Origin of the sequence: Streptomyces sp. NPDC059142 (assembly GCF_042755665.1) — a bacterium.
Classification (GTDB): domain Bacteria; phylum Actinomycetota; class Actinomycetes; order Streptomycetales; family Streptomycetaceae; genus Streptomyces.
Window position 1 is genome coordinate 1 of record NZ_JBHZDA010000051.1, and the last position, 52133, is coordinate 52133.

The 52133-nt window shown below is 71.7% G+C and carries 40 protein-coding genes and 1 rRNA gene; 16 read left to right on the forward strand and 25 right to left on the reverse strand.

From position 1 onward, the window contains the following. Window positions 1–287 (reverse strand): 16S ribosomal RNA (locus tag ACFXPK_RS19420); the annotation flags it as partial. Between the two features lie 687 nt (window positions 288–974). Then, entirely contained in the window at window positions 975–1982 is a 1008-nt protein-coding gene (locus ACFXPK_RS19425; RefSeq protein WP_385005307.1) for a stage II sporulation protein M, read from the reverse strand. A 153-nt stretch (window positions 1983–2135) separates the two neighbouring features. Between ACFXPK_RS19425 and ACFXPK_RS19430 the strand changes: the two genes are divergently transcribed. After that, window positions 2136–3041, forward strand: a complete 906-nt coding sequence (locus ACFXPK_RS19430; RefSeq protein WP_385076962.1) for an RDD family protein — start codon at window positions 2136–2138, stop codon at window positions 3039–3041. A 50-nt stretch (window positions 3042–3091) separates the two neighbouring features. Here the strand turns inward: ACFXPK_RS19430 and ACFXPK_RS19435 are convergent, their stop codons facing one another. The 9 genes from ACFXPK_RS19435 to ACFXPK_RS19475 form a co-directional block, all read right to left on the reverse strand. Beyond that, entirely contained in the window at window positions 3092–3715 is a 624-nt protein-coding gene (locus ACFXPK_RS19435; protein WP_385076964.1) for a hypothetical protein, read from the reverse strand. A gap of 175 nt (window positions 3716–3890) precedes the next feature. Next, on the reverse strand, window positions 3891–5348 hold the full coding sequence (ahcY, locus tag ACFXPK_RS19440; RefSeq protein WP_385005301.1) for an adenosylhomocysteinase: 1458 nt from the start codon (window positions 5346–5348) through the stop codon (window positions 3891–3893). Between the two features lie 376 nt (window positions 5349–5724). Then, window positions 5725–6699, reverse strand: a complete 975-nt coding sequence (locus tag ACFXPK_RS19445) for a cation diffusion facilitator family transporter (protein WP_385076967.1) — start codon at window positions 6697–6699, stop codon at window positions 5725–5727. A gap of 86 nt (window positions 6700–6785) precedes the next feature. Next, window positions 6786–7955, reverse strand: coding sequence for a mannose-6-phosphate isomerase, class I (gene manA, locus ACFXPK_RS19450; protein ID WP_385076970.1), 1170 nt, complete (start codon window positions 7953–7955; stop codon window positions 6786–6788). A gap of 205 nt (window positions 7956–8160) precedes the next feature. Then, window positions 8161–9309 carry an SIS domain-containing protein gene (locus ACFXPK_RS19455; protein ID WP_385076973.1) on the reverse strand — a complete coding sequence of 383 codons (1149 nt, stop codon included), beginning with the start codon at window positions 9307–9309 and terminating at the stop codon, window positions 8161–8163. A 68-nt stretch (window positions 9310–9377) separates the two neighbouring features. After that, entirely contained in the window at window positions 9378–9560 is a 183-nt protein-coding gene (locus ACFXPK_RS19460) for a Trm112 family protein (RefSeq protein ID WP_385005294.1), read from the reverse strand. A 391-nt stretch (window positions 9561–9951) separates the two neighbouring features. Beyond that, on the reverse strand, window positions 9952–11355 hold the full coding sequence (locus ACFXPK_RS19465) for a phosphomannomutase/phosphoglucomutase (protein WP_385076976.1): 1404 nt from the start codon (window positions 11353–11355) through the stop codon (window positions 9952–9954). 178 nt (window positions 11356–11533) lie between these two features. Next, on the reverse strand, window positions 11534–13150 hold the full coding sequence (locus ACFXPK_RS19470; protein WP_385076978.1) for an L-lactate permease: 1617 nt from the start codon (window positions 13148–13150) through the stop codon (window positions 11534–11536). Between the two features lie 314 nt (window positions 13151–13464). Then, window positions 13465–13890, reverse strand: a complete 426-nt coding sequence (locus tag ACFXPK_RS19475; protein WP_384993909.1) for a DUF3499 domain-containing protein — start codon at window positions 13888–13890, stop codon at window positions 13465–13467. Window positions 13891–14163: 273 nt separating this feature from the next. Here ACFXPK_RS19475 and ACFXPK_RS19480 point away from each other — a divergent pair, with 273 nt between their 5' ends. After that, the gene (locus ACFXPK_RS19480) at window positions 14164–14592 is read left to right on the forward strand and encodes a metallopeptidase family protein (RefSeq protein ID WP_384993906.1); all 429 of its coding nucleotides are present in this window, start codon (window positions 14164–14166) and stop codon (window positions 14590–14592) included. Between the two features lie 70 nt (window positions 14593–14662). Here ACFXPK_RS19480 and ACFXPK_RS19485 read toward each other — a convergent pair whose 3' ends face one another. The 3 genes from ACFXPK_RS19485 to ACFXPK_RS19495 all read right to left on the reverse strand — a co-directional run bounded on the left by ACFXPK_RS19485 (window position 14663) and on the right by ACFXPK_RS19495 (window position 20605). Then, window positions 14663–16255: a DUF5719 family protein gene (locus ACFXPK_RS19485; RefSeq protein ID WP_385076981.1), complete on the reverse strand. Its 1593-nt coding sequence runs from the start codon at window positions 16253–16255 to the stop codon at window positions 14663–14665. Beyond that, a complete protein-coding gene (locus ACFXPK_RS19490) occupies window positions 16252–20013 on the reverse strand; it encodes a glycosyltransferase family 2 protein (RefSeq protein ID WP_385076984.1) in 3762 nt (1253 codons plus the stop codon). The genes ACFXPK_RS19485 and ACFXPK_RS19490 overlap by 4 nt, the downstream gene beginning before the upstream one ends. Window positions 20014–20341: 328 nt before the next feature. Next, window positions 20342–20605: a WhiB family transcriptional regulator gene (locus ACFXPK_RS19495; RefSeq protein WP_384993899.1), complete on the reverse strand. Its 264-nt coding sequence runs from the start codon at window positions 20603–20605 to the stop codon at window positions 20342–20344. Window positions 20606–21274: 669 nt separating this feature from the next. Between ACFXPK_RS19495 and ACFXPK_RS19500 the strand changes: the two genes are divergently transcribed. The 3 genes from ACFXPK_RS19500 to ACFXPK_RS19510 are packed head-to-tail and all read left to right on the forward strand — an operon-like array spanning window position 21275 to window position 24058. Continuing rightward, complete coding sequence (locus ACFXPK_RS19500; RefSeq protein ID WP_384993896.1) at window positions 21275–21775, forward strand: cysteine dioxygenase; 501 nt, start codon at window positions 21275–21277, stop codon at window positions 21773–21775. Between the two features lie 13 nt (window positions 21776–21788). Continuing rightward, window positions 21789–22745: a 2-phospho-L-lactate transferase gene (cofD, locus tag ACFXPK_RS19505; protein WP_384993893.1), complete on the forward strand. Its 957-nt coding sequence runs from the start codon at window positions 21789–21791 to the stop codon at window positions 22743–22745. Continuing rightward, window positions 22742–24058 carry a coenzyme F420-0:L-glutamate ligase gene (locus tag ACFXPK_RS19510; protein WP_385076989.1) on the forward strand — a complete coding sequence of 439 codons (1317 nt, stop codon included), beginning with the start codon at window positions 22742–22744 and terminating at the stop codon, window positions 24056–24058. Before cofD ends, ACFXPK_RS19510 begins: the two co-directional genes overlap by 4 nt. A gap of 54 nt (window positions 24059–24112) precedes the next feature. Here the strand turns inward: ACFXPK_RS19510 and ACFXPK_RS19515 are convergent, their stop codons facing one another. From ACFXPK_RS19515 to ACFXPK_RS19525, 3 genes are all read right to left on the reverse strand, one after another. Further along, window positions 24113–25123 (reverse strand): DNA-3-methyladenine glycosylase 2 family protein, encoded by a 1011-nt coding sequence (locus tag ACFXPK_RS19515; RefSeq protein ID WP_385076992.1) that lies wholly within the window; start codon window positions 25121–25123, stop codon window positions 24113–24115. 56 nt (window positions 25124–25179) lie between these two features. After that, window positions 25180–26262 carry a sugar phosphate nucleotidyltransferase gene (locus ACFXPK_RS19520; protein ID WP_385003069.1) on the reverse strand — a complete coding sequence of 361 codons (1083 nt, stop codon included), beginning with the start codon at window positions 26260–26262 and terminating at the stop codon, window positions 25180–25182. 110 nt (window positions 26263–26372) lie between these two features. Continuing rightward, the gene (locus ACFXPK_RS19525; RefSeq protein WP_385076995.1) at window positions 26373–27869 is read right to left on the reverse strand and encodes a peptidoglycan recognition protein; all 1497 of its coding nucleotides are present in this window, start codon (window positions 27867–27869) and stop codon (window positions 26373–26375) included. Window positions 27870–27996: 127 nt separating this feature from the next. Here ACFXPK_RS19525 and ACFXPK_RS19530 point away from each other — a divergent pair, with 127 nt between their 5' ends. The 4 genes from ACFXPK_RS19530 to ACFXPK_RS19545 all read left to right on the forward strand — a co-directional run bounded on the left by ACFXPK_RS19530 (window position 27997) and on the right by ACFXPK_RS19545 (window position 34391). Further along, on the forward strand, window positions 27997–28755 hold the full coding sequence (locus ACFXPK_RS19530) for a TIGR03089 family protein (RefSeq protein ID WP_385076998.1): 759 nt from the start codon (window positions 27997–27999) through the stop codon (window positions 28753–28755). A gap of 180 nt (window positions 28756–28935) precedes the next feature. Beyond that, a complete protein-coding gene (locus ACFXPK_RS19535; RefSeq protein ID WP_385077000.1) occupies window positions 28936–30471 on the forward strand; it encodes an LCP family protein in 1536 nt (511 codons plus the stop codon). Window positions 30472–30692: 221 nt separating this feature from the next. Further along, the gene (locus ACFXPK_RS19540) at window positions 30693–32501 is read left to right on the forward strand and encodes an LCP family protein (RefSeq protein ID WP_385077003.1); all 1809 of its coding nucleotides are present in this window, start codon (window positions 30693–30695) and stop codon (window positions 32499–32501) included. Window positions 32502–32543: 42 nt separating this feature from the next. Continuing rightward, complete coding sequence (locus ACFXPK_RS19545; RefSeq protein ID WP_385077006.1) at window positions 32544–34391, forward strand: LCP family protein; 1848 nt, start codon at window positions 32544–32546, stop codon at window positions 34389–34391. A gap of 101 nt (window positions 34392–34492) precedes the next feature. On the opposite strand, the gene ACFXPK_RS19550 is transcribed toward ACFXPK_RS19545, so the two are convergent. Further along, window positions 34493–35539 carry a glycosyltransferase family 2 protein gene (locus ACFXPK_RS19550; protein ID WP_385077009.1) on the reverse strand — a complete coding sequence of 349 codons (1047 nt, stop codon included), beginning with the start codon at window positions 35537–35539 and terminating at the stop codon, window positions 34493–34495. Between the two features lie 342 nt (window positions 35540–35881). On the opposite strand from ACFXPK_RS19550, the gene ACFXPK_RS19555 reads away from it, so the two are divergent. The 3 genes from ACFXPK_RS19555 to ACFXPK_RS19565 all read left to right on the forward strand — a co-directional run bounded on the left by ACFXPK_RS19555 (window position 35882) and on the right by ACFXPK_RS19565 (window position 40472). After that, window positions 35882–37270 (forward strand): LCP family protein, encoded by a 1389-nt coding sequence (locus ACFXPK_RS19555; RefSeq protein WP_385077030.1) that lies wholly within the window; start codon window positions 35882–35884, stop codon window positions 37268–37270. 169 nt (window positions 37271–37439) lie between these two features. Beyond that, a complete protein-coding gene (locus ACFXPK_RS19560; RefSeq protein ID WP_385003090.1) occupies window positions 37440–38678 on the forward strand; it encodes an LCP family protein in 1239 nt (412 codons plus the stop codon). A 192-nt stretch (window positions 38679–38870) separates the two neighbouring features. Further along, a complete protein-coding gene (locus ACFXPK_RS19565) occupies window positions 38871–40472 on the forward strand; it encodes a hypothetical protein (protein ID WP_385077012.1) in 1602 nt (533 codons plus the stop codon). Between the two features lie 62 nt (window positions 40473–40534). Here the strand turns inward: ACFXPK_RS19565 and ACFXPK_RS19570 are convergent, their stop codons facing one another. Further along, a complete protein-coding gene (locus ACFXPK_RS19570) occupies window positions 40535–41707 on the reverse strand; it encodes an acyl-CoA dehydrogenase (protein WP_385007588.1) in 1173 nt (390 codons plus the stop codon). A 205-nt stretch (window positions 41708–41912) separates the two neighbouring features. On the opposite strand from ACFXPK_RS19570, the gene ACFXPK_RS19575 reads away from it, so the two are divergent. Beyond that, window positions 41913–43286, forward strand: a complete 1374-nt coding sequence (locus ACFXPK_RS19575) for a UDP-glucose dehydrogenase family protein (protein WP_385007586.1) — start codon at window positions 41913–41915, stop codon at window positions 43284–43286. A 98-nt stretch (window positions 43287–43384) separates the two neighbouring features. Here ACFXPK_RS19575 and ACFXPK_RS19580 read toward each other — a convergent pair whose 3' ends face one another. Continuing rightward, window positions 43385–43915 (reverse strand): CGNR zinc finger domain-containing protein, encoded by a 531-nt coding sequence (locus ACFXPK_RS19580; RefSeq protein WP_385077016.1) that lies wholly within the window; start codon window positions 43913–43915, stop codon window positions 43385–43387. A 127-nt stretch (window positions 43916–44042) separates the two neighbouring features. On the opposite strand from ACFXPK_RS19580, the gene ACFXPK_RS19585 reads away from it, so the two are divergent. Further along, window positions 44043–44414, forward strand: coding sequence for a VOC family protein (locus tag ACFXPK_RS19585; protein WP_385077019.1), 372 nt, complete (start codon window positions 44043–44045; stop codon window positions 44412–44414). 86 nt (window positions 44415–44500) lie between these two features. On the opposite strand, the gene ACFXPK_RS19590 is transcribed toward ACFXPK_RS19585, so the two are convergent. Genes ACFXPK_RS19590 through ACFXPK_RS19600 form a run of 3 tightly spaced genes read right to left on the reverse strand, consistent with a single transcriptional unit; the run spans window position 44501 to window position 47438 of the window. Then, window positions 44501–45718, reverse strand: coding sequence for a dipeptidase (locus tag ACFXPK_RS19590; protein ID WP_385006336.1), 1218 nt, complete (start codon window positions 45716–45718; stop codon window positions 44501–44503). After that, window positions 45715–46290, reverse strand: coding sequence for a 5-(carboxyamino)imidazole ribonucleotide mutase (gene purE / locus ACFXPK_RS19595; protein WP_385006334.1), 576 nt, complete (start codon window positions 46288–46290; stop codon window positions 45715–45717). The genes ACFXPK_RS19590 and purE overlap by 4 nt, the downstream gene beginning before the upstream one ends. Then, window positions 46287–47438: a 5-(carboxyamino)imidazole ribonucleotide synthase gene (locus ACFXPK_RS19600; protein ID WP_385077023.1), complete on the reverse strand. Its 1152-nt coding sequence runs from the start codon at window positions 47436–47438 to the stop codon at window positions 46287–46289. The genes purE and ACFXPK_RS19600 overlap by 4 nt, the downstream gene beginning before the upstream one ends. Before the next feature lie 182 nt (window positions 47439–47620). On the opposite strand from ACFXPK_RS19600, the gene ACFXPK_RS19605 reads away from it, so the two are divergent. Next, window positions 47621–48145 (forward strand): GtrA family protein, encoded by a 525-nt coding sequence (locus tag ACFXPK_RS19605; protein WP_385077025.1) that lies wholly within the window; start codon window positions 47621–47623, stop codon window positions 48143–48145. A gap of 84 nt (window positions 48146–48229) precedes the next feature. On the opposite strand, the gene ACFXPK_RS19610 is transcribed toward ACFXPK_RS19605, so the two are convergent. Both ACFXPK_RS19610 and ACFXPK_RS19615 read right to left on the reverse strand, forming a co-directional pair. Next, complete coding sequence (locus tag ACFXPK_RS19610; RefSeq protein WP_385006328.1) at window positions 48230–49504, reverse strand: ATP-binding protein; 1275 nt, start codon at window positions 49502–49504, stop codon at window positions 48230–48232. 53 nt (window positions 49505–49557) lie between these two features. Next, on the reverse strand, window positions 49558–50235 hold the full coding sequence (locus ACFXPK_RS19615) for a response regulator transcription factor (protein ID WP_385006326.1): 678 nt from the start codon (window positions 50233–50235) through the stop codon (window positions 49558–49560). A gap of 326 nt (window positions 50236–50561) precedes the next feature. On the opposite strand from ACFXPK_RS19615, the gene ACFXPK_RS19620 reads away from it, so the two are divergent. Beyond that, complete coding sequence (locus ACFXPK_RS19620; RefSeq protein ID WP_385006324.1) at window positions 50562–52094, forward strand: peptide MFS transporter; 1533 nt, start codon at window positions 50562–50564, stop codon at window positions 52092–52094. Window positions 52095–52133: the final 39 nt, after the last annotated feature.

Below are 52133 nucleotides of genomic sequence, written 5' to 3' on the forward strand. Positions count from 1 at the left end.
GGCCGGCTACCCGTCGTCGCCTTGGTAGGCCATCACCCCACCAACAAGCTGATAGGCCGCGGGCTCATCCTTCACCGCCGGAGCTTTCAACCTTCCCCCATGCGGGAGAAAGTATTATCCGGTATTAGACCCCGTTTCCAGGGCTTGTCCCAGAGTGAAGGGCAGATTGCCCACGTGTTACTCACCCGTTCGCCACTAATCCACCCCGAAGGGCTTCATCGTTCGACTTGCATGTGTTAAGCACGCCGCCAGCGTTCGTCCTGAGCCAGGATCAAACTCTCCGTGAATGATTACCGGTAATCCGGTAGCACACACGAGAGCGGAACCAACCGGTCGGAATAAGACCGGTGGTTCACAGCGTCCTCGCTGTGTTTACTACAAAGGAACCTCAACCTGTCGAAGATTTTCGACCGGTCGGGGTATCAACATATCTGGCGTTGACTTTTGGCACGCTGTTGAGTTCTCAAGGAACGGACGCTTCCTTCGTACTCACCCCTGCGGGCTTTCCTCCGGGCGCTTCCCTTCGGTGTTTCATTCTGTTCTGTACTTCGTTCCTGCGTTTCCGACTCTATCAGACTCTTTCGTGTCCGATTCCCCGTCGGAGCGGGGTTTCGCTTTCCAGTTCTTCGCTTTCGCGCTTTCCCTTTCCAGCGGTTCCGACTCTACCAGATTCATTCGGCGTGTTCTGCCTCAAGAATTCCAGTGGCCTTTGGATTGGCCTTTTGTCTTTCGACGGACCCGACTTTAGCAGAAGCAACGCGACCGAATTTCACCGGCCGAAATGGTCTGCTGGTCGAATCGAGAGGGCTCCGTGGAAATCCAGTCCCACCGGGAGCCGCGTAGATTATATGTGGTTGACCCGAGGCTTGTCCAACTCCGAGGCAACCGTTCAAATCTACCTCCCCACTCCGACCGTGTCAACGGTTTTTGTGGGGCGAAGAGGAGACTAACAGGTCGGGTACGCCCCACGCACATCAGGCGGCGACGGGAAGCCGGGCGCTGCGCTCCGTGGCGTCCAGGTCACCCGTCTCGCCCTTCCGTACCGCTCTGCCGCCGAGGATGTAGACGTAGGCGAGGAAGGCCAGTTCGGCGACGACCCCGATGGTGATGCGCGCCCACGTGGGCAGTCCGGACGGGGTGACGAAGCCTTCGATCACGCCCGACACGAAGAGGACCAGCGCCAGGCCGAGGGCCATGCCGAGGGCGGCGCGGCCCTGTTGGGCCATGGCGGTTCGGCGGCTGTACGGGCCCGGGTCGATCAGGGTCCATCCGAGGCGCAGCCCCGTGCCGGCCGCGACGAAGACCGCCGTCAGTTCGAGCAGTCCGTGCGGAAGGATCAGGCCGAGGAACGTGTCGAGGCGGCCCGCCGAGGACATCAGCCCGATGCCGACGCCCAAGTTGAGCACGTTGACGAAGAGGATCCAGATCACCGGCAGGCAGAGAAAGGCCCCCAGGACGAGGCACATGGCGGCGGCCCGCGCGTTGTTCGTCCAGACCTGCGCCGCGAACGATGCCGCCGGGTGGCTGGAGTAGTACGTCTCGTACTCGCCACCGGGGCGAGTCATCCGGCGCAGGTCCTCGGGTGCCCCGATCGCCGCCTGTACTTCGGGGTGGGCGCCGGTCCACCAGCCGATGACGGCCGCGAGGAGCGTGCAGAGGAGCGCGGTCGGTATCCACCAGTGGCGGGCGCGGTAGACAGCGGCCGGGAATCCCGCGGTCAGGAATCGCGCGACGTCCCGCCAGCCGGCGCGTCGCGTGCCGGTGACCGTCGCGCGCGCCCGGGCCACGAGCTGGGTGAGGCGGGTGGTGAGTACGGGGTCGGGGGCGCTGGACTGGATCAGCGAGAGGTGCGTGGCGGTGCGCTGGTACAGGGCGACGAGTTCATCGGCCTCCGCGCCGGTGAGGCGCCGGCCGCGGCGCAGCAGGTGGTCCAGGCGGTCCCACTCGGCGCGGTGGCTGGTCACGAAGACATCGAGGTCCATGGTCGGCTGCTGCTCCCCGGCACTGTGCGTACGGTCCGTACCGCCGGCGTCGGCACGGCTGACGGTCGGCACGGCTGACTGCGGCGCGTCGGGGGCCAGCTTGGCAGACTGGCCTTCTCCAGGGCGGGGTAGGTCGGCGAAGGGTGGGCACCGATGGATGAGCTGGTGACGGGCGACGCGGTTGTCCTGGGACTGCGCCCGGCGCGGCTGCCGAGCCGGGCACTGGCGACGGCGATCGATCTCGCGGTGGCCGGGGCTGCGTATCTGCTGGTGACGGTCGGCATCGTGCTGTCGGCGGGTTCGCTGGACGAGGCGGCCGTCGCCGCTCTGGCCGTCGGCTCGTTCCTTCTGGTGCTGGTCGGCGGCCCGATCGCGGTGGAGACCCTCAGTCATGGGCGTTCGCTCGGCAAGATGGCGTGCGGGCTGCGGGTCGTGCGGGACGACGGGGGGCCCATACGGTTCCGCCACGCGCTGGTGCGCGGGGCGATGGGCGTGCTGGAGATCCTGTTCTCGGTCGGCGTGGTGGCCTCTGTCGCGTCGCTGGTGTCGGCGCGGGGCCGGCGGATCGGGGATGTGTTCGCGGGGACCCTCGTCGTGCGCGAGAGGGTGCCGACGCCGTACCGGAGTGCGGTGCCGCCTCCGCCGCCGTGGCTCGTGGGGCGCTTCGCCGAACTGGACCTGTCCGCCGTACCGGACGATCTCTGGCTCGCGATACGTCAGTACCTGACGCGGATGGGGCAGCTCGACGCGGGGGTGAGCCGGTCGGTGGCCGAACGTCTCGCCGACGATCTGGCGGCTCGTACGGGGGCCCCGGCGCCCCGGGAGGTGCCCGCGGGTGCGTATCTGGCGGCGGTGGTCAACGAGCGGCAGGCCAGGGACGCGCGGCGCGCGTTCGGGCCGGGCTTCGGCGCCGCCTCGGCCCCTGTGGTCCCCGGGGCCGGAGCCGGTTCTCCCGTGGTCCCCCCTCCCCCGCCCGCCGGGCCTCCCGGGGACTCCTCCACCGCCTCCGGCACCTCGTCGCCCGTCCCGCCCGCGACCGGGTTCGCACCGCCCGCGTAGGTACCGCCCGCGTAGGTACGGATCCGGGCGGGGGTCGCCCGGGGCCGGCGTCAGATCGTCGGGTCCGGCGGGGACGGTGGGGTTTCGAGGTCCTCCAGCTCGATGCCGGGGGCCGAGAGCACCACGTCGCCGGCGATGTGAACGGTGTGCTGTTCACCGGTGTCCAGGGCGCTGACCTGGTACTCGTCCACGATCAGGGGTCCGTTGTCAGTGGTGTGCGCTTCACTGTTCACCAGGGCCCAGGACTGGTCGACCGTGCGGGGGGCGAGCACCGGGTCCGTGAAGGCCACGAGGCGGACGCGCGTCGTGGGCGAGTCCGGGGTGAGGCGCAGCAGGCGGGTCGTCGCGACGAGAAAGGCGGGGGAAGTGCCGGTGAAGGCGTGGGCTTTGACGTTGCCTTCCGTGGCGTACGTGCCGGTGGGGTCGGTACGGACCCAGGTGACGCCTTCGAGGGCGGCGCCGCGGATCTGCCAGCTCGCCGCGTGGAGTTGAAGACGGATGGGGCGGCCGAGTTCGTCGAGGGCCAGATCGACGGAGCCGGAGTGTTCGCCGGAGGGGGTGGTGATCTGGGAGACGTAGCGCCAGCCGGAGGGGCCGGGCGCGCAGTGGAAGTGTTCGTCACCGAGAGGGGTGTGGTCGTGGGGGTCATGGAGCGAATAACGGCCGCGGGGCATGGGGCTTGGAGGTCCTTCACGTACTCGGTGGCCGGCAGCGCACCGCAGGGGAGCTGACAGCACACCGTAGGCCCGGTGCTCCGGTCGTACACGTCACGCACGGAACAAGCCCCCGACACGGGGGTGCGGGGGCCTGTTCTGTGACGTGCGCGGTACCGGGGAGCCGGGGTGTGGATCAGTAGCGGTAGTGGTCCGGCTTGTACGGGCCCTCTACCTCGACGCCGATGTACGCGGCCTGCTCCGGGCGGAGGGTCGTCAGCTTGACGCCGAGCGCGTCGAGGTGGAGACGGGCGACCTTCTCGTCCAGGGCCTTGGGCAGCACGTAGACGTCGGTCGGGTACTCCTCCGGCTTGGTGAAGAGCTCGATCTGGGCCAGGGTCTGGTCCGCGAAGGAGTTCGACATCACGAAGGAGGGGTGGCCGGTCGCGTTGCCCAGGTTGAGCAGGCGGCCCTCGGACAGGACGATGAGCGTCTTGCCGTCGGGGAAGGTCCAGGTGTGGACCTGGGGCTTCACCTCGTCCTTGACGATGCCGTCGATCTTCGCGAGGCCGGCCATGTCGATCTCGTTGTCGAAGTGGCCGATGTTGCCGACGATCGCCTGGTGCTTCATCTTGGCCATGTCCGAGGCCATGATGATGTCCTTGTTGCCGGTCGTGGTGACGAAGATGTCGGCGATGCCGACGACGTCGTCCAGCGTCGAGACCTGGTAGCCGTCCATCGCCGCCTGGAGCGCGCAGATCGGGTCGATCTCGGTGATGATCACGCGGGCGCCCTGGCCGCGCAGGGACTCGGCGCAGCCCTTGCCGACGTCGCCGTAGCCGAAGACGACCGCGACCTTGCCGCCGATGAGAACGTCGGTGGCGCGGTTGATGCCGTCGATCAGCGAGTGGCGGCAGCCGTACTTGTTGTCGAACTTGGACTTGGTGACCGCGTCGTTGACATTGATCGCCGGGAAGAGGAGGGCGCCGTCGCGCTGCATCTCGTACAGGCGGTGGACACCGGTCGTGGTCTCCTCCGTGACACCGCGGATCTCGGACGCCAGACGGGTCCACTTCTGCGGGCTCTCGGAGAGGGTGCGGTTCAGCAGGGTGAGGATGTGGCCGTACTCCTCGCTGTCCGCCGTCGCCGGGTCCGGGGCCGCGCCGGCCTTCTCGAACTCGACGCCCTTGTGCAGGAGGAGGGTGGCGTCACCGCCGTCGTCCAGGATCATGTTCGGGCCGCCGGTGGGCGTGTTGGGCCACGTGAGGGCCTGCTCCGTGCACCACCAGTACTCCTCCAGCGTCTCGCCCTTCCAGGCGAAGACGGGGACGCCCTTGGGGTCCTCCGGGGTGCCCTCGGGGCCGACCGCGATGGCGGCGGCGGCGTGGTCCTGGGTGGAGAAGATGTTGCAGGAGGCCCAGCGGACGTCGGCGCCGAGCGCGGTCAGGGTCTCGATGAGGACCGCTGTCTGCACGGTCATGTGCAGGGAGCCGGTGATACGGGCGCCGGCCAGGGGCTGCGTCGCCGCGTACTCCTTGCGGATCGACATCAGGCCGGGCATCTCGTGCTCGGCGAGCGTGATCTCCTTGCGGCCGAACTCGGCGAGCGAGAGGTCGGCGACCTTGAAGTCCTGTCGGTTGGCGACAGTCGTCATAACGAGCTGCTCCTCGTAAATCGGGTCGAGGGTGGGTACGTACGGCTGACTCTGCGGCGGCGGGCATACGAATGCCCGGGCTACGCGGGGCAGTCCGTCGGAGGCCCTCTCTCCCTCGGCCGGTCCACAGGGCGGACCGCCCGACCGCCATCAGCAGCGACGTCTGGCTCTGGTCACGAATCTACACCGGTCGGCCCGGTGACCTACAGCCGAACGGTGAAGGGAGCGGTACGGGTGTGCGGAGAGACACGGTGGAGGGGCGGGGGGGGGGAGGAGGGCGCCTCCCCTGCTCCCCGCCCCCGCTCCCGCGCGCCCGCTCCTCCGCCCCCGCTCCTGCGCGCCCGCACTCCTGCTGGGTCTGCTCCGCTGCTCCGGTCTACTGCGTCGTGTCCGGGGGCGTGAGGGCGTCCTTGGCCGGGTTGGTGCCCGCGGCGGCGGCCGAGGCGCTGTAGATGTCCGGCTCCAGGTAGATGACCCGGGCGATCGGGACGGCCTCGCGGATACGGGACTCGGCCGCGTTGATCGCGGCGGCGACCTCGGCCGCGGTGTCGTCGTGCTCGACCGCGATCTTCGCCGCGACCAGCAGTTCCTCGGGGCCGAGGTGGAGCGTGCGCATGTGGATGATGCCGGTCACGACATCACCGTCGACGACGGCGTTCTTGATCTTCTCGATGTCCTCCGTGCCCGCGGCCTCGCCGAGCAGCAGGGACTTCGTCTCGGCCGCGAGGACCAGGGCGATCACGATGAGGAGGACACCGATGCAGAGCGTGCCGATGCCGTCCCAGATGCCGTCGCCGGTCGCCAGGGAGATACCGACGCCGCCGAGGGCGAGGACGAGACCGATCAGGGCGCCGAAGTCCTCCAGCAGGACGACGGGCAGCTCGGGCGCCTTGGCCCGGCGGATGAAGTCCTTCCAGGAGAGCGAGCCACGGGTGGCGTTGGACTCCTTGATCGCCGTACGGAAGGAGATGGACTCGGCGATGATCGCGAAGACCAGTACGCCGACCGGCCAGTACCACGCCTCGATCTCGTGCGGGTGCTTGATCTTCTCGTAGCCCTCGTAGATCGCGAACATGCCGCCGACCGAGAACAGCACGATGGAGACGAGGAAGGCGTAGATGTAACGCTCGCGCCCGTAGCCGAAGGGGTGCTCGGGGGTCGCCTCGCGCTTCGCCTTCTTGCCGCCGAGAAGGAGCAGTCCCTGGTTGCCGGAGTCGGCGAGGGAGTGCACGCCCTCGGCGAGCATCGACGAGGACCCGCTGAAGGCGAATGCCACGAACTTGGCTACTGCGATCGCGAGGTTGGCGCCGAGCGCCGCCACGATCGCCTTGGTTCCGCCGGACGCGCTCATGGGTGCGTGATGTCCCTTCCTTGGTCTGCGGCCCTGGCGCCGCCGTACGGCGGGACATTGTTGCAGCCGTCGGTGCGGCGGGTGGATCAGACCATGACTGTGGCGCGGAACACCGTGCCGGTACCGGACAGTTCGGCCTTTTCGCCCGCCGGGACGAAGACCGCGCCACCGGGTGCCAGCGCGAGGTCGCCCGCGCGCGGGGTGCCCGCCGTGCAGAGCAGGATCTGCGGGGTGGCCGCCGTGAGGTCGCGGGGCGCGGCGCCCGGCGCGAGGGTGAAGCGGGAGAGCCGGAACTCGTCGATGGGGGTCTCGTACAGCTCCTCGCCGGACGCGGACGCCTCGGGGCGCAGGATGTCGGGCTCGGTCCCCTCGAAGCGCACGATACGCAGGAGTTCGGGGACGTCCACGTGCTTGGGGGTGAGGCCGCAGCGCAGGACGTTGTCCGAGTTGGCCATGATCTCGACGCCGAGGCCGTCGAGGTACGCGTGCGGCACTCCGGCGCCGAGGAAGAGCGCCTCGCCCGGCTGGAGCCGTACGTGGTTCAGCAGCATGGCGGCGATGACACCGGGGTCGCCCGGGTAGTGGCGGGCGATCGACGCGTACGGGGCGTACGCGCCGCCGAGCCGCTCGGCGGCGGCAGCGGCCTCGGTGACCGTGGCGGCCATCTCCTCCGGGTCGGCGCCCAGTACGGCGGTCAGGACCTCGCGGAGCGCGGCCTCTTCGGGGTGGGCGTGCAGCAGGTCGACGTACGGCTTGAGCGCGTCGACGTCGAGCCCCGCGAGCAGGTCGGCGGTCTCCTCGGGCGCGCGGAAACCGCAGAGCCCTTCGAAGGGGGTGAGCGCGCAGATCAGTTCGGGCTTGTGGTTGGCGTCCTTGTAGTTGCGGTGCGGGGCGTCGAAGGGAACACCGCGGCGCTCCTCGTCCGCGTGGCCCTGCCGTGCCTGGGCGAGGTCGGGGTGGACCTGGAGGGAGAGCGGCGAGCCGGCGGCGAGCAGTTTGAGCAGGAAGGGCAGCCGGGGGCCGAACTTCCGTGTGGTGGCCGTACCCAGCTCGGCCTCGGGGTCCGCGTCGATGAGGTCCGAGAGGGCCTGCTCGCCGGCGCCGTGGCCGCGGTCGAGCCGCGAGGGGGCGCCGGGATGGGCGCCGAGCCACATCTCGGCCTGCGGCTCGCCCGTGGGAGGGGTGCCGAGCAGTTCCGGGATGGCGGTGGTCGAACCCCAGGCGTAGGGGCGCACGGTGTTGGAGAGGCGGTCCATGGGGTGAGCCTTCTGGTGCGAGGTGGCGGCGCGATGGCGGTGGGGTGGTGTGCGGGTGGCGACGCGGTGGTGTGGTGGTGTGGCGACGCGCCGGGAGGGGTGGTGGTGCGCCGGGAGGGGCGTACAGGTGGTGCGTGCCGGGGGCGTGCGCCGCGCGCTCCGCGTGCCCCAGATGCGGGGCGGCGCGCGCGACGGGCGGGAGGAGTCAGGCGGGGGTGGTGCCCTCGGCGAGCGCCAGGTAGAGCGTGGCGAAGTCGGTGACGGCGATCAGCTCGGCCAGGGCCTCGATCTCGGTGCCCTCCTCCGGCTCCAGTTCGCTGATGGCCGTGTCGTGGCCGAGCGCGAGTTCCCGCGCGGCGGGGGCGGCGGTCAGACCGCCGACCGGGCGGTCCCTGAGCAGGACGACCCGGGCGCGCAGCGCCTGGCGCTCCTCGACCCGGTCGCGGAAGAAGTCGTCGGGATCGGCGTCACCGGCGAGGTCGCCCGCGAGCAGCGCCCCGTGGGCCTGGATCGCCTCGGGCAGCTCGGCGGCGAGCGCGGGGCGGCCGGTCAGCTCGGCCAGTACGGCGGCGAAGCGGCGCCCCGCGGGTGCCGCGGCCGTGCCCTCCGTCCAGATCAGCGGGAGGCTGTCGGCCAGTTCGGCGGCGAGGGTCTTGGCGGGGTTGCTGTACGTGAGGACGGCCGGGCCGCAGCGTTCGGCGGTACGGTCCAGCCGGTCGGCGACGCGCTGAAGGCTCTCCGGCGGCGCGGTGAGCAGCCCCACCCGGTCGAGCAGCGCGAGGAGCGGGACGAGCAGGGCCCAGAGCGCCCCGGGCCCGGTCACCCGTGTGTCCTCCTCGACGGAGTTCTCCCACTCGTTCGGCGCGGTCGCCATCGGTACGAGGAGTCCGTGCGCGCCGCCGAGCGACTCGCTCAGCGGGGAGTGTCCCGGCGCGACGGCGACGACCGTGCAGCCGCGCCGGTACGCCTGCTCGGCGAGGAGCGCCAGGCCGGGTTCGCTGCCGTCCGTGGTGGCGATCAGCAGCAGGTCCACGGGACCGGCCCAGCCGGGCAGGGCCCAGCGCAGGGCTCCGGCGGCGGGGGCGACGCCGGTGGGGAGGATCCGGGTCACGGGCGCGGCCGCGCCGGCGAGGGCGGCCACGAGATCGGCGGCACCGGTCGCGGCGGCGCCGGAACCGGCGATCAGTACGGCGCGGGGGCGGCCCTCGGGCGCCAGTTCGCCGACACCGGCCTCGGCGGTCTGCCGCAGGGCGGTACGGACCCGGGCCCCGGCTTCGGCGGCGTCACGGAGCAGACCGCGGTGGTCGGCGCGGGTGAGCGCGTCGGGGGCGTCGAGCAGCGACTCGTCGAGCATGAGGGGTGGGCCTCCGCTGGTGTGGCGCGTGAGCAGGGCTGGTCGGGTGTGGGCGGCGCGAGCGCCGTCTAGGCGGGGCGGCGCGCCTCGTCCACGAGAAGCACCGGGATGTCGTCCCTGACCGGGTACGCCAGGCCGCACGCCTCGCCGGTGCAGACCAGCTCGGGGGTCTCGTCCGAGGTGCGGTCGCTGAGCGGCGCGTGACAGGCCGGGCAGGCCAGGATCTCCAGGAGGCCGGCTTCGAGCGGCATGGGGTGGGTGTCCCTTCGAACAGGTGGATAGACGCTTGTCAGCCTACCGCCGGTGGGCCCCTCGACCGCCGTCCCCGGGCGGACGTGGACGGCGGACGTACGCGGGCGACAACGGGCCTTGTGCGGGGGTACGGGGGCCGGTCCGAGGGGACTGCGGTGGGCCCGCGGGTCCTGTGCGGGTAGCCCCTCGGGGTGCCACCCGCACGGCCCCGGGGTGTCACCCGCCGGGCCCCGAGGTGCCACCTGGCAGTCCCTAGGCCGACCCGGCAGTCCCTGAGGCGGCTCGGGCAGTCCCTGAGGCGGACCCGGGGCCGTCCCCCGGTCCGCCCTGGCGCCGTCCCCCGATCCGCCCTGGGGCCGCCCCGGAGCCGCCCTCGGAACCCGGCGGGGGTCAGCCCCTGATGAGGGCCAGGGCCTCGTCCCTCAGGCTCGCCATCGTCTCCTCGTCCCGCGCCTCGACGTTCAGGCGCAGCAGCGGTTCCGTGTTGGAGGGGCGGACGTTGAGCCACCACTCCTCCGTGGCCACCGTCAGACCGTCCAGGTCGTCGAGGGTGACCCCGTCGCGCGGCGCGAACGCCGCGCGGACCGCCGCCATCCGCGCCTCCTGGTCGTCCACCGTGGAGTTGATCTCGCCCGAGCCCGCGTAGCGGTCGTACGAGGAGACCAGTTCCGAGAGCGGGCCGTCCTGGCCGCCGAGAGCCGCCAGGACGTGGAGCGCGGCGAGCATGCCCGTGTCCGCGTTCCAGAAGTCGCGGAAGTAGTAGTGCGCGGAGTGCTCGCCGCCGAAGACCGCACCCGTCGTTGCCATCTCCTGCTTGATGAAGGAGTGGCCGACGCGGGTACGGACGGGGGTGCCGCCGTTCTCCCTGACGACCTCGGGGACCGACCGGGACGTGATCAGGTTGTGGATGACCGTCGAGCCCGGGTGCTTGGCCAGTTCGCGGGCGGCGACCAGGGCGGTGATCGCGGACGGGGAGACGCCCCGGCCGCGCTCGTCCACGACGAAGCACCGGTCCGCGTCACCGTCGAAGGCCAGACCGAGATCCGCGCCCTCGGCGAGGACACGGGCCTGGAGGTCGACGAGGTTCTTCGGGTCCAGCGGATTCGCCTCGTGGTTCGGGAACGTACCGTCCAACTCGAAGTACAGGGGCACGACATCGAGCGGCAGGCCGGCGAAGACGGTCGGGACCGTGTGGCCGCCCATGCCGTTGCCCGCGTCCACGACGACCTTCAGCGGGCGGATCGCGGAGAGGTCGACCAGGGAGAGGAGATACGCGGCGTAATCCTCCAACGTGTCACGCTGCGCAAGGGTTCCCACCGTCCCCGGTGTCTCCCCGGTTCCCGCCGCCCCCAGTGTCTCCCCCGTGGCCGCCGTCCCCGGCGCTTCCGGCGCCCCGGGCGGGAGCCAACTCTCCACCAGGGCACGGATCTCCGCGAGTCCCGTGTCCCGGCCCACCGGCGCGGCGCCCGCCCGGCACATCTTGATGCCGTTGTACCGGGCCGGATTGTGCGACGCGGTGAACATCGCGCCGGGGACATTCATGTTCCCGGACGCGAAGTAGAGCTGGTCCGTGGAGCACAGCCCGATGAGGGTGGCGTCGGCCCCCCGCGCGAGCGCGCCCCGGGCGAAGGCCGCCGCGAGCGCGGGCGAGGAGGGCCGCATGTCGTGGCCGACGACGATCGCCCGGGCGGCGGTGACCTCGGCGAAGGCGGCGCCGAACAGTTCGGCGAGCCGGTCGTCGAGCTGGTCCGGGTAGACGCCTCGTACGTCGTACGCCTTCACGATCTGCGCCACACTCGCCGCGTTCGCCGCGCTAGACGCGCTAGACGCGTTCGTCACGTTCGCCGCATGCGGCACAGGTGAAACATCGGCCACGGTCACGCCCTCCAGAGGTTCCTGTCACTGCGGTCGGTTCAGCGCGCTCGGTTCAGCGCGGTACGTCGGTTCAAACTACCCGGCCGGGTGACACCCGTTACGGCAGCATCCACCCCAGTACGGCCGTACTCTGCCCCACCACGATCAGGCACATCACCAGGAGCAGCCCGAGACTCCATGGCAGCACCTTGCGCAGCACGTCCCCCTCCTTGCCCGCCAGCCCCACGGCCGCGCACGCGATCGTCAGATTCTGCGGGGAGATCATCTTGCCGAGGACGCCCCCGGAGCTGTTCGCGGAGGCCAGCAGCTCCGGCGCGAGGCCGGACTGGTGCGCCGCCGTCACCTGGAGCGCGCCGAACAGGGCGTTGGCCGAGGTGTCCGAGCCGGAGACCGCGACACCGAACCAGCCGAGGATCGGCGAGAGGAACGCGAGACCGGCGCCCGCCGCCGCGACGAAGTGGCCGATGGTCGCCGCCTGTCCGGACAGGTTCATGACGTACGCGAGGGCCAGTACCGAGGTGACGGTGAGGATCGCGTACCGCAGTTCGTGCACGGTCGCCGCCCACTCGCGGGCCGCGTCCCCCGCCCGTACGCCCAGCACCACGGCCGTGATCAGCCCGGCGAGCAGGACCAGCGTGCCGCCGGTGCCGACGAGGGGCAGCGTGAAGACATTGGCGCCGACCCGGTCGCCGTCGGGGTTCGCGACATCGAGGAACGGCCAGTCGAAGACCTGGGTCGCCTTGGCCAGCAGCTCCTTGACGGGCGGGATCTGCGCGATGGAGAAGATCACGACGATCAGGGCGTACGGGGCGTAGGCGCGCACCACTTCGGGGCGCGGGTCCTCCTGGCCCAGGTCCTCGCTCCGTACCCCGGTGAGCACGGAGGCGCGTACCGGCTCGGCGGCGGGCCGGCGCGCCGAGGGCAGCGCGACCAGCGCCGCCGCTCCCGCCAGCGCGGCGGCGATGTCGGCGAGTTGGGCGGAGAGATAATTGGCGGCCGCGAACTGCGCGACGGCGAAGGCGACTCCGCACGCGAGCGCGGGCACCCAGGTCTCGCGCAGCCCGCGCCGCCCGTCGACGAGTCCGATGAGCACCAGCGGGACGACGAGGGCGAGGAGCGGGGTCTGCCGGCCGACGACGGACGCGACCGTGTCCAGGGGCAGCCCGGTGACCTGGGCGAGCGTCACGACCGGTGTGCCCATCGCACCGAAGGCCACGGGCGCGGTGTTGGCAACGAGCGAGACGACTGCGGCCTTGACCGGGTCGAAGCCGAGCGCCACCAGCATCACCGAACAGATCGCGACCGGCGCGCCGAACCCGGCGAGCGCTTCGAGGAGCGCGCCGAAGCAGAACGCGATGACGAGCGCCTGGATGCGCGGGTCGTCGGAGAGGCGTCCGAACGAGCGCCGCAGGATGTCGAAGTGCTGGGTCCTGACCGTCATCCGGTAGACCCAGAGGGCGTTGACGACGATCCACATGATGGGGAAGAGCCCGAAGAGCACGCCCTGCGCACCGGCCGACAGCGTCTGGCCGAGGGGCATCGCGAAGGCGAGGCAGGCGACGAGCACGGCGACGGCGAGACCGATGAGTCCGGCGAGGTGGGCCCGCATCCGCACACCGCCGAGCAGGATCAGCACGGTGGCGAGGGGGAGCGCGGCGACGAGGGCGGAGAGTGCGAGCGAATCGGCGACAGGTTCCAGTTGCTGTACGAACACGACAGTCCTCCGGAATTCCGCGATACGGAAAGTGATCTCTCACGGGTGGAGGAATGGTCGTGTCCGCGCCAAGCGAAGGTCAATGGCCCGCACAGGATCCGTAGCGGAAAACCCCCGGCATCAGGGGTGAACCCCCGGCTCAGGGAAACCAGCGGCCCAGGAAACCCGCAGCCCGGGGAAGACCGCGACTCAGGGAAAACCCCAGTACGGGCGGAAAACCCCGGTACGGGCGGAGAGCCCCAGTGCCGACGGAGAATCCCCGTACCGGCGGAGAATCCCGGCATCCACAGGATCCGGGCGGAGGTGGCGGTGGCTCAGGGCTCCGGGGAGCGCAGTACTCGCAGATGGCCCCGGCGCCCGACCTCCATCGGGTCCGCCCCGCGCGCGCCCTTGCCGCCGCCGTCGGGCGACCGCTCCGGCGGCCGGGCGGCTTCCCGCACGGCGTTGGCCAGCGCTTCGAGATCGTCGCCGCTCGGCTGCGCGGGGGCAGAACCGTCCGTCAGCCGGACGACCTCCCAGCCACGCGGCGCGGTCAGCCGCTCACTGTGCTCCGCACACAAGTCGTAGCAGTGAGGCTCGGCGTAGGTGGCGAGCGGGCCGAGGACCGCGGTCGAGTCGGCATAGACGTACGTCAGTGTCGCGACAGCAGGGCGGCCGCACGCGGTGCGCGAACAGCGACGTACAGGGCTCACGATGTTGGACGGTACCGCACTCTTGAGCGGGCTGCGACGACTCGCCACCAGGTCACCCCACCGTGTCGCGGCGCGATATGCCGTACAGGTTGGCTGGAATCAACTGCCCTGACCTGCACGGAAAGAGACGTGACCGGTCGACGACAGCCCGTAATGCGGTCGCGACTTGGGACAAATCCGTCAAGGAAGGCGCGATCGACGATCATGCGTACGTCGGGAAGCGAGCCGAAGCTTGGCCTGAATGTTCAATATGCGACATGGCGTCCGACAGGGTTCGTGCCTCGATGACGGGGCGCCGCGGGGAGCTACCCTGCGTCAGTGATGGACAGTCCAGTACCGCCCCGTTCGCCCGAGCCACGGCCGCGCCGCCGCGACCGTCACGGCCGAGGGATGCGCGGGCCGGTCGCCCCGCCCCAGGTGCCGCTCTCGACCAGCCGCTCGGAGTCCTTCCGCGATCTCGTACGGGACTCCGTGGACCGGCTGGAGCGGCGCTGGCCGCAGCTCGCCGATGTCGACTTCCTGGTCATGGAGGTGCCCGGCATCCTGGAGGACACGGTTCCGCTGGGCAGCTCGGCCCCGGCGGGCAAGGACCATCCGGCCCGGATCATCGTCTACCGCCGCCCGGTGGAACTCCGTACCAAGAACCGCGACGACCGCGCGCTCCTGGTGCACGAGGTCGTCGTCGAGCAGGTCGCGGAGCTGCTGGGGCTGGCGCCCGAGTCCGTCGACCCCCGGTACGGCCAGGAGTGACCGGGGGCCGGTGACCGGGAGCCGGGGACCGGCTGACCTGGGCCGGTGACCAGGGCCGGTGCCCGGGGAGCTACTTCCCGTCGTCCAGGATCGACAGGTCTTCCTTGGCCTTCGGTACGGACACGGTCCCCCGGTCGTCCGGCAGCGTCTGCACCGTGAACATCGGAATGCCGTCGTCCGGCACCTCCAGCGTCCGCGCCGCGTGGACAGGACCGCCCGACTCCGGCTCGACCGTCAGCGCGTAAGAGCCCTTCAGCCCGGCCGGTGCCTTGGGGGTGACGGCGAGCGTCGAGCGGGCCTTGACCGTGTACGTCTCCACCGTGGGCTCGCCGCCCTCGGTGCCCGGCGAGGACGTGACCCTGACCTTCGCGGAGTCCCCGGGGGCGGTCAGCGAGAGCGTCGACCCCTTGGCGCGGTTGTCGGCCACCGTGGCGCGCGCGGTGATGGGGGCGGTCGCCGGGATGAACGCGATCTCCCGCTTCTCGCCCTTGCCCCGCACCACGCGCAGCGCCGCGACCACCGGGGCCCCGCGCCCCGACGACGGGGTGAGGACCAGCGAGCCGGCCTCGCCCTTGGTGATGTCGCCGAGTTCGAGCGCGGCCGTCATCTGCGACTTGACGTGCAGGCTCTCGTGTCCCGCCGGGGTGATCGTGCCCTCGGGGGTGGCGAGCTGCACCTTCAGATCGGCGTCGGCGGACCCGGTCGCGAGCGCCACCAGCCGTACGTCCGTCGCGTCGGCGGGGATGCCCGGCAGCACCACGCTGCCCGCCGGGGTGCCGGAGGCGGTCAGCCAGTCGCTGCCGCCCGCGTCGTCGGCGGCCCGTACCGCCGCGCCGACCCGGCCCGCGCGGGTGGAGACATGCACGGTCACATTGGGCGCGACCTCGCTGGTCAGGGTGGAGAGCAGCACCGGGACGCTGGACCGGGCCGGCACCGGGATGCCCTCGCCCGTCTCGGCCTTGACGGCGCCGTCCGCCCCGTACAGCTCGATGTCCACGATGGCGACGGTGTCGTCGGGGTTGGTGAGGTGGACGTAGTCCTGGCGGGAGCGCTCGGTGCTGGCGCCGGGGAACCAGAAGTCGGTGTCGGGCGCGGTGCAGGTCATCCCGAGCAGCCCGCGCGCGCCGCCGACGCTCACCGTCGTGGTCTGCTGCGTGGTCCAGCCGGGGGCGAAGCGGCCCGTGGCCGTACCGACGAGCGCGGGCGTGTTGGCGCCGCTCGACTCGGCGGAGACCGGGGTGCCTGGCTCCTTGAGGGTGACGAAGGACTTCCCCGGTGACGCGGCGCCCTTCTCCGCGTCACCCTGGCCCTTCCCGTCCTTCTTGTCGCCCTTGTCGCCCTTGTCGCTCTCGTCGTCGGACGCGCCGCCCGGTTCGGCGAGCGTGACCGTGGACTCCTTGAGTTCGGCGGAGCCGCCCGCGTCCGTGGCGGGCGCGCTGTCCGCGCCGCCCTTCCCGGTGGGCGTGATGGAGGTGTACGTGGTCTCCGCGACGTCCGAGACGCTGGGCGCCGGGCAGAGCCGGCTGGTGCGCTCCACGGGGAGCCGGGCGACGGTGCCCCCGGCGGTCGTCTCCGCGTCGGCCGGGCCGGACAACGAGGCGAAGCCGGTGACGGCGGCGAGGGCGGTGGCGGCCGCGATGAGGGAGAGGGTCGGACGGTTCACTGGTTGCTGCTCCCGTCGGGGCGCTGGCGCGGGTCGTTCTGGCTGCCGTCGGCATAGGGCTGCTGCGTGCCGTACCCGTACGGGTCGTACGGCTGCTGGTCGTACCCCTGCGGGTCGTACGCCCCGGGCTCCGGGTAGGAGCCCCCCTGCTGCTGGTACGGGTCACCCTGATAGGGCTGCGGCGATTGCTGGTACTGCTGCTGGTACGGGTCCTCGGGGTACCCCGGCGCCCGGTAGGGGTCCTGGCCCTCGGCGGGGGTGGTGGGGCCGGGTCCGTACGCCGCGTTCGTGTCGGTGGCCGCGGCGTGGTCCGGGTTCGCGGCCGGGTTGGCGTTGGCGTTGGCGTACGTGGAGCTGTCCCACTCGTCGTACGCCGGCTGCGCGGGCACGGTCCCGTACGTCTGCCGCTGTCCCTCGTCCGCCACGGCCGTGGCCGCCGGCGCCGCGGGGGCCGCCCCGTCGTCCTCGGGGGCCGCCGCGGCCTCCTCGGCCTCGGCGGCGGCCCGGAGCCGGCGCGCCCTGCGGCCCTCGCCCTCCATGGGCTGGGCCGGGATCTCGACGTCCTCCTCGGGCAGGTCGTCGTCGATCTCACGGCGCCGCCCCGGCAGGGCGAGCACCAGCAGGACGACGGCGAGCGCGCCCTGGGCCCAGACCCACGCGGTGTGGGTGATCGGGTCCTCGTAGGTGAGGTCGAGACGGCCGCCCTCGGCGGGGAGTTCGAAGCCCTGGGCCCAGCCGTCGACGGTCGTCCTGGTCAGCTCCTTGCCGTCGAGGGTGGCCTGCCAGCCCTCGGCGGCCCGGTCCGCGATCCGCAGCACGCGCCCGGCGGCGCCCGCCGGGATCTCCGCGTGCGCCTCGACGGGCCCGGAGGCGACCGCGAGCGACTCGCCGTCGCCCTTGCCGTCGACGATGGTGGCGCGCGAGATCTGCCGGTCCACGCGCCACAGCGCGCTGCCGTCGAGCTGGCTGAGCCGGGTCAGCCCCGGGGTGGCGTCGAGGGTGCGGCCGGTCTCGGCGGGGGCGCCGTCCCGTACCAGGACGTAACGGATCGCGAAGCCGCTGAGCGTGTCGGTCTGGTCGGCGCCCGAGCCGGCGACGAGGTTCGCGACGACCTTGTCGAGCCGCGCGTCACCGCCGCCCGCGACGGTCAGCTCGGCGTCGCCGAGCCGCCCGCCCGAACCGCGGACCAGGGAGTACGAGACCTCGGCGGGCGAGGTGCCGCCGAGGACCAGGGTGCGCGGCTGGTCGCGGGTGACGCTCTCCTCCGCGACGAACGCGGGCACCTGGACCGGGTCGCGGCGCTCCAGCGGGCCCGCGGCTCCGCTGAACATCCAGCCGACGGCGGCGATCAGCGGGGCGAGTCCGGCGGCGGCGGCGATGAGCACGGCGACGGGCTGGCGCCAGCCGAAGCTCTCGGCGGCGACCCTGATCCGCGCGCCGTCCGCGCCGAGGATGGCCGCCGCGATCATCGCGAGGCCGTAGACGAGGGTGGCGGGCCCGGCCCAGCCGGAGTTGTTGGACAGTACGGCGAAGACCAGCGCGACCAGCGCGGCCAGCCACGCCGAGCGGATCGCGAACTGCCGCTCCGCGCGGAGCAGCGCCGCCAGCGCGGCCAGCACGATCCCGGCCATCAGGATGCCACCGATGGCCTTGGGGCCGCCGGGGCTCATCCCGAGCAGGTCGATCGGGGAGGCCGCCCCCGTACCGAACTCCAGGCCGGCCTCGCGGAAGAGCGCGGACGGGTCCGTGAGCAGCGAGAACGACCAGGGCGCGAGGAGCAGGACGGGGGTGCCGAGCCCGGCGAGTACGCGCGGGCCGTATCCGGCGAGGTCGTGGCGGCGCAGCACCAGCACGCCGACGGCGAGCACCAGCGCCAGCGGCCAGACGACGGGCGTGAAGGCCATCGTGAAGGTGAGCAGGAAGGCGTACGCCCAAGTGGCGCGCCAGCTTCCGCGCGTCTGCGGGTCGGCGCCGCCGCGCATCGCGTACGCGGAGACGGCGGCGCGGGCGAGCAGCGGCAGCAGGACCGCGAGGACGGCGGTGCCGAGCCGGCCGGTGGCGAGCGCGCCGGTCGCGGCGGGCAGGAAGGCGTAGGCGACGCTCGCCCAGGCGCGCAGCAGCCGGGACGGGACGAGGGAGCGGGAGGCGAAGTAGGCGGTGACCCCGGCGAGCGGCACGGAGCAGACCAGGAGCACGGTGAGCGCGAGCCCGGTCGAGCCGAGGAAGAGGACCGAGAGGGCGGCCAGGACGGCGAGGTAGGGCGGCGCGGTCTCGGTGACGCCGGTGCCGACGGGGTGCCAGCCGTCCGCGTACCGGGACCAGAGGTCGGAGATGTCGGCGGGCGCGGGCAGCAGGGCGCCGCCCGCGAGCGCGCCGGTGCCGAGGAGTCCGCGGCAGGCGACGAGCGAGACGAGGAGGAGGATCGCGAAGAGGACGGGTCCCGGCTTGTGCGCGAGCTTCTTCAGCCGGGCGAACTGTTCGATCTCCATGTAGTCGGCGTCGTCGCCGCCCGGTCCCGACTCGACGGCGCCGTGGCGCGAGCCACCGGTGTCGGAGTCGGAGTCGCCGCCCAGGCTCGCGGCGATCTGTTCGACGGTGGCGCGGACGGTCGCGCCGGCGGGCGGGAAGAGGGGGCGCAGTTCGGCCGCCTCCACGACGCCCTTGCCGCGCTCCTTGCGGGCGCTGATGATCCGTCCGGGCCGCAGCAGGGTGCCGAGGAGCCCGGTGACCTCGTCGACGGCCTGGCCCGGCGCCTTGCCCACCAGATAGGCGAGGGTGCGCAGGAGCGTGCCGAGGACGAGCCGGAAGAGTACGTACGGGAGGACGGCGGCCCGCGCGTTGACGAGCATGGTGTAGACGGCGCCGGCCTTGTCGACGCGGTGCGGGTTGACGACGGAGCGGCCCGCGCAGTCGACGGTGCGGCGCTCGCGCGCGGACGCCTCGGCGTGCCGCAGGACGGCGTCGGGGGCGACGAGGACCCGGTGTCCCGCGGCGTGCGCGCGCCAGCACAGGTCGACGTCGTCGCGCATGAGCGGAAGGCTGCGGTCGAAGCCGCCGAGTTCGTCCCAGACGTCGCGGCGGATGAGCATGCCGGCGGAGGAGACGGACAGGACGGTACGGACCTGGTCGTGCTGGCCCTGGTCCTGTTCGCGGCGGTCGAGCCCGGTCCAGCGGCGTCCGCTGTTGGCGATGGTGACGCCGACTTCGAGGAGTTGCTTGCGGTCGTACCAGCCACGGAGCTTGGGGCCGACGACGGCGGCGTACTCGTCGGAGTCCGCGACGCGCAGGAGTTCGGCGAGCGCGTCGGGCGCGGGCGCGCAGTCGTCGTGGAGGAGCCAGAGCCACTGCACCGGTTCGCCGTGCGGCAGTTCGGGCAGGTCGTAGTTCTCGTCGCGCCAGGTCCTGGTGACGGGGTCCCAGCCGCCGGGCCGCTTCAGATAGGGCAGGTCGTCGGGGGTCATCACCCCGGCGATCGTGGCGGCCTCCTCCACGGCGGTGCCGAAGCCGGAACGGCGCGCGAGATGCAGCACGCGCTCGTCGCCGAGCGCCTCGGTGAGCAGCCGGGCCGAGTCGTCGGCGCTGCCGGTGTCGGCTGCCATGACGTTCTGTACGGGGCGTTCCTGGCCGAGCAGGCCCGCGAGGGCGTCGGGCAGCCAGCGCGCGCCGTCGTGGGCGACGAGCACGGCGGTGACGACGTGCCGCGGGAACTCGGGGGCGCTGGTGGTGGCGGGAACGAACGCGGCGGTGGTGGGGGACATTGAGGTGGCGGGCCCTCCGGCCGGGGGGTCGCCCCGAAGGGGCGTGGGAGCGTCTCGGACGGGGCCCCACACTAACGGTAGGAATACGCGCGGGGCGCCCGGCGCTCGATGTGCCCGGTACGGCGGAGGGCGCTCCGCCGGGTCCCGGAGCGGGGCGCGCGGGAGTACGGAAGGGCGCCGGGGCGCGGGGCGGGGACGGACGGGCCGGGAAACACAACGGTCCGCCGTCTGCGGGGAGGTGCAGACTGCGGACCGTGCCTTATACGTACGCGTAAGGGACCGTGCGGGGGTATTCCTCTGCCGCGGCCGGTCCCCGGCCGGACGGCGTTCAGATGGCGGCCTTCTTCAGACGGCGCCGCTCGCGCTCGGACAACCCGCCCCAGATACCGAATCTCTCGTCGTTGGCGAGGGCGTACTCAAGGCATTCCGAACGGACTTCACAGGCGAGGCAGACCTTCTTCGCCTCGCGGGTGGAACCGCCCTTCTCGGGGAAGAAGGACTCGGGGTCGGTCTGGGCGCACAAGGCGCGCTCCTGCCAGCCGAGTTCCTCTTCCGCGTCCTCGACCAGCAGTTGTTCGAACAGCTCGGTCATGTGCGCCCCTCGTCTGTCTTTTGCGTCCCCGTGCGGTGGCCGCTGTCGAGTTCGGCCGAACGACACGAGTGAAATTACAAGTGTGTGCTCCGGTCCGGTCAAGCCGAGATCTGCTATCGGGCCCGGTATTCACTCTGCGGAACCAAGGCTATGCGGAAAGTGTTCAAATCACCAAAAACCTGACACATGCCACTGGCCTGCCCGCATCACCGCATCCACCCCCTCCTGCCCCTCTTCTGACAGAGGAGACGCCACGCGCCCCGATCTTGTTGCGGGCCGGTCCGCGGAAGCGACCCGGATCACAGTCCGATCACGAGGGCGTCGAGGTGTTTACGAGCGCGGTCGCTGGCCCATGTGTCCGCGCCCCCTCACGCACAAACCTTTCTCCGGACGGAGCAACCGGATGAGGTGAAACATTGCGGCCAAATCGGTCATTGAGTTGACATCCGGAACGGGATTCGCGACCTTAGGTCTCATGCCAGCGCACCGCACGCACCCCGCGACCCACCTCCGTGGATTCCGCAGTGCTGTCCAGGCCCGCTGTCGCTGTTCGTGCCGTTCCGGCTGTTGAAGCCCCCAGGGCTCCGGTCGAACCTCTCCCGCTCCCCCTTTTTCCTGCCTCTTTTCCGGTAGCGCACGTCCTTCTCTGCCGAGGAACCACAGCACCCCATGAACAGCGACAGCGACATCCAGATCGCCGGTGACCTCCTTGAGGTCCAGCACCTCCTCCGCCCCGCCCGGGAGCACCCGGTCACCGTGGCCGAATTCGCCGGCCTCGCCCGTACCCTCGCGGCCGACCGCGCCACGTGGGCCCCGCACGTCCGGTACGACGCGACCACCCGCTGGTACCGCCGGCTGCGCACCGGCCCCGGCTACGAGGTGTGGCTGCTCTCCTGGGTACCGGGACAGGGCAGCGGATCACACGACCACGGCCGCTCCTCCGGCGTACTGACCGTGCTCGACGGGGAACTGACGGAACGTTCGCCGAGCGGGAGCCGGACGCTCGCGCCGGGCGCGCAGCGGGTCTTCGCCCCCGGTTACGTCCACGAAGTGGTCAACGCGGCGCTCGAACCGGCCGTGAGCCTGCACATCTACTACCCGGGGCTGACCGAGATGCCGATGCACTCGGCCCGCTGCGCCCCGGAGACACAGGATGTCGTACCCGCCTGACATCCTGTGGGGTATGCGCATCGTAGTTCTGGCCGGCGGTATCGGCGGCGCCCGTTTTCTGCGCGGCCTCAAGCGGGCCGCGCCCGACGCGGACGTCACGGTGATCGGCAACACCGGCGACGACATCCATCTGTTCGGGCTGAAGGTCTGCCCGGACCTCGACACCGTGATGTACACCCTCGGCGGTGGCATCAATGAGGAACAGGGCTGGGGACGGACCGACGAGACGTTCCTGATCAAGGAGGAGCTCGCGGCGTACGGCGTGGGCCCCGACTGGTTCGGCCTCGGCGACCGCGACTTCGCCACCCATATCGTCCGTACGCAGATGATCGCCGCGGGCTATCCGCTCAGCGCCGTCACGGAGGCGCTCTGCGCCCGCTGGAAGCCGGGTGTCCGGCTGCTGCCGATGACCGACGACCGCGTCGAGACCCATGTCGCGGTCGATGTGGACGGCGAGCGCAAGGCCGTGCACTTCCAGGAGTACTGGGTGCGGCTGCGGGCGTCCGTGGACGCGCAGGCGATCGTCCCCGTCGGCGCCGACCAGGCCAAGCCCGCGCCGGGCGTGCTGGAGGCGATCGCCGCCGCCGACGTCATCCTCTTCCCGCCGTCGAACCCGGTGGTCAGCATCGGCACGATCCTCGCCGTGCCCGGCATACGGGAGGCGATCGCCGAGGCGGGCGTACCGGTCGTCGGCCTCTCCCCCATCGTCGGGGACGCCCCGGTGCGCGGCATGGCCGACAAGGTGCTCGCCGCGATCGGCGTCGAGTCGACGGCGACCGCCGTCGCCCTGCACTACGGCTCCGGGCTGCTCGACGGCTGGCTGGTCGACACCGTGGACGCCGGGGCGGTGGCGGCCATCGAGGACGCGGGCATCCGCAGCCGGGCGGTCCCGCTGATGATGACGGACGTGGACGCCACCGCCGCCATGGCGCGCGAGGCGCTGGCGCTGGCCGAGGAGGTGCGCGCATGACCCCCTCGTACGGTGTCCGCGCGCTGCCGGGGCTGCCCGAGGTGCGCCCCGGCGACGACCTCGCGAAGCTGATCGCGGCGGCCGGTGCCGGGCTGGCCGACGGCGACATCCTGCTGGTCACCTCGAAGATCGCCTCCAAGGCCGAGGGCCGGATCATGGAGGCGCCGGACCGCGAGGCGGCGATCGACGCGGAGACGGTACGGGTCGTCGCCCGGCGCGGACCCCTCCGTATCGTCGAGAACCGGCAGGGCCTGGTCATGGCCGCGGCCGGGGTCGACGCCTCCAACACCGAGCCCGGGACGGTCCTGCTGCTGCCCGAGGACCCCGACGCCTCGGCGCGGGCGATACGGGACGGGCTGCGGGACGCCCTCGGGCTCGACCTCGGCGTCATCGTCACGGACACCTTCGGACGGCCCTGGCGCAACGGCCTGACGGATGTGGCGATCGGCGCGGCGGGCGTACGGGTCCTGGAGGACCTGCGGGGCGGCACGGACGCGCACGGCAATCCGCTGTCCGCGACGGTCGTGGCCCTCGCGGACGAGCTGGCCGCCGCCGGTGACCTGGTGAAGGGCAAGGCGGACCACCTGCCGGTGGCGGTGGTGAGCGGACTGGGCCACCTGGTGACCCCGGCCGACGACACCGCAAGCGCCGAGGACACCGGCGCCCGGCCGCTGGTGCGGGTCGCCGCCGACGACATGTTCCGGCTCGGCACATCCGAGGCGGTACGGGAAGCGGTCACCCAGCGCCGCACGGTCCGCGAGTTCACCGACGAGCCGGTCGACCCGGGCGCGGTACGCCGCGCCGTCGCCGCCGCGATCACGGCCCCGGCGCCGCACCACACGACGCCGTGGCGCTTCGTCCTCCTGGAGACCCCGGCCGCCCGGCTGCGGCTCCTCGACGCGATGCGCGACGCGTGGATCGCGGACCTGCGCCGCGACGGCAGGTCCGAGGAGTCGATCGCCCGCCGTGTCCGGCGCGGGGACGTGCTGCGCAAGGCGCCGTACCTGGTGGTGCCGTGCCTGGTGGCGGACGGCTCGCACACCTACGGCGACGAGCGGCGCGACGGCGCCGAGCGCGAGATGTTCGTGGTGGCGATGGGCGCGGGCGTGCAGAACCTGCTGGTCGCGCTGGCCGGCGAACGGCTGGGCTCCGCGTGGGTCTCGTCCACGATGTTCTGCCGCGAGGTCGTACGGGACGTGCTGGACCTGCCCGAGGGGTGGGACCCGATGGGCGCGGTCGCGGTGGGCCACGCGGCGGCCCCGCCGAAGGAGCGGCCGGGGCGGTCGGCGGAGGCGTTCATCGAGGTGCGGTAGAGGCACGCCCCCGTACAGGCCCTGCCCCGGCCGGCGGGGCTCCGCGGAGTCCTCTCAGAGGCGGGCGATGTTCCGGATCGGCATCCGGGGCGCCCGGCGGGCCGGGGTGCGGCCGCTGAGCAGGATCAGGCGGGTCGCCCGGTGGCGCTGGCCCGCGTAGGGGGTCAGCAGTTCCAGCATCGCCTCGTCGTCCGCGTCCCGGTCGTCCGCCAGGGCGTGGCCGACGATGCCCGGCAGATGGAGGTCGCCCACGGTGACGGCGTCGGGGGCGCCGTTGGACCGCTGGATCACCTCCGCCGAGGTCCAGGGGCCGATCCCGGGGATCAGCTCCAGCCGGGCCGCGGCCTCCTCGGGCGCCATGGCCGCCGCCTCCTCCAGCCGTCGGGCGACCCGCACGGCGCGCAGCACGGTCGCGGAACGCTTGGCGTCCACCCCCGCCCTGTGCCACTCCCAGGACGGGATCAGCGCCCATGTCCTGGCGTCCGGCATGACGTACAGCGGCTCACCGGAGGCGAGGGGCGGTCCGGGCGCGGGCTCGCCGTACGCGCGGACCAGCAGGCGCCAGGCGCGGTACGCCTCGACGGTGGTGACCTTCTGCTCCAGCACGGACGGGATCAGCGACTCCAGTACGAGCCCGGTCCGGCAGAGCCGCAGCCCCGGTCGGCGCCGCAGGGCGTCGAGCAGGAGCCGGTGGCGCGGCACGAAGGCGTCCGGTTCGTCGGATCCGCCGAGCAGGTCGGGGAGGCGGTCCAGCAGCCAGTCCGCGCCGGGCCCCCACGCCTCGGCGTCCACACCGCCGCCCCGCGCGACGAGCCGCAGCGCGCCCGGCCCGGCGGGCGTCCGGCTGGCCCGGCGCACCGCCCCGCCCGGCTCGGCCCGGAAGGTCGGGTCGCCGGGGCCGCGCCGCAGCGGCCCCAGCGTGAGCCCGAGGTCGTACGCGCCCTCCGGAGGCGTCCAGCGGCGGCGCACCCCCTCCGGGGAGCGGGCAGGGGCGGGCACGACGGCGCCCGGCGGGCGCGCGGGGGTCGCGGCGCGCGCGGGGCGGGGGGCGAAGCGTCCTGCCACGGGTGGGGTCCTCGGGGGTCGGGGTCCCCACGAGGGTAGTCCCCGCGCGGGGAGCCCTACGCGTCGGACGAGAAGCGCACCGCCCCCGCCGGGAGCACCGCGTCGCACCACACCCGTACCCCCTCGCGCAGTTCGTTGTCGGCGCCCACCACCGCACCGTCCCCGACCACCACCCCCGACAGGACCGTACGGGCGCCCACCCGCGCGCCCTCGCCGATCAGCGAGTCCGTGACGACCGCGCCCGGTTCCACCACCGCGCCGGCCAGCACCGCGCTCCCCGCGACGCGCGCGCCCGCGCCGACGGTGGCGCCCTCCGCGACCACCGTGCCGGCCGTGAGCTTCGCGTCGGCGGCCACCGAGGCCGTCGGCAGGACCAGCCGGTCCCCGCAGCGGCCCGGCACCGCCGGGGAGGGGGCGAGGCCCAGGACGAGGTCGGCGGAGCCGCGTACGAACGCCTGGGGCGTGCCCAGGTCCAGCCAGTACGTGGAGTCGACCATGCCCTGGAGATGGGCCCCGGCGGCCAGCAGGCCGGGGAAGGTCTCCCGCTCCACCGAGACCGGCCGGCCCGCCGGGATGGCGTCGATCACCGAGCGCCGGAAGACGTACGCGCCCGCGTTGATCTGGTCGGTGACGATCTCCTCGGGCGTCTGCGGCTTCTCCAGGAACGCCGTCACCCGCCCGTCCGCGTCCGTCGGCACCAGGCCGAAGGCGCGCGGGTCGTCGACCCGGGTGAGGTGCAGCGAGACATCCGCCCCCGACGCGGTGTGCGTCGCGACGAGGGCCCGGATGTCGAGGCCGGTCAGGATGTCGCCGTTGAAGATCAGCACCGGCTCGTCGGGGCCCGAGCGCAGCCGTGACGCCACGTTGCGCAGGGCGCCGCCCGTGCCGAGCGGATCACGCTCGGTCACGTACTCCAGGCTCAGCCCGAGGGACGAGCCGTCCCCGAAGTACGGTTCGAAGACCTCCGCGAGGTACGACGTGGCGAGGACGACGTGCTCGACACCGGCCGCCTTCGCCCGCGCCAGTTGGTGCGTGAGGAACGGGACTCCGGCCGCCGGGACCATGGGCTTCGGGGTGCGCGCCGTCAGGGGCCTGAGCCGGGTGCCCTTGCCGCCGACCAGAAGGATCGCTTCAGTCACCGTGTCGTCTCCGCTTCCTGCTGGGGCCGGTTCCTCGTGCATACGTACATACGCACATACATACAGGCGTACACGCAAAGAACTGACCAGTGGTGGCGACCGGTTCGGCGTCAGCGGCCCTGATACCTCGCCGCCGACGTGCGCACGGTGCCGAGCTTCCCGTAGAGACGACTCCCCGGGCAGTCGGTCCTGAACCCGTCCCGGTGACCGGAGATGGTGTTCAGGCTGACACGCGCGCCCTTGCCGTACTTCCCGCTCCCCCCGGAGGTCAGTGTGACCTTCGCCCGCGGGTTCCTGCCGTGCAGACCGAGCTTCCACGCGGTGAGCTTGGCGACGGCGGTGGTGGCCGCGGCCGGCGGATTGGTGCCGCCGTACGACCCGAGGACCGCGATGCCCGTGGTGTTCGTGTTGAAGCCGAGGGTGTGCGCCCCCAGCACCGGCTTGGCCACTCCCCCGGCGCGCCCCTCGTAGATGTTTCCGCACTTGTCGACGGCGAAGTTGTAGCCGATGTCCCGCCAGCCGCTGCTCTTGACGTGGTAGCGGTAGATACCGCGCAGGACGGAGGGCGACTGCTTGCAGGTGTAGTTGTTGCCGGTCGCGCTGTGGTGCACGAACGCCGCCTTCACCGTGCTGGTGTAGCCGAACCGCTTCTCGCGCAGCGACTCGTTGGCGCCCCACCCCTTGCGGGTGATGATGCGCGGGCGCGGCGCCGCGTACGCCTTCGCGGCGGCGTCGGGCTGCTGCGCCGCCACCGCCGCCTTGGTGAGGGCGGGGATCTCGGCGGCGCCCAGCTCCGTCAGCCCCTCGTTGGCGGCCGAACTGGCCCTGTCCTCGGCGGACATGGCGGCGGCGCCCGCCAGCTCACCGGTCATGGTGCCGCTCGCCGGGGAGACACCCGTCCCCAGGCTCACCGGGGTGCCGGTCGCCGTGCCGGACTCCGCACCGGTCGCCGTGCCGGACTCCGCACCGGGGCGGGTCTCCGGGCTGTTCTGCGACGGCGGGTACGGCAGCGCCTCGGGCTCCTCCCCCGGGTCGACCAGTTCCAGCCGCAGCCCGCGCGGCAGCAACGGCCGTACCGGCCCGGTCTCGTCCTCCTCCTCGGCGGCCCGCACCCGCAGCTCCACCCCGTCCGAGTCGCCGACCCACAGGGGGGCGGTCGAGCCGCGTACGGTCCCGGAGTCGCGCTCCTGGGTCCCGGGGTCGGCGCCGTGCTCCTGGTTGTGCGTCTCGACCTCCAGCCAGTCGGACCAGACGTGGCTGCCGACGGCGCGGGTACGGACCTGGACCGTGCCGCGGAGTTCGTCGTCGGCGTCGTCCCAGACGACTCCGACCAGTGAGAAGGGCCGTACCTCCCGCGCGGCCACCCCCTGTTCCGCGATGCCGCCCGGCGCCCGGGTCGAGCCGAGGGGGCGCAGCGGTACGGACTCGGTGGAGCCCGGCACGGCCGCCGCGGCGGAGTGGGCCCCCGGGCCGGTCCGGACACCGGCGTCGCGGCCGGACGGTGGGGCTGCCGGGGACGCGGCGAGCGCGCCCGCGGGCAGCGACAGCGGGAGGACGAGTACGGCGGTGCACGCCACGCCGATCGAGGTTGCTAGGTAGGCACGCATGGGCCGATCCTCGGCGCGTCCCCTCCGCCGCGCGCGCCGGGGAAACTGACGGGCCGTCGGGCCGACCGGTGTACGCCGTCACCGGTACGGCGGAGGCCGCGTCCGCCGTCCGCGTACCCTTTCCCGGGTGAACGCCAGCGACCGCACCCCCGCCGACCTGCTGCGATCCGCTCTCACCGCGGACCCGGCCCGCCCCTTGATCACGTTCTACGACGATGCCACCGGTGAGCGCGTCGAATTGTCCGTGGCCACCTTCGCCAATTGGGTGTCCAAGACCGCCAACCTGCTCCAGGGCGATCTGTCCGCGGAGCCCGGCGACCGGCTGGCGCTGCTGCTCCCCGCGCACTGGCAGAGCGCCGTCTGGCTGCTCGCCTGCTCCTCGGTCGGCGTGACCGTCGAGATCGGCGGCGATCCGGCCGCGGCCGACCTCGTGGTCAGCGGCCCCGACCCCGAGGCGCTGGCGGCGGCGCGCGCGTGCACCGGCGAGCGGGTGGCGCTCGCGCTGCGCCCGCTCGGCGGCCGGTTCCCGCAGGCCCCGGAGGGGTTCGCCGACTACGCCGTGGAGGTGCCGGGCCAGGGCGACCGCTTCGCGCCGTACGCCCCGGTGGACCCGGACGCGCCCGCGCTCGTGGTCGGCGGTACGGAGCTGACCTCGGCCGCGCTGGTCACCCGGGCGCGCGCGGACGCGGCGGAGCGCGGGCTCGGGCCCGGCTCGCGGCTGCTGTCGGGGCTCGGGTACGAGAGCTGGGAGGGGCTTTCCGGGGGGCTGTTCGCCCCGCTCGCGGCGGGCGGGTCCGTCGTCCTCTGCCGGAACGTCGACGCGCTGTCGGCACCGGCGCTCGCGGAGCGGGTGGCCAGTGAGCGGGTGACCGACAGCCTCGTGTGAGGGGCCCGCCGCTCACCTTCTTCCGTCCGCGACAACGTGGTTGCGGCGCCGTGACCAAACCGCAGCACATGATCGGCGAATCCTGCGGCGCGGAGCACAACCAAGGGTGGTGCTCGCCCGTCTACGACAGCGACCGGTGGCCCGTGTGTGCCGCCGACGCCTTGAAGGATGGACGAAGACGTGACCGAAAGTGCTGGCACGCCGCCCGAACCGGAGAAGAAGTCCACGGATTCCACCACTCCGGAGGACCCCGAGAAGCCCGAGGCGGGCACCGCACTCCGTACCGACAGCACGGCCGGGAAGGCAGCGGACGACGACAGCGGAACTGACGACGGCAACGGCGCTGCCGACGACGGCGCGGACGACGGCGCGAAGGGCCAAGCCGCCGGCGCCGGCGACAGCGACAGCGACAGCGACAGCGACAGCGACAGCGACGACAACGCCGAGGCCGCCACCAAAGCCGCCACCGCCACTGCCACCGCCGAGGACAACGATGCCGAGGCCGCCGTACCGCCGCGCCGCAAGCGCCGCTGGCTGCGCTGGGTCGCGGTCGGAACCTCCGTGGCCGTGCTCGGCGCCGCGGGCGCCGGGTGGTGGGCCTACCGGAAGCTCGACCGGAACATCACCACCGACACCTCCGCCGCCGCGGAGCTCCGTACGTACGAGAAGGACCGCCCGACCCCGGTCGCCCTGGACGCGCAGAACATCCTGCTCATCGGTTCCGACAGCCGGGCCGGCCAGGGCAACGGCAAGTACGGGCGGGACGACGGCGGTTCACAACGCTCCGACACCGTGATCCTGCTCCATCTCGCCGCCGACCGGGAGAGCGCGACGGCGATGTCGATACCGCGCGACCTGATGGTCGAGATACCGGGCTGCCGGTCCTCGGACGGCAGCCGTACGGGGGCCCGGTTCGCGCAGTTCAACTGGGCTTTCCAGTTCGGTGGCGCCGCGTGCACCATTCGTACGGTCGAGAAGCTCACCGGTATCCGCGTCGACCATCACATCGTGATCGACTTCAGCGGATTCGAGGACACCGTGGACGCGGTCGACGGTGTCGAGGTCTGCCTGGACAAGCCGGTCGACGACCAGCAGGCGCATCTCAAGCTTCCCGAGGGCCGCCAGAACCTCACCGGTGAACAGGCCCTCGGTTACGTACGGGCGCGGCACGGCATCGGCGACGGCAGCGACACCCAGCGCATGGACCGGCAGCAACGTTTCCTCGGGGCCCTGTTCAAAAAGGTGCAGAGCAACGGGGTGCTGCTCAATCCGACGCGGCTCTATCCGGTGCTGGACGCGGTCACGAAGTCCATCACCACCGACGCGGGGCTGAACAGCCTCAGCGACCTGTACGACCTGGCGGGCTCCATGCGGGGCGTACCGACGGAGAAGGTCCAGTTCCTGACCGTGCCCCGGCAGCCGTACGCGCTCGACCCCAATCGCGACGAACTCGTCGAGTCCAGCGCGAGGAAGCTCTTCGAGCGGCTGCGGGACGACGAGCCCGTCGAGATCGCCACGACGGCCCCGCCGTCGGAAACGAGTTCCCCGTCCACGGACCTGTCCGCGCACTCTTCCGGTGCCGGGGACAGCCCGTCGGACGGCCCCTCGGACAACCCGTCGCAGAGTCCCGCGGACCCTTCCGGCGCCCCCTCTCCGAGCACGAGTCCGGAACCCGCTTTCACGGGTTCCAATGCCGAAGCGGGGATGTGCGGGTAAAGCAATGGGCAAGGAGAAGCGCACACTCCATGGAGATTGGGCAGATTGCCCGCTTGTAAGGAGTGAGGAATTTGTCACGGACGTCGCTTGACGTTGAACTAGGCGGATAGTGTGACGCGATCCGGTGCATCCGGCCGTTTGGTCGCGCACTGCTGGATCGAAAACCGAGCGTCTTCGGGGGAAGACGACTCGCGTGGCACCGACGGAGGATTCAAGCAACCGTGGATGCGCAAAGCCGTGGGCAGTCGGACGGAATCGACCCCGCCGACCAGTGGGTCCTCAACCCGCAGACAGGTAACTACGAGCTGCGACTGGACCACTCCGAAGGGCAGTCACCGGCCGCCCCGTCGGGCTCCGCCCCGACCGGCGGCAGAAGAAGAACAGCGGCCCCCGAGTCCGACCCGGCCACGCCCGACCCGGCCACGCCTCCCGGCCCCCGGTCGGGCGGGCGGAGCCGCAACGGCGGGAGCGGTGCGCAGCGCGCCGAGGTCCCCGGTCAGCGCAGCCGCCGCGCGGGCAAGGGCGCGGCGGCCACGGACGCCGCCGCCACCGCGCCGGGCCGGCGCAAGCGCAAGCCCAAGAAGTCGGGCGGGAAGAAGGCGCTGGTCTGGACCGGCGGGGTGATGGGTTTCGTCCTCGTCGGCGGCTCCATCGCCGGGTACCTCGCGTACGAGCACTTCAACGGCAACATCGCCACGATCGATGTCGAGGGCGCGGGCAGCGGCGGCTTCAAGAAGGACCAGCCCGTCAACATCCTGGTCATCGGCACGGACAAGCGGACCGGCGCGGGCAACGAGGGGTACGGGGACAAGGGCAGTGTCGGCCACGCCGACACCACACTGCTCTTCCATGTCTCCAAGGACCGTTCGAACGCGACGGTGCTCTCCATCCCGCGCGACCTGATCACCGACATCCCGGAGTGCGAGACCAAGACGGATTCCGGCACCACGGTGATCCCCGGGACGCAGCAGGTCCGCTTCAACACGAGCCTGGGCCAGGACGAACGGGACCCCGGCTGCACGATGCGCACGGTCAAGGAACTGACCGGTATCACCGTCGACCACTTCATGATGGCCGACTTCAACGCGGTCAAGACGCTGTCCACCGCGGTCGGCGGCGTCGAGGTCTGTGTCGAGAAGGACATCGACGACCCGAAGTCCCATCTCAAGCTGGACAAGGGCAAGACGGTCATCGACGGGGAACAGGCGCTCGCCTTCGTCCGTACGCGCCACGCCTTCGGTGACGAGAGCGACCTGACCCGGATCCAGACGCAGCAGCAGTTCCTCAGCTCGATGATCCGGACGATGAAGTCCGGCGACACGCTGACCAGCCCGAGCAAGCTGTTCAAGCTGGCGGAGGCGGCCACGAAGGCGCTGACGGTCGACACCGGCATCGGCAGCATCAACAAGCTGAGCGACCTCGCCCAGGAACTCTCCAAGGTCCCGGCCAAGAACATCACCTTCACCACGCTGCCCGTCCTCGACAACCCGGCGGAGGTCGTCAAGGCCACCGTCGTCGTCAACGAGGCCAAGGCGAAGCCGCTGTTCGCGATGATGCAGAACGACGTCTCGCTGACCGAGGTGGAGGCGAAGGAGAAGGCGGACAAGAAGGCCGCCGCGAGCAAGCAGGAAGAGCTGCTGAAGGGCGACAAGGCCGACCCGGCCGATGTGCGGGTCGATGTCTTCAACGGCGGCGGTCCGCAGGGCTCGGCGCAGGAGACGCTCAACTGGCTCCAGAACAGCGAGGGCGTGCTGAAGTCCTCCAACAAGGGCAACGCCCCGGCGAACGTGTCGAAGACGACGCTGGAGTACGCGCCGAACCAGGCGGACCAGGCGCGCGCCCTCGCGGAGATGATGGGGCTGCCCGCCTCCGGCCTGAAGCCGGGCACGGAGGACGCCGTGGGGCTGGAAGCGATGACGCTGACGCTCGGGGCCGACTTCAAGGGCGCGGGTGTGCCCATCACCGGACCGGCGAAGACGCCGGAGGGTGTGCAGAAGGTCGGAGCGGACAAGCAGGTCTGCTCCAAGTGACATGTGGGCACCGGCTCGTACGGCCGGCCTGAGGGGGATCCGGTGGGCACGAGCGGGGTACGGGGGGACGGGGCGCGCGAACGCGGCCCGCACGCCGGTGAACTGGGCTGGGACGACAGCCTGTACGAGGACGGCGGCAACGGCCGCGAGGGCGGTGTCCCCGGTGGCGGGGCCGCCGGGGACGCGAAGACGCCGCCCCCGGAGCCGGGGAGCGCCGCCACGGGGCCCGGGAAGAACACACCGCACGCGTCGGACGCGCAGGCCGCGAAGGGCGCGGTGAGCCCGAAGAGCGGTACGAAGAGCCCGAAGGGCGCGAAGGGTGTGGCAGGCGTGGCAGGCGCGACGGCCGCGCAGGGGGCCACGTCCCGCCGGCCGCCGGGCCGCCGGATACTGCGCTGGGCCACCGCCATCCTCTCGCTCCTCATACTCGGGACGGCCGGCGCCGGTTATCTGTACTACCGCCACCTCAACGGCAACATCCGCAGCGGCGAGCGCAGCAACGGCTCCGGCGGCCTGGACCAGCCCGTGGCCAACTCGGCGGGCCAGCGGCCCCTGAACATCCTGCTGATCGGCTCCGACAGCCGTAACAAGCCGGAGAACGTCGAGCTCGGCGGAAGCAAGAGCTCCGTGGGCAGCCCGCCCCTCGCGGACGTCCAGATGCTCGTCCATGTCTCCGCCGACCGGAAGAACGCCTCGGTCGTGAGCATCCCCCGGGACACCCGGGTCTCCATCCCCGAGTGCAAGGACACGGAGACCGGCACGGTCCACCCCGCCACGAACGCGATCATCAACGAGACGCTGGCACGCGGCGGCCCCGGCTGCACCCTCGCCACCTGGGAGAAGCTGACCGGCGTCTACATCGACCACTGGATGACGATCGACTTCTCCGGTGTGGTGAAGATGGCCGACGTGATCGGCGGTGTCGGGGTCTGCGTCAAGGACAACGTCTGGGACCGCCCTCTGCCCGGTGTGCCCGGCGGCTCCGGGCTCAAGCTCACGGCGGGCACCCACCAGGTCCAGGGGCAGCAGGCGCTCCAGTGGCTGCGTACCCGGCACGCGTTCGAGAGCGACCTCGGCCGGGCCAAGGCCCAGCACATGTACATGAACGCGATGATCCGCGAGCTGAAGTCGCAGAACGTCTTCACCGACACGCCCCGGCTGACCGGGCTGGCCGAGGCGGCCACGAAGTCGCTGGAGGTGTCCGAGGAGATCGGTACGGTCAAGAAGCTCTTCGACCTCGCCATGCAGCTCAAGAGCGTGCCGACCGACCGGCTCACCATGACGACGATGCCGACCGCGGTGGACCCGCAGGACGCGAACCATCTGGTCGCCGACGGCGACTCGGCCGATCTGTGGAAGATGGTCCGCGACGACGTGGCCTTCGACAGCAACGGCGACTCGGCCGAGGAGAAGGCGGCGGCAGCCGCGGCGGCCGAGCGGCGCAAGGCCGAGGAGAGCACCGTCAAGGAGCCGACCACACCGCCCGCCGAGACCGGTGTGATCGTCCGCAACGGCACCGGCGGCAGCCGGACCCCCGTGAAGGGCCGCGCCGCCGACATCACCCAGGCGCTCGTCGCCAAGGGCTACACCCTGGCCAGGGCGGACGCGCAGCTCACACCGGAGGAGAAGACCACCGTCAGCTACCCGAGCGCGGATCTGGAGGGGAACGCGCAGGCGGTCGCCAAGGCGCTCGGTGTCCCGACGGATTCGGTGCAGCGGTCGACGGACGTCTCGGGCGTCACGGTGGTCGTGGGCGCCGACTGGCGCGACGGCACGTCCTTCCCGAAGGAGAGCGAGCCGGCGGCGGGCGGGGTCCCGGACACGGCGGACGCCCTCAACGGCTCGGAGAAGGACGCGTGCATGGACGTGTACGCCCCGTACCGCTTCTGACACCGCACCGGCAGCGCTTTCGACCCACGTACGGACGTACGAGGAGGCCCCCGCACCCCGAGAACCGACAGGGTGCGGGGGCCTCCTCTCCTCTGTCCGCGTTATGCCTCGGCGGTGGTGCCGGCCGGGCTCGCTGCCGGGCGGCGGCTCGCGATGACCCTCTTGGCCAGCGCCTTCGGGCTGGTGAGGAAGCCGTACCCCCACGACATGTGCATGGTCGCCAGCGCCAGCGGGATCCGGATCCTGGCCTTCGGCGACAGCCCCTTGCCGGCCGGTACGGAGCCCGCCACGATCGCGGCGAGGTAGCCGCCCGGCACCACCAGGCCCCACGGCGTGAGCAGCACGCCCACGACGAGGCCCGCGGCGATGGCGCAGACGGCCGTCGGCGGGGCGAGATAGCGCAGGTTGATCGAGCCGGAGTGGTAGCGGGCGACGACATGGCGCCAGCGGCCGTACTCCTTGTACTGCTTGCCGAGCGCGCGGACCGAGGGGCGCGGCCGGTACTGGACGCGCAGCTCCGGGGAGAACCAGATCGCGCCGCCGGACTCGCGGATCCGGAAGTTCAGCTCCCAGTCCTGCGCGCGGATGAACTCCTCGTTGTAGCCGCCCAGCCGCTCCAGCGCCTCGCGCCGGAACACACCCAGATACACGGTTTCGGCGGGGCCCGCCGCGCCTCCGGTGTGGAAGACGGCGTTGCCGACGCCGATCTTCGAGGTCATGGCGGCGGCGACCGCGTTCTCCCAGTCGTTCTCGCCCTCGGCGTGCATGATGCCGCCGACGTTCTGCGCGCCGGTCTCCTCCAGCAGGCGGACGGCGGTCGCGATGTAGTTCGGGGAGAGCATGCCGTGGCCGTCGACGCGTACGACGACGGGGTGCTTGGACGCCTTGATCGCCGCGTTGAGCGCCGCGGGGGTGCGCCCGGTGGGGTTGGGCACGGTCCGCACCTGGCCGCGTGGGTGGGTGGCGGTCTCCCGCACCAGCTCCGCGGCGATCTCGTCCGTACGGTCCGTGGAGGGGCCCAGGGCGATGACCACCTCCATCTCGCCCTCGTACTCCTGCTCCAGGATGTGCCGGACGGAGTTCCTCAGATGACGTTCCTCGTTGAGCACCGGCATGATCACGGAGACTGCGGGAGGCAGGGCAGGCATGGGGTCCTTCGGGGCCTTCGGGCTACGGCGGTATGACCGCCCACGTTACCGCGAACGGGGGACAGGGAAGCGCGCCGTCCGGTTGCGGACCGGCGCCGCTGATCGTATGGGCTTACCGTGCTCACGGTCCGCTCCCGCCCTGCCCGCCTGCTCACCGCGGAGGTGTCTCTCGTGCCCACGCCGCCCCGCACCACCCGCACCACCCGCCGTCCGGACGTACGCCGTCGTCCGGACGCCCGGAGGAAGGACACCGGGAGGAAGGACGCCGGGAGAAGAGGCGCGGGAGGGAAGGACGCCGGCAGGAAGGACGGGGCCAGGAAGGACGGGCGGCCCCGCTGGGGGATGCGGATGGCGACGGCCCTCTCGGTCCTGGTCCTGGGGGCCGGCGGGATCGGCCACGCGGTCATGACCAGCCTGGACACCGGGATCGGCCGGATCGACCCGTTCAAGGACATGAAGAACCGGCCGGGCGCGGGGCGCGGGCTCAATCTGCTGCTCGTCGGCACGGACGGCCGCGACAAGATCACGGAGGAGGAGCGGCAGAAGTACCGGCTCGGCGGCGCGCCCTGCCACTGCACCGACACGATCATGCTGGTGCATCTCTCGGCGGACGGCGGGCGCGCCAGTGTGGTGAGCCTCCCCCGCGACAGCTTCGCCGAGCTGCCCGACCACACCGACGCCACCACAGGCGCGCACCACTCCCCGCACCCGGTCAAGCTGAACGCGGCGTACGCGGAGGGCGGGCCGGGTCTGACCGTCCGCACCGTCGAGCATCTGACGGGCGTGAAGATCAGCCACTATCTGGAGGTCGACTTCACGAGCTTCATGAAGACGGTGGACGCGCTGGACGGGGTCGACATCTGCACGACCCGGCCCATGAAGGACACGTACACCGGGCTCGATCTGGCGCCGGGCACCCACCGGATGAACGGCGGCGAGGCCCTTCAGTACGTACGCTCCCGCCATGTCGACGGCGCCGCCGACCTCGGCAGGATGGAGCGCCAGCAGCGGTTCGTCGCCGCCCTGATCGGCCGGGCGACCAGCAGCGGGGTGCTGCTGAACCCGGCGCGGTTCAAGGAGGTCACCTCGACGGTCCTCGGCTCGGTACGGGCCGACGCCGGGTTCGGCGCCGAGCAGATGCTCGCGGTCAACGAGGCGATGCGCGGCTTCTCGCCCGCCTCGTCGGAGTTCACCTCCGTACCGCTGGCCGGCGGCGGCGCGTCCGTCCCGGTCAAGGGCGTCGGCGCGACGGTGAAGTGGGACCCGGTGAAGTCGAAGCGGCTCTTCCAGGCGCTGCGCGAGGACAAGCCGCTGGCGCCGCCGCGCCGGCCCGCGTCGGGTACGGGGTCCGCGGGCAAGGCGACGGTCGTCGACGTGAGCCCGGAGGAGATCCGCGTACAGGTCTACAACGGGACACCGGCGGACGGTCTGGGCAAGCGGGTCGACGACGCGCTCCAGGCCACCGGCTTCCGTACCACCGGCTCGCCGCTCGCTTCGGACGGCGGTGACGTGCGGCGGACGGTGGTGATGTACGACCCGCGCTGGGACCGCTCGGCGAAGTCCCTGGCGGCGGCGCTGCCGGGCAGTGAGCTGCGGGCGGTGAAGCAGCAGGGCGCGACGCTGAAGGTGGTGGCGGGGACGGACTACAAGGCGGTCACGCCGGTACGGGCGCAGGACAACCCGAAGGGCGAGTTCGACGCGACCACCGGCGACCAGGCGGTCTGCCCGTAGGGGACGGTCCTCCCGTAAGGGACGCTCTGCCCGTAAGGGACGGTCCGCACGGGGTCAAACCTTCACAGCGGCTCCATTCCGGTGCGCATTGCATCAGATTCGCAACGGGCCCGGTCCGATTTCCCACCTCTCTGGATCGGACACAGACAGGCCCGGCACACTGTTCCGCATGAATGATTGGCCCGATGGGCGGACCGGCGACCGCAACAACCGTTACGGGCGCGGCGGCGGAGGCACACAGCCCGACGGCGCGCGCGTCATGCCGCATGTGCAGCGCAGCGGCGTACCCCAGCAGGGGCAGGGCGCCGGTTACGACAGCGGGTACAACACGGGCCAGGTCTACGGCTCCCCCGCGGGCGGGGGCGGCGGCCAGGGCGGCGGGGGCTACATCCCGCCGCAGTCCGGCGGGGCCCCGGCGCCGCGGTACGCGCCCGACTGGGGGCGCCGGATCAAGATCGGCGCGCTGGTCCTGGTGGTGGCGCTGCTGGTCACGTCCATCGGTACGTACTTCTGGGCCGACGGCAAGCTCAAGCGTGAGGTCGATCTCTCGAAGGTCATCGAGCGGCCGAGCCAGGGCGACGGCACGAACTACCTGATCGTGGGCTCCGACAGCCGCGAGGGCATGTCCGCCGAGGACAAGAAGAAGCTCCACACAGGCTCCGCCGAGGGCAAGCGGACCGACTCGATGATGATCCTGCACGACGGGTCGAACGGGCCGACGCTGATCTCGCTGCCGCGCGACTCGAATGTGACGATCCCGTCGTTCGTGGGCTCGGAGTCCGGCAAGGAGTACCCGAACACGGGCCGCCAGACCAAACTGAACGCGGCGTACGCGGAGGACGGGCCGGAACTGCTGGTCCGTACCGTCGAGTACAACACCGGGCTGTACATCGACCACTACGTGGAGATCGGGTTCGCGGGCTTCGCCAACATCGTGGACGCGATCGGCGGGGTGGAGATGGACATCCCGAAGGCGTTCAAGGACAAGAAGTCGGGCGCCGACTTCCAGGCGGGCACGCAGACCCTCGACGGCGAGCAGGCGCTGGCCTTCGTCCGGACGCGGTACGCGTTCGCCGCCAGTGACCTGGACCGTACGAAGAACCAGCAGAAGTTCCTGGCGGCCCTCGCCTCCCAGACGGCCACCCCGGGCACGATCCTCAACCCGTTCAAGCTCTACCCGACGATGAGCGCGGGCCTGGACACCCTGATCGTGGACAAGGACATGTCCCTCTGGTCGCTGGGCCAGATGTTCTTCGCGATGAAGGGCATCACGGGCGGCGACGGCGTCTCGATGAACATGCCGATCTCGGGCAGCGTGGGCGGGAACCTCGTCTGGGACAAGGCGAAGGTCAAGGAGTTGGTGAACCAGCTCAACAACGACGAGAAGGTCACGGTCACCAGCGACTGACCCCGCGTCTTCGCCCCCGTCGCCCCTCGCTCCTCCGCGACCCCGCAGGTCCCCCGGCCCCCGTGCCCGCCGCTCCGGCGGCGGTGCGGGGGCCTCGGCGTGCCCGGGTCCGGCCGGGCCGCGCGTACAACCTTCCTCCTGACCGACGCGTCGAATGTGCCGTAGATCAGACACATGTCCGATGGAGGACCTTTGAGAAAGATCCTGGCCGTGGTGAGCACGGCCGTCGCGCTCTCCGCGTCCACCCTGGTGGTCGCGCCCGGCGCGCAGGCGGCCGAGGTCAGCCTCCGGTCGTACTCGGGGAGCGCCGAGAAGGACGGCAGGATCCATGTGCTCTACGAGCACTGGGAGCGCGACTCCCTGCCGTCCGACGTCACCGTCCGGATCCGGGCGAAGGGCGGCGACGCGGTGCTCGCCACGCTCGGTCTCAACGACGCCGGGAGCTGCCCCACCGCGTACGACTGCCTGGACCAGCAGTTCTGGACCGACCCGGTCGAGCTGCCCGCGATGGGCGTGTACACCATCGACCTCGTGGTCAAGGCCGGTACGGCGGGCGAACTCGTGGACCGGGACAACGGCGAGCTGAACTACGGCCTCGCGCCCCAGGTGACCGCCACCGCCGACCGGACGACCGTGTCGTACGACCACCGCGTGGTCACGGTGAACGGCACGCTCGTCGCGCAGGACCCGAACACGCATGAGGTCAAGCCGTTCGCGGGAGCCACGATCCGCTCCCGCCACCTGCTGCGGGACCCGAAGCTGAACGCCGTCGACAAGGCGGGACGTTTCTCCCTGCCGTTCGAGTTCAGCGGTTACGAGACCGACAAGACGCAGATCAGCGTCTGGTTCCAGCAGAGCGGCGCGGAGTTCCCGGTGTCGGTCCACCGGCAGCCCCTGAAGCTGGCGGTGGACACCCCCACCGGCTCGGTCACGGCCCCGCTGGGCAGCGACGTCCCGCTGCGCGGCAAGGTGACCCGTACGGCCGACGACGGCACCGAGAAGCCGGCGGGCGGCGTCGGTCTCCTGATCGGCGACCAGTACGGCCCCAGCACCAAGGAGGACGGCACGTTCGCCGGCACCTTCACCGCCACGGGGAACGGTGGGAAGCGGGTCGCTCTCGGCAAGGAGCCCTGGTTCACAGGAGGCTCCCCGTACGACATCCAGCTCAAGACGGCCGCCACGAGCACCTTCTCGGCGGTCGAGGCCGCCGTGGACAAGTACCGGAAGGTCACCTTCAGCGGCACTCTGGGCGTCACCTCGGGCTCGTACCCGGCCGGGACGACCGGACAGGTCTCCATCGACCACTCGACGGACGGCATGAACTGGTCGAGCGTCGGCCGGTTCACGGCGGCCTACGGGACCCCGTTCCACCAGACGGCTCCCGTCAAGGGCGTGGCGGAAAGCTACTGGCGTCTGCGCCACCTGGCCGCCCCGGGCGTGGAGAGCCGCGTCCACCGGCTCGGCCGCGTGTACACGGAGATCCGGAAGGACAGCGTCGCGCCCGAGGGCATCACCCAGGGCACGAGGCTGACCGCCAAGGGCACCCTGATGCAGAAGTCCGGCACCACGTGGAAGGCGTACCCGGGCCGGAAGGTCCGCGTCTACTTCAAGGCCACCACGCCCGGCGCCACATGGAAGGAGCTGGGCACCGCGACGACCCTCACGAACGGCACCTTCAGCAAGCAGTTCACGGTGGCGCGGAACGGCACCTGGCGGATGCGCCACATCGACACGGTGAAGACGCACTACGCCTCGAACGGCCGCGAGATCCCCGTCACCCTCCGCGTCCGCTGACCTGCCGCCTCCCAGGCCCCAGGCCCCGGCCCCCGGCACGACGCCGGGGCCGGGGCCTTTCGTCACGGCAGGTTGCGGGCCATCACGATCCGCTGGACCTGGTTCGTGCCCTCGTAGATCTGGGTGATCTTGGCATCGCGCATCATGCGTTCCACCGGGTAGTCGCGCGTGTAGCCGTAGCCGCCGAGGAGCTGCACCGCGTCCGTCGTGATCTCCATGGCCGCGTCCGAGGCGTAGCACTTGGCCGCCGCGCCGAAGAAGGTCAGGTCCTCCTTCGTGGCGCCCGCCGTGACCCGTTCCGACCTGGCCGCCGCCGCGTAGGTGAGCTGACGGGCGGCCTCCAGCTTCATGGCCATGTCGGCCAGCATGAACTGGACGCCCTGGAAGTCGCCGATCGGCTTGCCGAACTGCTTGCGTTCCTGGACGTAGCCCTTGGCGTAGTCCAGCGCGCCCTGCGCGATGCCGAGGGCCTGGGCCGCGATGGTGATGCGCGTGTGGTCCAGGGTCTTCATCGCGGTGGCGAAGCCGGTGCCCTCCGCGCCGAGGAGGCGGTCGGCGGGGATGCGGACGTTGTCGAGGTAGACCTCGCGGGTCGGCGAACCCTTGATGCCGAGCTTCTTCTCCGGGGCGCCGAAGGAGACGCCCTCGTCGCCCTTCTCGACGACGAACGCCGAGATGCCCTTGGTGCGCTTCTCCGGGTCGGTGACGGCCATGACCGTGTAGTAGTCGGAGACGCCCGCGTTGGTGATCCAGCGCTTCACGCCGTTGAGGACGTAGTGGTCGCCGTCGCGTACGGCCCGGGTCTTCATGCCGCCCGCGTCGGAGCCCGCGTCCGGCTCGGAGAGGCAGTACGAGAACATCCCGTCGCCCTGGGCCAGCGGGCGCAGGTACTTCTTCTTCAGCTCCTCGGAGCCGGAGAGGATCACCGGGAGGGAGCCCAGCTTGTTCACCGCGGGGATCAGTGAGGAGGAGGCGCAGACGCGGGCGACCTCCTCGATGACGATCACGGTGGCCAGCGCGTCGGCGCCGGCGCCGCCGTACTCCTCGGGGACATGGACTGCGTGCAGATCGGACGCGACGAGCGCGTCCAGCGCCTCCTGCGGGAAGCGGGCCTCTTCGTCCACCGCCGCGGCGAACGGCGCGATCTTCGCCTCGGAGAGCGCGCGCACGGTCTCGCGGAGCATGTCGTGCTCTTCGGAGGGGCGGTACAGGTCGAAATCAGCCGGTCCGGCCACGGTCTTTCACTCCCCAGGATGCTAACTACCGTTAAGTAACCCAATTTTAGACGGCGCTGACGGCACAGGCATAGGTGAGTTTGCCGACAGCGTCGCCCCGCTGTGCCGACCGCGTCGCCCCGAGGGAGAAGTGCCCCTGTGGAGCGCCTCCGACGCGCGGATATGCTCGGGCCGCACACCGCCCGTCTCTCCCTGGAGCTCCCACATGGCCCTCAAGATCACCGTGATCGGCACCGGCTATCTCGGCGCCACGCACGCCGCGGCCATGGCGGAGCTGGGCTTCGAGGTCCTCGGACTCGATGTGGTGCCCGAGAAGATCGAGCTGCTCTCGGCGGGCCGGGTCCCGATGTACGAACCGGGCCTGGAGGAGCTGCTGCGCAAGCACGTGGCCGGGATCGAGGGATCGACGGGGCGGCTGCGGTTCACCATGGACTGGGCGGAGGTCGCGGACTTCGGCGATGTGCACTTCGTCTGTGTGAACACCCCGCAGAAGCACGGCGAGTACGCCTGCGACATGAGCTACGTCGACGCGGCGGTCGAGAGCCTGGCCAAGCATCTGACCCGCCCCGCGCTGGTCGTCGGCAAGTCCACGGTGCCGGTCGGCAGCGCGGACCGGCTCGCGGCGCGGATCGCGGAGGTGGCGCCGGCGGGGCGCGAGGTGGAGCTGGCCTGGAACCCGGAGTTCCTGCGCGAGGGCTTCGCCGTGCAGGACACGCTGCGCCCGGACCGGATCGTGATCGGCGTCCGGGGTGCGGGTGGTACGGACGGTACGGGCGCCACGAAGGCCGAGCGGACGCTGCGCGAGGTGTACGCGACGCCCATCGGCGAGGGCTCGCCCTTCGTGGTGACGGACTTCCCGACCGCCGAGCTGGTCAAGACCTCCGCCAACTCCTTCCTGGCGACGAAGATCTCGTTCATCAACGCGATGGCCGAGGTCTGCGAGGCGGCCGGCGGCGATGTCGTGAAGCTCGCGGAGGCGCTGGGGCACGACGAGCGCATCGGGAAGAAGTTCCTGCGCGCCGGGATCGGCTTCGGCGGCGGCTGCCTGCCCAAGGACATCCGGGCGTTCATGGCGCGGGCGGGCGAGCTGGGCGCGGACCAGGCGCTGACGTTCCTGCGCGAGGTCGACTCGATCAACATGCGGCGGCGCGGCCACATGGTGGAGCTGGCGCGCGAGGCGGTGGGCGCCGACTCGTCGTTCCTGGGCAAGCGGGTCGCCGTACTCGGCGCGACGTTCAAGCCGGACTCGGACGATGTACGGGACTCCCCCGCGCTCAATGTCGCGGGCCAGATCCATCTCCAGGGCGGCCAGGTCACGGTCTACGACCCGAAGGGCATGGCGAACGCCCGGCACCTCTTCCCGACGCTGGGGTACGCGGAGTCGGCGCTGGAGGCGGTGCGCGGCGCCGATGTGGTGCTGCATCTGACGGAGTGGCGCGAGTTTCGCGAGCTGGACCCGGCGGCGCTGGCCGCCGTGGCGGCGCGCCCGCTGATCCTCGACGGGCGCAACGCGCTGGACCCGGAGCGGTGGCGCGCGGCGGGGTGGACGTACCGTGCGATGGGGCGCCCGCGCGCCTGACGCCCGACACCCGAGCGCCGCGTGGACGCCGTGCGCGCCGCGTGGACGCCGTGCGCGCCGGGGCCCGTGGCCGTACGCCGGGGCCCGCGGCGTACGGGTCAGAGGGGGGCGCCGCCGCCGTCCATGAGGCGGGCCCGGTAGGCGCGCATCTTGGCGCGCGCGCCGCAGGCCGACATCGAGCACCAGCGGCCCCGTCCGGCCGGGCTGCGGTCGTAGAACGCCCAGTGGCAGTCCTCCGCCTCGCACGCCTTGAGCCGGTTCCACGTACCGTCGGCGGACGCCGCCGCGATGGCCTCCGCGATCCGGGACAGCAGCGTGCCGGGCGCGGTCGCGGGGCGGAGCGCGGCCTCGCCGCCGGGACCGACGGCGATCCGCAGCGGCGCCCCGGCGAGGAGCGCGTCCAGGTCGGCGACGGAGCGGCCGCGCGGATGGATGCCCGCGTGCGCGAGGCAGGCGGTGCGCAGGGCCCGGCGCAGCGCGCGGGCCGCCTCCACCTCGTGCGCCGCGAGGCCGAAGGCGGCCCGGCCCTCCGCCGTGGAGAGCAGGTCGGAGCGTGTCTCCAGGTCCATCGAGTTGACGAGGGACTGGACCAGGGCGAGCCCTCCGGGAGCGGGCGGGCGGTCATTCATGGTTGCGACGTTACCCCCGATACGGGAGCATGCGGTAACGGTTACCCGTTGACGTCGTTCAGCAGTAACACGCGACCGGCGACCGGTATGTCAGTGCGCCGTCCACCGATCCCGAGGAGTGAACGTCATGGCCATCGCCACACTCGACACCGTCGTCCTGGACTGCCCGGATCCGCTCGCGCTCGCCCGCTTCTACGCCGAGGTGCTGGGAGGTGAGCCCGTGGCGCTCGGGGAGGGCACCGACTCCTGGATCGAGCTGCGGGGCGCCCCGGGCACCCCACTCTCCTTCCAGGCCGCGCCGGGCTTCGTACCGCCCTCGTGGCCCGCGGCGGAGACTCCCCAGCAGTTCCATCTGGACCTGATGGTGCGGGACCTGGACGTGGCGGAGAAGGGCGTGCTGGCGCTGGGCGCCGTACCGCTGGACACGGCGGACCGGGAGCGGACGTTCCGGGTCTACGCGGACCCGGCCGGGCACCCGTTCTGTCTCTGCTCCTCCTGACCCTCCCGGCCGGCGGGCTCTCCCGCCGTGACCGGCCGGGGGCGGTTGCCGGTACGTGCCGACACCCGCCCCCGGCGGTACGGGGATCAGCCGTCGAGGTCCGTGATCGTCGCCTGGGACGCCGGGCGTTCGACGCGCAGCGCGCGTGAGACGTCCTCCGCCGCCCGGAGCACCCGGACCGCGTTGCCCCAGGTCACCTTGGAGATGTCCGCCGTCGACCAGCCGCGGCTCAGCAGCTCCGCGATCAGGTTCGGATAGCCGGCGACGTCCTCCAGGCCCTGCGGGGTGAACGCCGTGCCGTCGAAGTCGCCGCCGATGCCGATGTGGTCGATGCCCGCGGCCTCGCGCATGTGGTCGAGGTGGTCGGCGACGGTGGCCGCCGTCGCGACCGGGCGCGGGTTCGCCGCCTCGAAGTCCTCGTGGACACGCATCGCGTCGGCGGTCGTGGCCAGCGGGTGCAGCCCGTGCGCGAGCATGTTCGCGTCGGCCTCCCGGGTCCAGGCCACCGCCGCGGGGAGGATGAACTTCGGGACGAACGTCGCCATCGCGACGCCCCCGTTGGCGGGCAGCCGCTCCAGGACGTCGTCCGGGATGTTGCGCGGGTGGTCGCAGACCGCGCGCGCCGACGAGTGCGAGAAGATCACCGGCGCGGCCGTCGTGGCGAGCGCGTCGCGCATCGTCGTGGCCGCCACGTGCGAGAGGTCGACCAGCATGCCGGCCCGGTTCATCTCGCGGACCACTTCGCGGCCGAAGGGCGAGAGCCCGCCCACCGACGGGGCGTCCGTGGCCGAGTCGGCCCAGCGCAGATTGTCGTTGTGGGTGAGCGTCATGTAGCGCACGCCCAGCGTGTACAGGGCGCGCAGCGTGGCCAGCGAGTTGTTGATGGAGTGGCCGCCCTCGGCGCCCATCAGCGAGGCGATCCTGCCCTCGCGGCGCGCGGTCTCCATGTCGTCGGCGGTGAGCGCGCGGGCCAGGTCGCCGGGGTAGCGGTCGAGGAGCCGGCCGACCACGTCGATCTGTTCCAGCGTCGCGCTGACCGCGTCGTCCCCGGCCATGTCGGAGCGTACGTACACGGACCAGAACTGGCCGCCCACGCCGCCGCTCCGCAGCCGGGGGATGTCGGTGTGGAGCTGCCCCGACAGGTCCCCGGCGATGTCGAGGCGGTCCAGGTCGTACCGCACGTGCTCGCGCAGGGCCCACGGCAGGTCGTTGTGGCCGTCGACGACCGGGGCGTCGGCCAGCAGGGCGCGGGCGGCCTCCAGGAAGTCACCGGCCGGGCGGGAGGACGCCTCCGGCGCGGTCATGTGCCGAACCCGAAGTGCTCGGAGCCGGCGACCTTCGCGCGCAGCCGCTGGCCCTTCTCCGTCGCCTGCTGCCTCAGGTCCTGCTGGAACTCGCGCATCCGCTCCTGAAGCTCCTGGTCGTGCGCCGCGAGGATCCGGGCGGCCAGCAGGCCCGCGTTGCGTGCGCCGCCCACCGAGACCGTGGCGACCGGGACCCCGGCCGGCATCTGGACGATGGAGAGCAGCGAGTCCATGCCGTCCAGGTACTTCAGGGGTACGGGGACGCCGATCACCGGCAGCGGGGTGACCGAGGCCAGCATGCCCGGCAGATGGGCCGCGCCGCCCGCGCCCGCGATGATCGCCTTCAGGCCGCGGCCCGCCGCGTCCTCGCCGTACGCGATCATCTCGTGCGGCATGCGGTGGGCGGAGACGACATCCACCTCGTACGGGATCTCGAACTCGTGGAGCGCCGTGGCGGCGGCCTCCATGACGGGCCAGTCCGAGTCGGAACCCATGACGATGCCGACCAGGGGGGACCTGCGCGCGTCAGCGCTCGATGAGGGGCGGTGGCCGGGCGACGGGCGGGCGGTCATTCGGTGATCGTTCCTCTGAGGTAGCCGGCTGCGTGACGGGCGCGCTCCAGCACGTCGTCCAGGTCGTCGCCGTAGGTGTTGACGTGCCCCACCTTGCGGCCGGGCTTCACGTCCTTGCCATACATGTGGATCTTGAGCTGGGGGTCCCTGGCCATGCAGTGCAGATACGCCGTGTACATGTCGGGGTAGTCACCGCCCAGCACGTTGCACATGACCGTCCAGGGCGCGCGCGGGCGCGGGTCGCCCAGCGGCAGGTCGAGGACCGCCCGTACATGGTTGGCGAACTGCGAGGTGATCGCGCCGTCCTGGGTCCAGTGCCCGGAGTTGTGCGGGCGCATCGCCAGCTCGTTGACGAGGATGCCGGGGGTGCCGTCGGCGGCCCGGGTCTCGAACAGCTCCACCGCGAGGTGGCCCACCACGCCCAGCTCGGCGGCGATCCGCAGCGCGAGCCGCTGGGCCTCGCCCGACAGTTCCTCGGAGAGTCCGGGCGCGGGCGCGATGACCGTGTCGCAGACGCCGTCGACCTGCTGGGACTCGACCACGGGGTAGGCGACGGCCTGGCCGTGGGGCGAACGGACGATGTTCGCCGCCAGCTCCCGTACGAAGTCGACCTTCTCCTCGGCCAGCACGGGGACGCCGGCGCGGAAGGGCTCCGCCGCGTCCGCCTCGGACCGTACGAGCCAGACGCCCTTGCCGTCGTACCCGCCGCGCACCGTCTTCAGGATGACAGGGAAGCCGCCCACCTCGGCGGCGAACGCGGCGGCGTCGGCCGGGTCGGCCACGATCCGGTGGCGCGGGCAGGGCACGCCCAGCTCCATGAGCCGCGCGCGCATGACGCCCTTGTCGTGGGCGTGCAGCAGCGCCTCGGGGCCCGGTCTGACGGGGATGCCGTCGGCCTCCAGGGCGCGCAGGTGCTCGACCGGGACATGCTCGTGATCGAAGGTGATCACATCGCAGCCGCGCGCGAAGTCACGCAGCGTGTCCAGGTCGCGATAGTCGCCCACGACGACCTCGCTCACCACCTGGGCCGCCGAGTCCTGGGGGGTGTCACTGAGGAGCTTGAATCTGAGGCCGAGGGGGATGCCCGCCTCGTGGGTCATACGGGCGAGCTGACCGCCGCCGACCATGCCGACTACCGGGAACGTCACGCACCTAGCGTAGCCGCCGTCGGGACCGGCCCGCCCACTTGTCCACAGGTGCCCTCCGCACGGGGCCCGGGGGGCTGTGGACGAGCGGGCGGGCCGGGAGGGGGCTGGTTAGCATGGTTCGACAGCGATGCCGATCTCCGGCACCACACACCGACAGCGACCGGACGGGGCTGAGCAGCCAGATGAGCGAACAGGGCGCACTGCGCGTGCGGCTGGGGCGGCTCGTGCGCGAGGCGGCCAAATTCGGTGCGGTGGGCGGCCTGGGGCTGCTGGTCAACCTGCTGGTCTTCAACCTCGTCCGGCACACGACGGAGCTGCCCGTGGTCCGGGCCAGTGTGCTGGCCACCGTCGTCGCGATCGCCTTCAACTACGTGGGGTTCCGCTACTTCACCTACCGGGACCGCGACAAGAGCCGCCGCACCCGTGAGCTGACGCTCTTCCTGCTGTTCAGCGTGGTCGGACTGGTGATCGAGAACGGGGTGCTGTACACGGCGACGTACGGCTTCGGCTGGGACACCCCGCTCCAGAGCAACGTGTTCAAGTTCCTCGGCACCGCGATAGCCACGCTGTTCCGCTTCTGGTCGTACCGCACCTGGGTGTTCCAGGCCCTGCCCTCCCCGGACGCCGGCGCCGACGCCGGGGGCACGGAGCGAGGCACCGCCGACGGGGCGGACGGGGCGCCCGCCGTCAGCCGCCTCGGGCGCTGACCCACCCCGTACCTGCTCGGCCGCACCTGCTCGGCCGTACCCGACGGTCCGTACCCGACGGTCCGTGCCCGACGGTCGGGGCCCTCAGCGGACCGGGCGGTCCGGCTCCTTGCGGGCCGTGCGCGTACTGGCCTCGCGGCTGAGGAAGAGCGCGAAGATCGGCGGCTGCTGTTGCAGCAGCTCCAGCCGCCCGCCGTCCGCCTCCGCGAGATCGCGGGCCACGGCGAGACCGATCCCGGTGGAGTTCCGGCCGCTGATGGTCCGCTCGAAGATCCGCGCCCCGAGGTCCGCCGGCACCCCCGGCCCCTCGTCGGTCACCTCGATCACCGACTGGTTGCCGGTGACCCGGGTGCGCAGCGCGACGGTACCGCCCCCGTGCATCAGCGAGTTCTCGATCAGCGCCGCGAGCACCTGGGCGACCGCGCCCGGGGTCGCGACGGCCCGCATGCCGTGGCGGCCCGAACAGACGATGGCCCGGCCCGCACTGCGGTAGGCGGGGCGCCACTCCTCGATCTGCTGCTTGACGACCTCGTCGAGATCGAAGGCGACGGCGGAGCCGGTCCGGGGGTCGCGCGCGTTGGTGAGGAGCCGTTCCACCACATCGGTGAGCCGCTCGACCTGCGTCAGCGCGATGGTGGCCTCCTCCTTGACCGTGTCCAGATCGTCGGTGGCGGAGATCTCCTCCAGCCGCATGGACAGGGCGGTCAGGGGCGTACGGAGCTGGTGCGAGGCGTCCGCGGCGAGCCGGCGCTCGGCGGTGAGCATCCGCGCGATCCGCTCGGCGCTGGAGTCCAGCACATCCGCGACCCGGTCCAGTTCGGGCACCGCGTAGCGCTTGTGGCGGGGGCGCGGATCGCCGGACCCCAGCCGCTCCGCGGTCTCGGCGAGGTCGGTGAGCGGCGAGGCCAGCCGGTTGGCCTGGCGTACGGCGAGCAGGACGGCCGCGACGACGGCGAGCAGCGCCACCGCGCCGATGATCAGCAGCGTACGGCCGACCTCGCGGGTGACCGAGGAGCGCGCCTCCTCGACGGTGACGGTCTCGCCCTCCTCGCCCTCCGCCTTCGCGCGGATGACGCTGCCGGACGGGCGCGAGCCGATCTCGACGACCGGCCGGCCGGGGATCTCGATCCGGGCGTACCGCTTCTGGTCGACCTGTTCGGAGAGGATCTTGGCGGTGACCCGGTCGCCGCCGAGCAGCCGGCTGTCGACGATGCTGACCAGCCGCAGCGCCTCGGAGTCCACGCTCTCCTGGGCGCTGTTGCTGATCGTGCGGGTCTCGACGATGACGAGCGACACCCCGAAGACGGCGATGACGACGAGCACCACGGCGAGCGTGGAGTTGATCAGGCGACGACGCATGGTGCCCTCCGGGCGTCAGCACATCCCGAAGCCGTCGGCTCTTCCCCGAGCCGTCAGCTCTTCTCGAAGCGGAAGCCGACGCCCCGTACCGTCGCGATGTAGCGGGGGTTCGCCGCGTCGTCGCCGAGCTTCTTGCGCAGCCAGGAGATGTGCATGTCGAGCGTCTTGGTCGACGACCACCAGGTGGTGTCCCAGACCTCGCGCATGAGCTGGTCGCGGGTGACGACCCGGCCCGCGTCCCGGACCAGGACCCGCAGCAGGTCGAACTCCTTGGCCGTGAGCTGTAGTTCCTCGTCGCCCATCCAGGCCCGGTGCGACTCGACGTCGATCCGTACGCCGTGGGTCGCCGGGGCGGGAACGGGGTCCGCGGCGCCGCGCCGCAGCAGCGCCCGTACACGTGCCAGCAGCTCCGCGAGCCGGAACGGCTTGGTCACGTAGTCGTCGGCGCCGGCGTCCAGGCCGACGACGGTGTCCACCTCGTCGGCGCGCGCGGTCAGCACCAGGATCGGGACGGTATGGCCTTCGGCGCGCAGTCTGCGGGCGACTTCGAGGCCGTCCATGCCGGGCAGGCCCAGGTCGAGGACGACGAGGTCGATGCCACCCTGGAGTCCGGCGTCCAGCGCGGTGGGGCCGTCCTCCCGGACCTCGACCTCGTATCCCTCCCGGCGCAGGGCGCGGGCCAGCGGCTCCGAGATGGAAGCGTCGTCCTCGGCGAGCAGTACACGGGTCATGGGGTGATGGTAGACCGCAAAGGGCGACCGCCGGGATGTGCTCGACGAGGGCCGCGGAGACGCGGCGGACCGCCCGGCGCCCGGCGGACGAGCCGCGCACGGGTCCTGGAACCACACCTGCGGCCCTACGGTGCGATCCGATGATCAGCCTTCGAATATAGGCGTTCCACCACATGGAAACCTGTGATCCATCTCTCAAGTCCTTCCATATCATGCTCTGTCGTGCCGTATGGTGGCGAGACGCCTGTAGTACCACCTGGGGACCTTTGGCCTGCTGAGCGCCGAAGGTCCTTTTTATGTGCCAACCCCCCACGAAGGATCGACCCATGGCGTCCAGCCTGACGAAGGATTCGCCCGAGTCGCCCGGCGCACCCGGCGGCACGGAGAAGACCTTCTTCGGCCACCCCCGCGGACTGGCCACTCTCTTCATGACCGAGATGTGGGAGCGCTTCAGCTTCTACGGCATGAGAGCACTGCTCACCATCTATCTGCTGTCCGGCGGTCCTGACGCCTCGAAGGGGCTCCAGGGCGGCGGCCTGGGGATGGACCTGGCCACGACCACGGCCATCTACTCCATCTACCTCTCCATGGTCTACCTGCTGGCACTGCCCGGCGGCTGGCTGGGGGACCGGGTCTGGGGCCCGCGCAAGACCGTCACGATCGCGGCCGGCACGATCATGGTGGGCCACCTCACCCTCGCCCTGCCCGGCTCGGGGACGTTCTTCGCCGGTCTGGCCCTGGTGGCCCTCGGTTCGGGTCTGCTGAAGGCCAACATCTCCACGATGGTCGGCCATCTCTACGACGGCCCGAACGACCCGCGGCGCGACGGCGGATTCACCGTCTTCTACATGGGCATCAACATCGGCGCCTTCTTCGCCCCGCTGATCATCGGCACCGTGGGCGAGAAGTACAGCTGGCACCTCGGCTTCGCGCTCGCCGCGGTCGGCATGGGGATCGGCCTGGTCGTCTTCCTGCTCGGTACGAAGCACCTCAGCCCGGAGAGCAGCCGCGTCCCCACCCCGCTCTCCCGCGAGGAGCGCGCGACCTGGCTGCGCAAGGGGATGACCTGGCTGCTGATCGCGGCCGTCTTCTACGGCGTGGTCGGCTTCAGCGGCCACTTCACCCTCAACTGGGCGATGGTCCCGCTGACCCTCGCGGGCCTGGCCATCCCGGCCGCCGTACTGATCCGGATCAAGCGCGACAAGGAGCTGTCGGCGACCGAGCAGACCAAGATGTCCGGGTACATCTGGTTCTTCGTGGCCGCGGCCGTCTTCTGGATGATCTACGACCAGGGCGGTTCGACGGTTCAGGCGTTCGGTACGACGAAGGCCGCCGACTCGCTCTTCGGCCTGTCCTTCCCGACCTCCTGGTACCAGTCGCTGAACCCGGTCTTCATCATGGCGCTGGCGCCGGTCATCGCCTGGTTCTGGCTGTGGCTCAACCGCAGGGGCCAGGAGCCGAGCACGGTCGTGAAGTTCGCCGCGGGGCTGTTCTTCATCGGCGTCTCGTTCTTCTTCTTCCTGATCCCGCTGGTCATGGCGGGCGGGGGCACCCTGGTCAGCCCGATGTGGCTGGTGGGCATCTATCTGATCCAGACCGTCGGCGAGCTGTGCGTCTCCCCGGTCGGCCTGTCGGTGACGACGAAGATGGCGCCGACGAAGTACGCGAGCCAGATGATGGGCGTCTGGTTCCTGGCCGTGACGGCGGGCGACTCGGTGACCGGGCTGCTCTCGATCGGCGGCGTGGATCTGAGCCGTACGGGCGTGGTGGCCCTGGAGGCGCTGCTCGCCACGCTGGCGGGCATCGCGATCTACATGTACCGGAAGAAGGTCAGGTCGCTGATGGGCGACATCCACTGAGCCGGAGCCGGTGACATACCGGTACGCGAGGAGCCGCCG

Bases quoted from the DNA above. Each gene is read 5' to 3' on its own strand.
- ACFXPK_RS19575 (WP_385007586.1), top strand. From the start codon at position 41,913: ATGGCCCTCAAGATCACCGTGATCGGCACCGGCTATCTCGGCGCCACG.
- ACFXPK_RS19555 (WP_385077030.1), top strand. From the start codon at position 35,882: ATGCGGATGGCGACGGCCCTCTCGGTCCTGGTCCTGGGGGCCGGCGGG.
- ACFXPK_RS19490 (WP_385076984.1), bottom strand. From the start codon at position 20,013: ATGTCCCCCACCACCGCCGCGTTCGTTCCCGCCACCACCAGCGCCCCC.
- ACFXPK_RS19580 (WP_385077016.1), bottom strand. From the start codon at position 43,915: ATGAATGACCGCCCGCCCGCTCCCGGAGGGCTCGCCCTGGTCCAGTCC.
- ACFXPK_RS19615 (WP_385006326.1), bottom strand. From the start codon at position 50,235: ATGACCCGTGTACTGCTCGCCGAGGACGACGCTTCCATCTCGGAGCCG.
- ACFXPK_RS19455 (WP_385076973.1), bottom strand. From the start codon at position 9,309: ATGCTCGACGAGTCGCTGCTCGACGCCCCCGACGCGCTCACCCGCGCC.
- ACFXPK_RS19605 (WP_385077025.1), top strand. From the start codon at position 47,621: ATGAGCGAACAGGGCGCACTGCGCGTGCGGCTGGGGCGGCTCGTGCGC.
- ACFXPK_RS19510 (WP_385076989.1), top strand. From the start codon at position 22,742: ATGACCCCCTCGTACGGTGTCCGCGCGCTGCCGGGGCTGCCCGAGGTG.
- ACFXPK_RS19425 (WP_385005307.1), bottom strand. From the start codon at position 1,982: ATGGACCTCGATGTCTTCGTGACCAGCCACCGCGCCGAGTGGGACCGC.
- ACFXPK_RS19550 (WP_385077009.1), bottom strand. From the start codon at position 35,539: ATGCCTGCCCTGCCTCCCGCAGTCTCCGTGATCATGCCGGTGCTCAAC.
- manA (WP_385076970.1), bottom strand. From the start codon at position 7,955: ATGGACCGCCTCTCCAACACCGTGCGCCCCTACGCCTGGGGTTCGACC.
- ACFXPK_RS19445 (WP_385076967.1), bottom strand. From the start codon at position 6,699: ATGAGCGCGTCCGGCGGAACCAAGGCGATCGTGGCGGCGCTCGGCGCC.
- ACFXPK_RS19590 (WP_385006336.1), bottom strand. From the start codon at position 45,718: ATGACCGCGCCGGAGGCGTCCTCCCGCCCGGCCGGTGACTTCCTGGAG.
- ACFXPK_RS19525 (WP_385076995.1), bottom strand. From the start codon at position 27,869: ATGCGTGCCTACCTAGCAACCTCGATCGGCGTGGCGTGCACCGCCGTA.
- ACFXPK_RS19430 (WP_385076962.1), top strand. From the start codon at position 2,136: ATGGATGAGCTGGTGACGGGCGACGCGGTTGTCCTGGGACTGCGCCCG.
- cofD (WP_384993893.1), top strand. From the start codon at position 21,789: ATGCGCATCGTAGTTCTGGCCGGCGGTATCGGCGGCGCCCGTTTTCTG.
- ACFXPK_RS19500 (WP_384993896.1), top strand. From the start codon at position 21,275: ATGAACAGCGACAGCGACATCCAGATCGCCGGTGACCTCCTTGAGGTC.
- ACFXPK_RS19560 (WP_385003090.1), top strand. From the start codon at position 37,440: ATGAATGATTGGCCCGATGGGCGGACCGGCGACCGCAACAACCGTTAC.
- ACFXPK_RS19460 (WP_385005294.1), bottom strand. From the start codon at position 9,560: ATGCCGCTCGAAGCCGGCCTCCTGGAGATCCTGGCCTGCCCGGCCTGT.
- ahcY (WP_385005301.1), bottom strand. From the start codon at position 5,348: ATGACGACTGTCGCCAACCGACAGGACTTCAAGGTCGCCGACCTCTCG.
- ACFXPK_RS19435 (WP_385076964.1), bottom strand. From the start codon at position 3,715: ATGCCCCGCGGCCGTTATTCGCTCCATGACCCCCACGACCACACCCCT.
- ACFXPK_RS19620 (WP_385006324.1), top strand. From the start codon at position 50,562: ATGGCGTCCAGCCTGACGAAGGATTCGCCCGAGTCGCCCGGCGCACCC.
- ACFXPK_RS19610 (WP_385006328.1), bottom strand. From the start codon at position 49,504: ATGCGTCGTCGCCTGATCAACTCCACGCTCGCCGTGGTGCTCGTCGTC.
- ACFXPK_RS19585 (WP_385077019.1), top strand. From the start codon at position 44,043: ATGGCCATCGCCACACTCGACACCGTCGTCCTGGACTGCCCGGATCCG.
- ACFXPK_RS19480 (WP_384993906.1), top strand. From the start codon at position 14,164: ATGGACAGTCCAGTACCGCCCCGTTCGCCCGAGCCACGGCCGCGCCGC.
- purE (WP_385006334.1), bottom strand. From the start codon at position 46,290: ATGACCGCCCGCCCGTCGCCCGGCCACCGCCCCTCATCGAGCGCTGAC.
- ACFXPK_RS19495 (WP_384993899.1), bottom strand. From the start codon at position 20,605: ATGACCGAGCTGTTCGAACAACTGCTGGTCGAGGACGCGGAAGAGGAA.